This is a genomic window from Cognatilysobacter tabacisoli, assembly GCF_003586305.1.
Lineage (GTDB): Bacteria > Pseudomonadota > Gammaproteobacteria > Xanthomonadales > Xanthomonadaceae > Cognatilysobacter_A > Cognatilysobacter_A tabacisoli.
Genome location: NZ_KZ987400.1, coordinates 1 through 56,192 on the forward strand (window position 1 = coordinate 1; position 56,192 = coordinate 56,192).

The window sequence follows — 56,192 nt, forward strand, 5'->3', positions numbered from 1 at the left end:
TCTTACAGCCAATTTCGCAGTCGTCAACACCTTGTGAACTGCTTTTTTCGGCTGCCCCGCGCTTCGATTCAGCACCGTGCAGGTGCGTGCCGGAGCGGCGGGCCGCGCATCTTACAGGAAGCTTGTAGAGCGTCAACCGCCCCGTCTTCCTGCCGTTTGTCGCGTCCTCGGCGGCGATACATCTGCCTCGGCGGGGCGCGCATTGTGCACATGCACAACGCCTTTGGGAAGGCCTCCGATCGACGTGCCGCCTCCTCCGCGCCCCGGCCTCGAATCGCCGTGGCGGATTGGGCCGCAGCGCTGCACTACCGAGTGACCAGGCGCACCCGCGCGAACGTGCGCTTGCCGACCGCCAGCACGCCCTCGAAGCCCGGGGTGAACGTGCGCTGCGCATCCTCGACCACCTCGCCGTCGATGCGCACTGCGCGCTCCTTGAGCTTGCGGTTTGCCTCGGAGTTGCTCGGCGTCAGGCCGGCCGCCGTCAGCAGCGCCGCAATGCGCACGCCGTCGGCCGGAACGGCGACATCCGTCAGCGGCAGCGCCGCGGTGTCGCCCTCGCCGCGCACCGCCGCGTTCCAGCCGGCAACCGCCTGCTCGGCCGCGGCCGCCCCGTGGAAACGCGTCGCCAGCTCGCGCGCCAGCCGCAGCTTGAGATCGCGCGGGTTCAGTGCGCCGGCGTCGATCTCGCCTTTCAGCGCCGCGGCCTGCGCCATCGTGATCTCGAAGCTCAGCAGTTCGATCCAGCGCCACATCAGCGCGTCGTCGATTTTCATGGTCTTGGTGACGATGTCGATGGCCGGCTCGTTGATGCCGATGTAGTTGCCCAGCGACTTGGACATCTTGTTGACGCCGTCGAGCCCCTCCAGCAGCGGCATCGTCAGCACGATCTGCGGCGGCTGGCCGAAGTGCTCCTGCAGGCCGCGCCCCATCAGCAGGTTGAACTTCTGGTCGGTGCCGCCGAGCTCGACGTCGGCCGTCAGCGCCACCGAGTCGTAGCCCTGCACCAGCGGATAGAGGAACTCGTGGATCGCGATCGACTGCTGCCCGGCGTAGCGCTTGGCGAAGTCGTCGCGCTCGAGCATGCGCGCCACGGTGTGCTGCGCGGCCAGCCGGATCATGTCGGCCGCCGACATCTGCCCGAACCACTCGCTGTTGAAGCGCACCTCGGTGCGATCGCGGTCGAGCACCTTGAACACCTGGTCGGCATAGGTCTCGGCGTTGGCGAGCACGTCGTCGCGGGTCAGCGGCTTGCGGGTGACGTTCTTGCCGGTGGGGTCGCCGATCATCCCGGTGAAGTCGCCGATCAGGAAGATGACCTGATGCCCGAGTTCCTGGAACTGCCGCATCTTGTTGAGCAGCACCGTGTGGCCCAGGTGCAGGTCGGGCGCGGTCGGGTCGAAGCCCGCCTTGACCCGCAGCGGTCGTCCGAGGCGCAAACGGGCCTCGAGCTCGTCCCGCTTGAGGATTTCGTCGGCGCCGCGGCCGATCAGATCGAGGGTTTCTTGGAGGGACACGGGCGGGCTCGCTGGCCGCCGCACAGCTGAATGCGACGGCGCTCTAGGAATGAAGTTAAAGGGTAGTTAATCCGGGCCGAAACGAAAAACCCTATTCAGCTCAAGGGTTTGACGCAGGTTGCTCGCGTGTCTATGGTACCCCCGTTACGCGGCCTACACATTGGGCAACGGGGGGCACAGCACATGACGGCATCGGGTTTGGGACAGGAACGGCGCGAGCGCCTGAAGGCGCTGCGCGAGGCCTCGCTCCATCGTCCGGTGCTTGCGCGCCACCTCTCGGACGGCTTCACCGGCCGCTGGTCGCGGCGCCAGTGGGTGCACGCGAGCCTGTTCGCGACGATCGGCATGCTGGTCGCGGCAATCGTGCCCGGCTTCGATCGCTCGGCGACGCCGACCGCGCCGACCGCCCGTCATTCGATGGCGCTTTCGTTGCCGCCGCTGCCGCTGGCACGCCTTCGCGGGCAGAGCGGCGACAGCTGGCAGATCGTGAGGATCGAGCGCGGCCAGACCCTCGGTGAAGTGTTCGAAGACCTCGACATCCCGGCGCGCACGCTGCAGCACGTGCTGGCGCAGCCCGGCGCCAAGCAGGCGCTGACCCGGCTCAAGCCCGGCACCGAGCTGGGCTTCGACCTGCCGGTCAACGGCGGCCTGCGCACGTTCCGCTTCGACCGCAGCGACAGCGAGCGCGTCGAACTGAGCTTTGTCGGCGACGAGATCCGCGAGAAGGTCATCGTGCGTCCGGTCGAGACCAAGACCGTCGTGATCAGCGGCAAGGTCGGCAAGTCGCTGTTCCGCTCGGCGCGCAAGCTCGGCCTGTCCGGCAGCAACATCAACACCCTGACCGACGAGATCTTCAAGTACGACATCGACTTCAACGAGGACGTCGGCGCCAACGACCGCTTCAGCGTCGTCGTCGAGCAGACCTGGCGCGAAGGCGAGCTGATCAAGACCGGCCCGGTGCTGGCCGCGACCTTCACCACCGGCAACAAGATCCACTCCGGCTTCCGCTACGAGCGCAACGGCAAGGCCGAGTACTTCACCGGCGACGGCCGCCCGCTGAAGAAGAGCTTCATCCGCATGCCGATCCCGTACGCGCGCATGAGCTCGGGCTTCGGTTCGCGCCGCCACCCGGTGATGGGGCGCGTGCGCATGCACAAGGGCATCGACTACGCCGCCGGCACCGGCACGCCGATCATGGCCGCCGGCGACGCGCGGGTGAAGTCGGTCGGCTGGCAGGGCGGCTACGGCCGCGCGGTGGTGCTCGACCACGGCCGCGGCTACACCACGCTGTACGCGCACATGTCGCGCTTCGGCAAGATCAAGCCCGGCCAGCGCATCGGCCAGGGCACGGTGATCGGCTACGTCGGCTCGACCGGCATGTCGACCGGCCCGCACCTGCATTACGAATTCCGCATCAACGGCGTGCACCGCAACCCGCTGTCGGTGACGATGCCGCCGCCGGAGCCGCTCAGCGGCGCCGCGCTGACCGCGTTCCGCGCCCAGACCGGGCCGGCGCTGGCGCGCATCCGCGAAGTCGAGAACATCATCTACGCCGACGCGTCCACGCCGTCGGACGAGTCGGTCGCCCGGGCCGCGCCACGCGCCGCGTCCAAGCCCAAGTCCTGACGTGGCCGGCCCCGCAGGCGCGCCCGACGGCGCGTCGCTGTACGTCGGGCTGATCTCCGGCACCAGCGCCGACGGCATCGACGCCGCGCTGGTTGCGTTCGACGGACCGCCCACCGCGCAGGACGACGGCGACGGCGCGCCCGACGGCCGCCTGCTGCTCGGCCGCACCTACCCCTGGGAACCCGCGTTGCGGACGCGCCTGATCGCGCTCGGCCAAGGCGGCGACGCGCGCTCGCTCGACGAACTCGGCACGCTCGACGTGCAGGTCGCGACCTGCTTCGCCGACGCGGCGTGGCGCCTGATCGCGGAGGCCGGCATCGACGCCGAACGCGTGAGCGCGATCGGTTCGCACGGGCAGACGGTGCGGCACCGGCCGGGCGGCGCGGCGTTCGACGGCCGCGACCCGTTCTCGTGGCAGCTCGGCGACGGCAACGTCATCGCCGAGCGCAGCGGCATCACCACCGTCGCCGACTTCCGCCGTCGCGACGTCGCCGCCGGCGGCCACGGCGCGCCGCTGGTGCCGGCGTTCCACGCGGCGATGCTGCACTCGCGCGCCGAGGACCGGGCCATCCTCAACCTCGGTGGCATCGCCAACTTCACCCTGCTGCCGGCCGACGGCCCGGTGCGCGGCTTCGACACCGGCCCGGCAAACGCGCTGATGGACGCGTGGTGCCAGCGCCACACCGGCGCGGCCTACGACGCCGGCGGCGCCTACGCCGCGTCCGGTCGCGTCGACGACGCGCTGCTGCAGCGGCTGCTCGACGACCCGTGGTTCGCCGAGCCGCCGCCGAAGAGCACCGGGCGCGAGCAGTTCCACCTCGACTGGGTGCAGGCGCGGCTGGCTGGCGGCGAGTCGCCGGCGGACGTGCAGGCGACGCTGATGGAGCTCAGCGCGGCGACCGTCGCGCGCGCGCTGCAGGCAACGCAGCCGGCGACGCGGCGCGTGCTGGCCTGCGGCGGCGGCGTGCACAACGGGCCGCTGCTGGCGCGGATCGCCGCGCACCTGCCGGACGCGCAGGTCGAATCGACCGCCGCGCACGGGCTGGACCCGGACTTCGTCGAGGCGATGGCGTTCGCGTGGCTGGCGCGGCAGACGCTGGCCGGCCTGCCCGGCAACGTCGCCAGCGTGACCGGCGCGCGCGGGCCGCGCGTGCTCGGCGCGGTCTACCCGAAGTAGCCGCGGCTCCCGCGCGCCGGGTCAGCCGTTCGACGTTTCGAGCCGGCCGATCAGCGAGAACCCGGGATCGCTCGGAATGCCCTCGAGCGCGGCGATCGCCTCCTGCAGCGCCTGAGCGTCGGAATCGTTGAAGCGCGCGGCCAGTTCGGCCTCGCACGCGAACAGTCCTTGTTCGAGCAGGTGGACCAGCGCGTCCTGCATCGTCCACCCGCGGGCCTGGGCGACGCGGGCGATCCGCTCGCTCAGCACCGGGTCGATGTCGCGCACCACTATCTCGGTCATGGCTGCATCCCCACGTCGTGCCGCCGCGTCCGGCGGCCGAACCTCATCCCCCACCCGCCGACGCGGGCGCCGGCGGGGCGGTCGGCTGGCGCAGCGCCAGCCACAGGCACAGCAGCAGGGCCGGGATGCCCATCACCGCCGTGCCGACGAAGAATAGCGAATACGCGTCCAGCAGGCTGCGACCGACTTCGAGCTGTTCGATCACCACGCCCGACAGCCCCTTGAGCACCTTCCCCGGCAGCGCATAGAACGAGCTCAGCAGCGCGTACTGGGTGGCGGTGTAGCCGACGCTGGTCAGGCTCGACATGTAGCCGATCAGCGCCACGCCGGCGAAGCCGTTGCAGAAGTTGTCGATCGCCATCACGGCGGTGAACACGCCCGCGTCGGCGCCGTGCTGGCCGAGGTAGGCGAACGCCAGGTTCGAGCCCGGCCCCAGCACCGCGCCGGCCATCAGCGTCGGGAAGAAGCCGAACCGCACCGCGCTCAGGCCCGCCGCGGCGATGCCGGCGATCGTCGCGACCAGGCCGAACGAGCCGCGCACCGCGCCGACGGTTTCCTTGTCGATGCCCAGGTCGGCGTAGAACGGGTTGGCCATCGGCCCGAGCAGGAAGTCCGGCAGCCGGTACAGGCTGATCGCCAGCAGCATCAGCACGGCCCAGCGGCCGTGCGCGCGGAAGAACGCGATGAACGGGCCGACCACCGCGTCGAACAGCGCCTGCGGCGAGTACGGCGCCGCGTGCGGCACGACCGCCGCGCGCGTCGTCGCGGCCGGCTCGCGCGCCATCAGCGTGGCGATCACGCCGACGCCCATCAGCGCGGCCATCGTCTGGTACGACAGCGACCAGCCGGCGTGCGCGGCGAGGATCAGGATCAGCGAGTCGGTGACCAGCAGCGCGCCGCGGTAGCCGAGCGCCGAGGTCGACGTCAGCAGGCCCTGCTGCTCGTTGCTCGACGCGATCTCGATGCGCCACGCGTCGATGACGATGTCCTGCGTCGCCGAGGCGAACGCGACCACCAGCGCCAGCGCGCCGAACACCAGCAACTGGTCGACCTCGACGCCGGCCAGCAGCAGGCGGCCCTGCTGCGGCTCGACCAGCGCCATGCCGAACAGCGCCGCGGCCACCACCACCTGCGCCAGCAGCATCCAGCCGCGGCGCCGGCCGAGCCAGCGCCCCAGCAGCGGCGCGTCGGCCTTGTCGATCAGCGGCGCCCACAGGAACTTCAGCGAGTACGCCAGTCCGACCCACGACAGGAACCCGATCGTCGACAGCTCGATCGCGTTCTCGCGCATCCAGAAGCCGAGCGTGTTGCCGACCAGGTAGATCGGGATGCCCGAGCTGAAGCCGAGCAGCAGCATCGCCAGCACTTTCGGCTCGCGCAGGTTGGCGACGACGCCGCGCCAGCCGGTCGGCGTCGCGGAGGGCGCGGGGGTCGGGGCGGCAGCGGTCATAGCGGGCGGTCGTAGTCGACGGTGAAGGGCGCGTGGTCGGAGAAGCGCGGCGCGCGGGCGACGGCGCAGCCGCGCAGCGACTCGCGCAGCGACGGGGTCACGAACTGGTAGTCGATGCGCCAGCCGACGTCGTTGGCGCGCGCCGCGCCACGGTTGCTCCACCAGGTGTAGTCCTGGCCCTCCGGGTTCAGCGCGCGGTAGGCGTCGACCCAGCCGGACGTGTCGGCGCACACGCCGTTGAGCCAGTCGCGCTCGGGCGGCAGGCAGCCGGAGTTCTTCTGGTTGCTCGTCCAGTTCTTGATGTCGAGCCGGCTGCGCACGATGTTCCAGTCGCCGCACAGCACGTAGTCGCGGCCGCTGGCGAGCCAGCCGTCGAGCACCGGCCGCAGCCAGTCCATGACCTCGAACTTGAAGCCCTGGCGCAGCTCGCCGGACGAGCCGGACGGGATGTAGAAGCTGACCACGCTGAGGTTGCCGAAGCGCGCCTCGATGTAGCGGCCCTCGTCGTCGAACGGCGCCCAGCCCAGCGACGTGCGGACCTCGTCGGGCTCGCGCCGCGCGTAGATCGCCACCCCGCTGTACCCCTTCTTCGTCGAGGCGTCCTTGTAGAAGCAGTGGTGGCCGTCCGGGCGGAACTGCGGGTCGGCCAGCTGCGACTCCTGCGCCTTGGTTTCCTGCAGGCACAGCACGTCCGCGTCCTGCGCGCGGAACCAGTCGAAGAAGCCCTTGTTGGCGGCCGAGCGGATGCCGTTGGCGTTGAAGCTGATGATTCTCACGGGAGATGGGCGAAACCGGGCAGCCTGCAGCCTAGCCGATGCGCGCGCGCGCCGGCAGCCGGCGGCGCGCTGAATTACGATGCGCGCCTGCCCAACTTCGCCGGATCGTGCCGTGTCCGACCACCGCTCCCGCTTCCTGCAGCTGGCGCTGCGCGCCGACGCGCTGCGCTTCGGCGAGTTCACGCTGAAGTCGGGCCGCACCAGTCCCTATTTCTTCAATGCCGGGCTGTTCAACTCCGGTGCGACGCTGTCGGCTCTGGCCGCGTGCTACGCGGACGCGCTCGACGCGGCCGGCGCCGCGGGCGCGATCGGCACGTTCGACTTGCTGTTCGGACCGGCCTACAAGGGCATCCCGCTGGCGACGGCGCTGGCGTGCGAGTACGCGCGGCGCGGGCGCGACCTGCCGGTCGCGTTCAACCGCAAGGAAGCCAAGGCGCACGGCGAAGGCGGCACGCTGATCGGCGCGCCCCTGGCGGGCCGGCGCGTGCTGGTGGTCGACGACGTGATCACCGCCGGCACCGCGATCCGCGAAGCGCTGGCGATCATCACCGGCGCCGGCGGCACGGTCGCCGGCATCGTGATCGCGCTCGATCGCCAGGAGGTGGTCGACCCGGCCACTTCCCGACGCTCGGCGTCACAAACGGTCGCGGCCGAACACGGCCTGCCGGTGGTGGCGGTGGCGACGCTCGACGACCTGCTCGGCTACGCCGGCGGGGACCCCCGCTTGGCCAGCGAGCGCGAGCGGCTGCTGGCCTACCGCGCCGCGTACGGCAGCGGCGCCGGCGGCTGACGCGGCCGCGGTGCACACGGTGCGCTAACGTCGCGGGAGTTAGTTGGGCATCGTGGCCGGCCCACCGCTGGCCCGACTCTTGCTACTGCACTGTCGGATGACCGAACCGCGGGCGCGAACGACATGAACCGACCCCTCCAACTGCTGGCCGTGACGGCGTTGATCGCGCTGGCGCCCGGCGCGGCGCTGGCGCAGGGCGCGCCCGCCGCCGGCGCCAAGAAGCTCTATTGCTGGAACGAGAACGGCCGCCGGGTCTGCGGCGACGCGCTGCCGGCCACCGCCGTCGACGCGGCGCGCACCGAAATCAGCGCGCGCAGCGGGCTGAAGACCGGCGAAGTCGCGCGCGCGCTGACCGACGCCGAGCGCGCGGCGGCCGCCGCCCAGGCCGACGCCGACCGCCAGGCCGCGATGAGCGCCGAGGCGATCGCCCGGCGCGAGCAGGCCATGGTCGAGTCGTACGCCAGCGAAGCCGAGCTGCGTCGCGCGTTCAATGCCCGCATTGAACTGCTCGACGGCACCGTCAAGGCGTCGCAGCTCAGCGTCGGCGGCCTTCGCCAGAGCCTGCTGTCGCTGCTGCGCCGCGCCGGCGAATCCGAACTGGCCGGCAAGCCGGTGGCCAAGGCGCTGGCCGACAACATCCGGCTGCAGCATGCCGAGCTGCTGCGCCAGCAGGCGATGCTCGCCCAGCAGCGCGCCGACCGGGTCGAGATCGATGCCGAGCTGGCCCGCGCGATCGAGCGCTACCGCGCGCTCAAGCGCACCGCGACCGCGGAGACCGGCACGACCCAGGGCTGACCACGTGGGGCCGCTGCGGCCCATGCGTCGCGCAGACGAAAACGGCGAGCCTGGGGCTCGCCGTTTCGCATTGCGCGGTCGCCGCCGTCAGAACGGCAGCTTCAGGTCCGGGCGCAGCGCCAGCAGCTGGGTGCGGAAGTCGGCCTGGATCCGCGCCAGCGCCTCGCGGCTGTCGGCGTCGAAGCGCAGCACCAGCACCGGCGTCGTGTTCGACGCGCGCACCAGGCCCCAGCCGTCCGGGTAGTCCACGCGCAGTCCGTCGATCGTCGACAGCCGCCCGCCCTCGAACGCGGCGGCGCTGCGGAAGCGCTCGACGAAGCTGTGCGGGTCGCCGTCGGGCGCATCGACCTTGATCTCCGGCGTCGAGATGCCGTCGGGAAGCCCGGCCAGCGTCTCGCTCGGCGCGCGCGGCTGGCCGGCGAGGATCTCCAGCAGGCGCGCGGCGGCGTAGATGCCGTCGTCGAAGCCGTACCAGCGCTCCTTGAAGAAGAAGTGGCCGCTCATCTCGCCGGCCAGCTCGGCGTCGGTCTCGCGCATCTTCGCCTTGATCAGCGAGTGCCCGGTCTTCCACATCAGCGGGCTGCCGCCGTGGCGCAGGATGTGGCCCGGCAGGCGGCCGGTGCACTTGACGTCGAAGATGATCATCGCGCCCGGGTTGCGCTCGAGCACGTCGGCGGCGAACAGCATCAGCAGCCGGTCCGGGAACACGTTGTGGCCGTCGCGGGTGACCACGCCGAGGCGGTCGCCGTCCCCGTCGAACGCGATGCCGAGGTCGGCATCGAGCTGGCGGACCATCTTGATCAGGTCGGCGAGGTTGTGCGGCTCGCTCGGGTCCGGATGGTGGTTCGGGAACGTGCCGTCGATCTCGCAGTACAGCGGCGTGACCTCGGCGCCGATCGCGGCCAGCACGCGCGGACCGAGCTCGCCGGCGACGCCGTTGCCGGCATCGACGACCACGCGCAGCGGACGGTCGATCTGCACGTCGCCAGCGATGCGGTCGACGTAGTCCTGGTTGATGTCGCGCTGCTGCAGCGTGCCGAACTGCTCGGCCGCGAGCAGGCGGTCCTCGCTGATGCGGCGGTACAGGTCGGTGATCGCGTCGCCGGCCAGCGTCTCGCCGCCGACCACGATCTTGAAGCCGTTGTAGTCCGGCGGGTTGTGGCTGCCGGTCACCGCGATGCAGCTGCCGGCGCGCAGGTGGTACGCGCCGAAGTACACCAGCGGCGTCGGCGCCAGGCCGATGTCGATGACGTTGCGCCCGGCGCGGCGCAGGCCGGCGATCAGCCCTTCGGTCAGCATCGGGCCGGACAGGCGCCCGTCGCGGCCGATGACGATGTCGGTCAGGCCCTGGTCGGCCATGACGGTACCGACCGCCTGGCCGATGCGCTGGGCGACGCCGGCGTCGAGGGTCGTACCGACGATCCCGCGGATGTCGTACGCGCGGAAGATGCCCGCGTCGATGGCCAGCCCGGTGCCGCTGGCGGCGGCCACAACGTCGTCGACCGCCGGCGGCTGCGCGGCGGGGCCCGGCTCGACCTTGGGCGGCTCGGGCCGATGCGCGGCCACGTCGGCCAGCGTCGGCAGCGGCACGCCGTCGTCTTCGATCACGGCGCCGCGGCGCCGAGCCAGCGCCGGTGCCGCCAGTGCGATTCCGGCCATCAGCAGCGCCAGCGCCGCGCCGATGGCGCAGGCCAGCGCGCCCATCCCGAGCGGGCCGCCCGCAATGCCCGGCACGGCTGCCGCCACGCGCAGCTCGGTGCCCGGCACTTTTGCCGCGAGCACTTCGGCGCCGCCGGCCAGCGCCGGATCGCCGCGCTCGACCAGCGTCGCGCCGCCCTGGCGCAGGGCCAGGTAGCTGTCGTCGGCGACCTCGGCGGATGCCAGCCCGCTGGCGATCGTGTCCAGCGGCAGCCGGACGCGGGCCACGCCGACGACCTCGTCGGCCAGTCGCGCCGGCGCGGCGATGAACAGCGCCGGCTTGCCCGAGTCGCGGGCCACCCACGCGACCGTCGTGCCGCTGGCAAGGGCGTGCTCGAGCGCGGCGAGCGCGCCGAAGCCGCCGACGTCCGCGCCCGGCGACCCGAGCGCCGCGTACGCCTGCTCCAGATCGGGAGCCAGCACCTGCGCGGCGCCGGCGCCCGGCCAGTCACTGCCGAGCTGGACGCCGGCCGCGGCCAGGTCGCCGTCGACGAGGGCCTGCTGCACCGGCGCGCTCGCGAGCCGCTCGACCATGCGCTGCTGCTCGCGCTTGATCGCGCCGGACGCGGCCTGCACCGCGCTGTCGCGCGCGACCGTCACCGCCTGTCGCCGGGCGTCGTCGCGGAACTGGTCCCACGCGGCCCATCCGAGCCACGCCGCCACCGCCACCAGCGCCACCGCGGCGATCCGCGACGCCAACTGCTGCTGCGGCGCCGACAGGCGCAGCCCGTTCTTCGTATCGCTCATCGTCCCGTGGTCCCCTGTCAGCGCACGCCGGTGTGGCCAAAGCCACCGGCCCCGCGCGCGCTGGTTTCGAATGTGTCGACGACCTGCAGCGTCGCCCGAACGATCGGCAGCACCACCAGCTGCGCGATGCGATCCCCCGGCTGCATCGTAAAAGGCTCGCGCCCGCGATTCCACACGCTGATCAGCAGCGGGCCCTGGTAGTCGGCGTCGATCAGGCCGGTGCCGTTACCGAGCACGATCCCGTGCTTATGGCCAAGCCCGGAGCGCGGCAGGATCACCGCGCACATCGTCGGGTCGCCAACGTGGATCGCCAGCCCCGACGGCACCAGCGCGGCGTCGCCCGGCGCCAGCACCAGCGGGGCGTCGAGCGCGGCGCGCAGGTCGAGGCCGGCCGACGCCGCGGTGGCGTACTCCGGCAGCGGCCATTCGGCGCCATAGCGCGGGTCGAGCAATTTCAGTTCGAGGGTGTGGTTCATGCGGCAGGGGTCATGCGGTGCGGTTCAGGCGGCGCGCGGCCGGCGCGCGATGAGTTCGAGCAGCTCGTGCGCCAGCTGCGCCTTCGGCGCGGGGCCGAGCGCGTGCTCGCCGCCGTCGCGGTCGAACACGGTCAGCGCGTTGTCGTCGCTCTCGAAGCCGCTGCCGGCGACGCCGACGCGGTTGGCGGCGATCAGGTCCAGCCGCTTGGCCGCAAGCTTGCCGCGCGCGTAGCGGGCGACGTCGTCGGTCTCGGCGGCGAAACCGACGACCAGCGCCGGGCGCCGGGCATCGGCGGCGAGCTCGGCGAGGATGTCGCGGGTGCGGACCAGGTCGAGCACCAGGCCGTCGTCGCCGGGCCGCTTCTTGATCTTGCTGCCGGCCACCGCGCGCGGGGTGAAGTCGGCGACCGCGGCGGCGCCGATGTAGACGTCGGCCGGCAGCGCGGCGAACACCGCGGCGTGCATCTGCGCGGCCGAGCGCACGTCGATGCGCTGCACGCCGGCCGGCGTCGGCAGCGACACCGGGCCTGCGACCAGCACCACCTGCGCGCCGAGCTCGACGGCCGCGGCGGCGACCGCGAAGCCCATCTTGCCGCTGCTGCGGTTGCCGATGAACCGGACCGGGTCGATGTCCTCGAAGGTCGGCCCCGCGCTGACGATCACGCGCTGGCCGGCCAGCGGCCGCCCGCTCATGCCGGGCTCCGCGCCGCCAGTTCGGCCAGTACGGCGACGATCGCCGCCGGCTCGCTCATGCGCCCGGGGCCCGACTCGCCTTCGGCCAGCGGGCCGTCGTCGGGTCCGATCACCGCCACCCCGCGCTCGCGCAGCGTGGCGACGTTGGCCTGCGTCGCCGCGTGCAGCCACATCCGGTGATTCATCGCCGGGGCCACCGCGATCGGGGCGGTCGTGGCCAGGCACAGGGTGCTGACCAGGTCGTCGGCAAAGCCGTGCGCCAGCTTCGCCAGCGTGTTCGCGGTCGCCGGCGCCACCACGATGCGGTCGGCCCAGCGCGCCAGCTCGAGGTGGCCCATCGCCATCTCGGCCGCGGCATCCCACAGCGACGTGCGCACCGCCTCGCCGGACAGCGCCTGGAAGGTCGTCGCACCGACGAAATGCTGGGCGTTCTCGGTCATCGCCACGCGGACCGACGCACCGGCGTCGCGCAGCCGCCTCACCAGGTCGGCCGACTTGTACGCCGCGATGCCGCCGCAGACGCACAGCAGCACCTTGTGTCCGCGCAGGGGCTCGGGCCGGGTCATCGCGTCAGAACATTCCTACGGCGGGACGAGCGTTTAGCTTACCCGATGGCCCGCATGCGCCCGACGGCGCGACCGCGTCGTGCGCGGTGTACTGGTGCCGCAGCCGCGACACGGTCCCCGCAACCGGGCCTGACTCCTCGTTTGCCTCCTTGTCGGGTCGCGGCTGCACCTCCCTCCCCCCCTCGGCACGCCGCCGGCAAGGACGCCGCGATGCACATCCGCGAATGGCCCAGCGACGAGCGACCGCGCGAGAAACTGCTCGCGCGCGGCGCGGCGGCGCTGTCGGACGCCGAGCTGCTGGCGATCTTCCTCGGCTCGGGCCTGCGCGGCCGCGACGCGGTCACGACCGCGCGCGAGCTGCTCGGCGCGCATGGGCCGCTGCGCGCGCTGCTCGACCGCCCCGCGTCGGCACTGGCGGGGCTGCCCGGGCTCGGCCCGGCCCGCGCCTGCGCGCTGGCCGCGGCGCTCGAGGTCGGGCGTCGGCACCTGAGCGCCGCGCTCGAGCGCGGCGAGGCGATGACCGACCCGGCCGCGGCCGGCCGGTACTTTGCCCAGCGACTGCGCGGCTACCCGCACGAGGTCTTCGCAGCGCTGTTCCTCGACACCCGGCACCGCTCGCTCGGGTTCGAGGAGCTGTTCCGCGGCACGCTCGACGGCGCCGAAGTGCATCCGCGCGAGGTCGTGCGCCGCGCGCTGGCGCTGAACGCGGCCGCGGTGATCGTCGGCCACAACCACCCGAGCGGGAATCCCGAGCCCAGCGCGGCCGATCGCGCCGTCACCGCGCGGCTGAAGCAGGCGCTCGCGCTGGTCGACCTGCGCCTGCTGGACCACTTCGTGATCGGCGACGGCGCGCCGGTGTCGCTGGCCGCGCGCGGCTGGGTGTAGCGGCGCCGACGCTGCTCCGCACGCCGGGTGCATGCGCGCAGGCGCGCGCGACGCCCCGCCGCCGAACTGAAGTCGTTCAGCCACTGCTGCGCGCGCGGCCCCGCGTGGCGCGTCGCAACGCGCGCGGCCGGGCCGCGCGCCGGACCCCTCGCGTACAATGCGCGATCCCGCATCGCCCGCACGAGCCCCTGTGAAAGCCACCCTCCGCGCCCTCGTCGCGCAAGCCATCGACGCGCTGCGCGCCCGCGGCACGCTGCGGGCCGACCTCACCGCGCCGGACTTCGTGATCGAGCGGCCGAAGACCCGCGCGCAGGGCGACTTCTCGACCAACGCGGCGATGCTGCTGGTGCGCCACGCGGTGGCCGCGGACGGGGCCAAGCCGAATCCGCGCGCGATCGCCCAGCAGCTGGTCGATGCGCTGCCGGCCAACGACGCGATCGCGAAGGTCGAGATCGCCGGGCCCGGGTTCATCAACTTCCACGTCGCCGAATCGGCCTGGCGCGCGCAGCTGGTGCAGGTGCTGGCGCAGGGCGAGGCGTTCGGCCGCAACGACGGCGGCCGCGGCCACGTCGCCGGCGTCGAGTACGTGTCGGCGAACCCGACCGGCCCGCTGCACGTCGGCCACGGCCGCGCGGCGGTCATCGGCGACTGCATCGGCCGCGTGCTGGCAGCCAACGGCTGGGACGTCAAGCGCGAGTTCTACTACAACGACGCCGGCGCGCAGATCAACAACCTCGCCATCTCGGTGCAGGCGCGCGCGCAGGGCCGCGGCCCCGATGACGCCGGCTGGCCGGAGGACGGCTACCGCGGCGACTACATCGCCGATGTGGCGCAGGCGTACCTGCGGGGCGACAGCGTCGAGGTCGACGGCCATGTCGTCACCGGCGCGAAGGACCCGGCCGACCTCGACGCGGGCAATCTTGATCACATCCGCGCGTTCGCCGTGGCGTACCTGCGCCGCGAGCAGAATGCTGACCTCGCCGCGTATGGCGTCGGCTTCGACGTGTACTTCCTCGAGTCGTCGCTGTACACCGACGGCAAGGTCGAGGAGACGGTGCGCGAGCTCATCGCCCACGGCCACACCTATGAAGAGGGCGGCGCGCTGTGGCTGCGTACGACCGACTTCGGTGACGACAAGGACCGCGTGATGCGCAAGTCCGACGGCACCTACACCTACTTCGTGCCGGACGTCGCCTACCACCTGTCGAAGTGGCAGCGCGGCTACGAGCGCGCGATCACCGAGCTCGGCGCCGACCACCACGGCAGCCTCGCGCGCGTGCGCGCCGGCCTGCAGGCGCTGGACTGCGGCATTCCGCAGGGCTGGCCCGAGTATGTGCTGCACCAGATGGTCACGGTGATGCGCGGCGGCGAGGAGGTGAAGCTGTCCAAGCGCGCCGGCAGCTACGTGACCCTGCGCGACCTCGTCGACGAGGTGGGCAAGGACGCGACGCGCTGGTTCCTGATCGCGCGCAAGCCGGACTCGCAGCTGACGTTCGACATCGATTTCGCCCGCAGCCAGTCGCTCGACAACCCGGTGTACTACGTGCAGGTCTCGCACGCGCGCATGTGCGGGCTGCTGCGCCAGCTGAAGGAGCGCGGCCTGTCGTTCGACGCCGACGCCGGGCTCGCCCAGCCGCTCGACGTCAGCGACGACGCCGCGCACGAGCTGGTGACGACCCTGCTGCGCTACCCCGACGTGGTCGAGAGCGCGGGCCGCGACCTCGAGCCGCACCAGATCGCCGCCTACCTGCTGGAGTTGGCCCAGGTGTTCCAGAGCTACTACAACGACCACCAGTTCCTCGTCGACGACGCGGCCACGCGCAATGCGCGGCTGGTGCTGGCGATGGCCTCGCGCCAGGTGCTGGCCAACGGCCTGTCGCTGCTCGGCATCCACGCGCCGGAGGCGATGTAAGTGGCGGCCCGGCGCGGCAAGTCGCAGGCGCGACGCAACGCGGGCAGCAGCGGCGGCGGCCTGCCCGGCTGGGCGTGGCTGGTGCTCGGCGTGGTGCTGACGATCGTCGTGGTGCTGGCGGCGCCGAAGGTGCTGAAGTCCGACGGCAACGATTTCTTCCGCCCGCAGCCGAACCCGGACGCGCAGCCCGCCGCGGTCGGCGAGGACGACACCGTGGTGCCGGAAGGCGCCGGGGCGCCGGCCGCCACGCGCGACGACGGCAAGGCGCCCGCCGCCGGCAAGGACAAGGACTACGACTTCTACACGCTGCTGCCCGGCAAGGAGGTCGAGATGTCGGACGCCGAGCTCGCCGCGACCGAGCGCGCCGAGGCCGCGCGCGAGGCGCAGCGCGCCACCGCCGACGACCGCGACGACACCGACGGCGCGCAGGGCGACACGCCGACGGCTGCGACGCTGCCGGCCCCGGTCGATAGCGACGGGCCGGCGCGCCCGGCGGCCGCCACGCCCGCGCCGGCCCCGGCCGCGGCGAGCCCCTCGACCACAACGGCGGTGCCGTCGCGCACCGACGACACCACCGCCCGCTACCTGCTGCAGGCCGGGGCGTTCCAGGCGTCGGGCCAGGCCGAGGAGCTGAAGGCGCGCATCGCCCTGCTCGGCCTCGGCGCGCGCGTCGAGTCGGCCGCGATCGGGGGCAAGACCGTGTACCGCGTGCGCATGGGACCCTACGGCACCGCCGGCGAGCTGGCCGAGGCCAAGCGCAAGCTGGCCAGCGGCGGCCTGCCGGCGATGGCGATCCAGGTGAAGTAGCGGCCGACGCGGGACGCGACTGGCGGACCCGGCAAAAGATGAGGCCGACGCGGATCGCTCCGCGTCGGCCTTTTTGTTCTTGCATCCGCGGGATTCGCGGTGACGCCCGCGCTCGCCGGGCTGGACCGGTCGGACGCGCGCGCCGGTCAGCCGTTGCGCTTCAGCGTGATCAGCGCCGACGTGTCGGCGTCGCCCTGCCCGTGCTCGACCAGTTCGGCGTAGTCGGCGGTGGCCTGGTCGATCGTGCTGGTGCGGATCCCGGCCTGGCGCGCGATCGCCTGGGCGATGCGCAGGTCCTTGAGCATGTGCGCCGACTTGAAGCCGGGCGTGAAGTCGTCGCGCAGCATCGTCGCGCCGCGCTTCTCGAGGAACCAGCTGTTCGCCGCGCCCGCCGTCAGCGTCGGCAGCAGCAGCGCCGGGTCGAGGCCGAGCTTCTCGGCCAGCGCCAGACCCTCGCACACCGCCTCGTTGATGCCGGCCACCAGCACCTGGTTGACCGCCTTGGTCGCCTGGCCGGCGCCGGTCGCGCCCATGTGGGTCACCCGCGCGGCGTAGCATTCGAGCACCGCGCGCGCGCGTTCGACCGCGTCGGCGTCGCCGCCGGCCATCACCGACAGCTTGCCGTTGCGCGCGCCCTCGACGCCGCCGGAGACCGGTGCATCGACGAACGCGATGTCGTGCGCGGCCAGCGCCGCGGCGGCCCGGCGCGCGGACTCGACCGCGACCGTGGTGTGGTCGATCACCAGCGCGCCGCGCTTGAGCACGTCGGCCAGCGCATTTGCGTTCTCGAGCAGGTCGATGTCCAGCGACACGCACAGCACGACCACGTCGCAGTCGGCGAAGTTGTCGGCGCTGCGAGCGGCGCGCACGCCGAGTTCGGCGGCGAGCGCGTCGGCCTTGTCCTGGGTGCGGTTGCCGACGACGGTGAGCAGGCCGCGGGAATGCAGGTGCCGCGCCATCGGCGCGCCCATCGCGCCGAGGCCGATGAATCCAACTTTCATGTGTCCTTCCTGCCCTGCTGCGGGCATTTGCGTTGCATCGCGGCTGGCCGGGCCGGCCACGCGTGGGGTGTGTGCGGGTCGCGCCGGCCCGGCGCGTGCCCGCGGCGTCAATCGATCGGCGCGTCGTCCAGGTACGTGTAGCCGGTCAGGCCGGTTTCGAGCGCGGCGGCCAGGCGCTGCGCCTCGTCCGCCGGCAGCCCGGCCGCCGCGACCTTGTCGCCGTACGCCGCGCGCAGCTGCGCGAGGTCGTAGCCGACGTAGTCGAGCATCACGTCGGTGGTGTCGCCGCGGCGCTGCTGCACGATGCGGTAGCCGTCGCCGTCGACGCGCACTTCGACGGCGTCGGTGTCGCCGAACAGGTTGTGGATGTCGCCGAGGATCTCCTGGTACGCGCCGACCATGAAGAAGCCGAGCCGGTACGCTTCGCCGCGGCGCATCGCGTGCACCGGCATCGAGGTGTTCAGCGATTCGTTCTCGACGTAGGTGTCGATGCGGCCGTCCGAGTCGCAGGTCAGGTCGGCGATCACGCCGCGCCGGGTCGGCGCCTCGTCGAGCCGCTCGATCGGGACGATCGGGAACACCTGCTGGATCGCCCACACGTCGGGCATCGACTCGAACACGCTGAAGTTGACGAACAGCTTGTCGACCAGGCGCTGGTTGAGCTCCTCGAGCACTGCCTGGTGGCTCTTCTCGGCCGGATTCAGCCGCGCGCGCACGTCGTTGGCGATCGCGTAGAACAGGTCGTCGATGCGCGCGCGGTGGGTCAGGTCGATCTGGCCGAGCGCGTACAGGCTCAGGCCTTCGCCGTGGTGGTGCACGGCCTCGTGGAACAGTTCGACCGCCGGGCGCTGGCCGAGCTCGGCGTGGATCTCGCGCAGGTGGCGGATCACCGCCGGCTCGTCGTCGTGCGCGTCCGGCACGCGGCCTTCCGGCGCGCGCTCGACCTCGGACACGTTGGCCACCAGCACCGCGTGGTGCGCGGTCATCGCGCGGCCGCACTCGGTGACGATCCGCGGCGGGGTGATGCCGTGCTCTTCGCAGGCCTCGGCCAGCGGCTGCACGATCGTCGACGCGTACTGGCCGACGCCGTAGTTGATCGAGCAGTAGCTGCGCGAGCGCGTGCCCTCGTAGTCGACGCCGAGGCCGCCGCCGACGTCCATGTAGCGCACCTGCGCGCCGAGCTTCGACAGCTCGACAAAGTAGCGCGTCGCCTCGCGCATTCCGTTGGCGATGTCGCGCACGTTGGAGATCTGCGAGCCCATGTGGAAGTGCAGCAGGCCGAGGCAGTCGGCCATGCCGGCGTCGCGCAGCGACTTCCACAGGTCCAGCACCTGGCGCGGGCTGAGGCCGAACTTGGCCTTGTCGCCGCCGCTGTTCTGCCACTTGCCGGCGCCGAGGCTCGCCAGGCGCATGCGCACGCCGATGCCCGGCTTGACGCCGAGCGCGGCGGCCTCCTCGAGCACCACGGTCAGCTCGGACGGCTTTTCGACCACGATCCACGTGTCGAGGCCGAGCTTGCGGCCGATCAGCGCCAGCCGGATGTACTCGCGGTCCTTGTAGCCGTTGCACACCACCAGCGCGCCGGGCGCCGACAGCGCCAGCACTGCCATGAGCTCGGGCTTGCTGCCGGCCTCCAGTCCGAACGCGGTGCGGGCCGGCCCGTGGCTGCCGGCGCCGTGCGCGGCCAGCGTGCCGGCGACGCCGCGGTGCTGGTTGACCTTGATCGGGTACACCGCGGTGTAGCCGCCCGGGTAGTTCCACTCGCCCATCGCCTGCGCGAACGCGTCCTGCAGCCGGCCGAGGCGGTCGGCGAGGATGTCCGGGAATCGCACCAGCACCGGCAGCTTGGCGCCGGCGGCGCGCGCGGCGTCGACCACCTCCGGCAGCGCGATCGCCGGGCCGTGCTCGCCGCGCGGGCGCGCCACGATGCGGCCGCCCGCGTCGACGTCGTAGTAGTCCTCGGACCAGTACGGGATCGAGTAGGTGCGGCGGGCGTGGTCGATCGACCAGTCGGACATCGGCGGCAACCCTTGGGGGGCGGTGGGGGACGCGCATTCTACCCCCCGGCGCGTCGACGCCCGTCCCGCCGTCGGCCGCGGCACGCCGGGGCGTAACGGCCGCTCCGGTACAATCCGCGCCCCTCACGCACCCACCGGGACCGACGATGACCGACCAGCGCTGGCACTACGAGAACTTCGAACCGACCGGCTCGGCCATCGGGTTCCGCATCACCGGCAAGCTCGACGAGGTGCAGTCGCCGTTCCAGAAGATCGAGATCTTCGGCAGCACCGACTGGGGCAACCTGATGCTGATCGACGGCGCGCTGATGCTGACCGCGCAGGACAACTTCCTGTACCACGAGATGATCTCGCACCCGGCGCTGTTCACCCACGCCGCGCCCCAGCGCGTGGTGATCATCGGCGGCGGCGACTGCGGCACGCTGCGCGAGGTGCTCAAGCACCCGGGCGTGCAGTCGGCCACCCAGTGCGACATCGACGAGCAGGTCACGCGCATGGCCGAGAAGTGGTTTCCGGAGCTGTGCGAGTCCAACGGCGACCCGCGCGCGGAGCTGCTGTTCGACGACGGCGTGGCGTACATGGCCAACTGCCCGGCCGGCAGCGTCGACGTGGTGATCGTCGATTCCACCGACCCGGTCGGCCCGGCCGAGGGCCTGTTCAACAAGTCTTTCTACGACAGCTGCTTCCGCGCGCTGAAGGACGACGGCATCCTCGTCCAGCAGTCCGAATCGCCGCTGATGCTGCTGAAGCTGATCCGCGAGATGCGCACCGAGATGGGCAAGGCCGGCTTCACCGCGTTCAAGACGCTGCCGTTCCCGCAGCCGTGCTACCCGACCGGCTGGTGGAGCGTGACGCTGGCGCGCAAGTCCGGCAGCTTCGAGTTCCGCGATGCCGACGCGCGCGCGAAGGCGTTCGACACCAAGTACTACACCGCCGACATCCACCGCGGCGCGCTGAGCACGCCGCCATTCGTGGCGCAGGCGCTGGGCGAGTAATTCGCCCGCGCGAGGCCACCAGCGAAAAGCCCCGCTCGCGCGGGGCTTTTTTCGTACGCCGTCGCCAGCCCCGGACGCACGCTCAGAGCGCGTCGCCGTCGAGTTCGCCGGTGCGAATGCGCACCGCCTTGTCGAGGTCCCAGACGAAGATCTTGCCGTCGCCGATCTTGCCGGTGCCGGCGGCCTTCATGATCGCCTCGACGACGGTGTCGACCTGGTCGTCGGTCACTGCGACCTCGAGCTTGATCTTCGGCAGGAAGTCGACGACGTACTCGGCGCCGCGGTACAGCTCGGTGTGGCCCTTCTGCCGGCCGAAGCCCTTGACCTCGGTGGCGGTGATGCCGGCCACACCGGCCTCGGCCAGCGCCTCGCGCACGTCGTCGAGCTTGAACGGCTTGATCACCGCCATCACCATCTTCATCGCCACGCTCCGTTCGCACTGCCGCGCAGGATAGCGCCTGCGCCGCGGCGCCGTGCGTCGCGGCCGGCCGGAGCGCTGCGTACACTGCAGGCCCCGGCGCCGCGCGGATCGGACTTTTCCGACACGCCGGTTCGGCACCCGCCGACGGCGCGGATGCGCCCGGGCAGGCACGCTGGATGCACCCCGTTGGAGACGCCCCGATGATCGACCTCAGCCAGCTCGACGACCTCGCCCGCCGCCTCAGCGCGCTGGTGCCGCCCGGCGTTCGCGGCACGTTCGACGACGGCGTACGCGAGGAGCTCCAGCAGAACTTCAAGTCGGTGCTGCAGACCGGGCTGGCGCGGCTGGATCTGGTGACGCGCGAGGAGTTCGAGGTGCAGCGCGCGGTGCTGCTGCGCACGCGCGAAAAGCTCGAGCAGCTGCAGCAGGCGGTCGCCGACCTCGAGTCGCAGCTCGACCCGTCCCGCGCCCCGCGCCAGTAAGCGGCGCCCACCGTGAACCTCGCACTCGTGCACAGCCGTGCACGCACGGGCGTGCGCGCGCCCGAGGTCCGGGTCGAGGTGCACCTCGGCGGCGGCTTGCCGGCAATGTCGCTGGTCGGGCTGCCGGAGGCCGCGGTGCGCGAGGCCAAGGACCGCGTGCGCGCGGCGATCCAGTGCGCGCAGTTCGAGTTCCCGCAGCGGCGGATCACCGTCAACCTGGCGCCGGCCGACCTGCCGAAGGACGGCGGCCGCTTCGACCTGCCGATCGCGCTCGGCATCCTCGCCGCGAGCGGGCAGATCCCGCTCGACGCGCTGGGCGGCTGCGAGTTCATCGGCGAGCTCGGCCTGACCGGCGAGTTGCGCGCGATCGACGGGGTGCTGCCGGCCGCCCTGGCGGCCGCCGACGCCGGCCGGCGGCTGGTCGTGCCGGCGGGCAACGGCGCCGAGGCGGCGCTGGCGAGCCGGGCCGAAGCGAGCACCGCGCGCACGCTGCTCGAGGTCTGCGCGATGCTGCAGGGGCGCAAGACGCTGCCGGCGGCGGTCGCGCTGCCGGTGCGGACCGCGACCGGCCCGGATCTCGCCGAGGTGCGCGGGCAGGCGCAGGCCCGGCGCGCCCTCGAGATCGCGGCGGCCGGTGCCCACCATCTGTTGATGGTTGGTCCGCCCGGCTGCGGCAAGACGTTGCTGGCGTCGCGCCTGCCCGGTCTACTGCCGGCCGCCAGCGAGGAAGAAGCGCTCGAATCGGCCGCGATCGCGTCGGTCAGCGGGCGCGGGCTCGATCCGGCCCGCTGGCGCGAGCGCCCGTACCGCGCGCCGCACCACACCGCCAGCCCGGTGGCGCTGGTCGGCGGCGGTGCGCAGCCGCGACCCGGCGAGATCTCGCTGGCGCACCACGGCGTGCTGTTCCTCGACGAACTGCCCGAGTGGAGCCGCCAGGCGCTCGAAGTGCTGCGCGAACCGCTGGAGTCGGGCACGGTGACGGTCTCGCGCGCGGCGCGCAGTGCCGAGTTCCCGGCACGCTTCCAGCTGGTCGCGGCGATGAACCCGTGCCCGTGCGGCTGGGCCGGCGACAGCAGTGGACGCTGCCGCTGCAGCAGCGACGCGATCGCCCGCTACCGCGGCCGGCTGTCCGGCCCGCTGCTCGACCGCATCGACCTGCACCTGGACGTGCCGCGCCTGCCGTCGGCGCAGCTGCGGCCGGACGCGCCCGCCGGCGAATCAAGTTCGCAGGTGCAGGCGCGCGTGGTCGCCGCACGGGCGCGCCAGATCGCGCGCAGCGGCATGCCCAACGCCCAGCTTGGCCCGGCCGCGCTCGCCGCGCACTGCCGCCTGGCCGAGGCCGACCAGGCGTTGCTCGAGCGCGCCGTCGACGCGCTGCAGCTGACCGCCCGGTCGATGCACCGGATCCTGCGAGTGGCCCGCACCATCGCGGACCTCGCCGGGGCCGAAGCGATCGCTTCGGCGCACCTGGCCGAGGCGATCGGCTACCGGCGGGTGGAGTTCCAGGGCGACAGCCGCGCCGCCTAGCGTCGAGCGGCAGGATCGGCCCGAGTACTCCGCTGGTCGCTAGCCGCAGCGCGCACCGCAGGTCTTGGGGCGCTCCATCCAGTCGCGGGCGCCTTCGCGGGCCTCGCGCATTTCCGCTTTCGTCCCGCAGCGGGTCTGCTTCACGCCGGTGCCCATCACGCGCTCGCGCCAGCAGACGTTCTGGGCGTCGTCGCCTTCACGCGTATTGACGATCAGCGCGTTGATCCGCTCCAGGGCGTTCTCGAGCCGCACCTTCTCGTCCATCGACAGCGCATCGAAATCCGACTTGCCGTCGGCAAGGGCGAGAACCTCCTGCTGCGCGCGCTGCACCTGGACCACCTGCCTCGGCGTCAGCCCGCCATGCTTCCCGGCCGCCAGGTCGGACCTCAAGGCGTGCTGCTGCGCCACGATCCGCTGCAGGTCATCGCCAGCGGTGCCGCCGTGGGTGACGTCCTGCGCCGAGGCCCCGCTGGTCGCCGAGGCCAGTGCCAGTACCAGTGTCCACACGATCCGTTTCAGGGCTTGCCTCCTGACCGGCCACGCCGGCGCTAGCGAGCCTGTCCGCACGAGATGCCAGACGCCTGGTGCCCGCAGATCGAGGGCTCGCCCTTGAAGTCGCGTGCGCCCTCGCGCAGTTCGCGGATCTCGGCAACCGTCGCGCACCGCGTTTCGCGCATCGTCGTCCCGATCTTGCGCTCGCGCCAGCACTCCTGTCGGTCGTCCTCGTTCGCGTTGAGGATGGCCTTGACCTGCTCGAGCGCGTTGAACAGCTCGACCCGCTGGTCCTCGCGCAGCTGCTCGACGTCGGACACGCCGTCGAGCAGGGTGAAGATGCGGTCCTGCGTGGCGTGCAGCCGCGCCTTCTCGTCATGCTCGAAGCGCGAGTACGCGCCGGTCGCCGCCTCCGACGCCTCGCGGATCTCCTTCTGCTGCGACAGGATCCGGCTGACCTTCTCGGCCTGTGCGAGCGCGCCAGGCGCCATCGCGAGCATCAGCGCCGCCGCCGCGGCGGCCAACATCTGCGTCTTCATCCCGACCTCCTGATGGACCACTCTAGATTGGGGTTCGTCCCGCGCGAGCGCGCCGGCTGACCACGAATCGACTCGCACCGGACAGGCAGCTGCGCGTCTCCGTGACCGAAGGCGCCGAAGAGCCGTGCCCTCAAAGAGAGACGACGTCCCGGTGGACAACCGGCCGGCGGGAGTCCTCGCCACCACACGGGCCCGCCCGGGAGCGCGCGGCGAAGGACGTCCCAGCGCCCGGGGCTGCCCCGCGGCGGCTGCGCTGGACGCCCCCGACGCTACGCCCCTTGTCGCGACGGGGCAACGAGCACAAAAAAAGGGCGGCCCGACGGCCGCCCTCGCTTGGCGTTTCGGCCCGAGCAGATTCAGCGACTGCCGTCGATGCTCCCTTCGAGCATGCGGCGGCGCGCCTCTTCCTTCATCCGGGCTTCTTCGGCGGCCGTGCGGCAGACTCGCGTCAGGCGCGTGCTGCCGATCGTCTTCTCCCGGCGGCAGATCAGCTCCTCGCCTTCCGTGCCGTTGATGGCCGCCTCGATCCATTCGAGGGTGTTGAACACTTCGACGCGCTGGTGCTCGCTGAGGTCGTCGGCCGTGGTCTTGCCTTCCAGCGTCTTCAGCAGATTCGTCTGCTTCACCAGCAGCGCGGTGCGCTTGTCCGCGGACAGTGAAGCGTAGCGCCCGGTGCGTGCCTCAATCCCCTGTCGGATTTCGGCCTGCTGCGTCCGGATGGAGTCGAGATCGAGCGCCTTGGCTGCGAACGCGGAGGGCGCCGTGGCGGTCAGGAACAACGCGAGGGCCATCGTGGCCATCGGCTTGAACAACTTGCGCATGCTTGCGTCTCGGGGTGGAGTAGCGCGGAAAGTACCCGGTCGGCAGCACCGGCGTCGACTGCCGATCGGCATGGATCCGGCGACGACTCAGTCATGCGGCTCCGACGCGACGGATCGCCACACCCCGCCGCCCGGATCCAGCTCCGCATTCACCATCGCCTCGCCGCGCCAACCGAAGCCGCAGACCGCGAGCGCGCCTTCGTGGATCGGGTCGAGGCCGAACGCCCGTTCGAGCTCGACCTCGTTGATCGCGCCGGTGATGAATGCGCCCAGCCCGGCCTCGGTGGCCGACAGGTACAGCGTCTGCGACAGGTGGCCGGCCTCCAGCGCGACGACCCGGTAGCCCTTGGCGTGGTGGCGGTACTTCCAGAAGGTGCGGTCGAACCGGGGCGCGAGCACCACCAGCACGTGGGCGTCGGCGAACCAGTGCTGCTGGGCGACCATGTCCATCACGAATTCACGCAGCGGGCGGTCCGGTCCCGGCAGCGGCTCGAGGGCGTGCTCGGTGGCGCCGTAGTGGTACAGCCCCGGCGCCAGGCCGTCGACGTGCTGGACGATGAAGTAGGCCTCCATCGGGTGCAGGCCGCCGCCGGACGGGACACTCTTCTTCAGGAACACCAGGTCCTCGCCGACCCGCACGTGGCCGTGGGCGGCGAACACGCGCTGGACCAGCTGGGCGAACAGCGCCAGCGGCACCGGTCGGGACGGGTCGAAATTGCGGCAGGTCGTGCGGCGGGCGAGCAGCGCGTCGAAGTCGTTCGGCGCCGGGCGCGGCAGCGGCACGCGCGCCTCCGGCGCGGCGCGGCGCGCCGCTTCGACCGGCGGCGTGCCCAGCACCCCGCGCATCGCCACGGCGGTTTCGGTGCCGGCGTCCTTCGAGTTCTGCACCGTGTCGACGCCGCTCCAGCGGGTGAAGGCGTGCAGGGTCGCGGCCAGCGGGTGCCAGTACGCGCCGCGCAGTCGATCGTCGCGCGCGCGGGCACCGCCGTGGCCGCCGCCGTCGTCACCGTCCACGATCACCAGCCCCGCCGCGATGAGCCGCGCCAGCGCCGGCCGCAGGCCCGGCGCCACCGCATCGACGTCGACCCATTGCGCCGGGCTCAGCTGGCCGAGCAGCTCGCGGCCGTCGGCGTCGACCTCGACCTCCTCGCCCAGGTGCGGCGCGAGCGCCAGCCACCGGCGCGTGCGCTGCAGCCCGTCGCCGCCGGCCAGCAGCACGCCGAGGTCGAACTGCGCCTGTTCGCGCGGCTCCAGATAGACCACGGCGCAGCGACGGATTCGCATCGGTGGCACTCCACGGCGGAAACCGGTTACGGTGCCTGCACCCGACGGCGGAAGGAAGCGCCCGGTGGACAGAAGCGGCCGCTCGTCGACGCCCACGCCGTTGCTTTGCGCAGCGGCCGCCCCGGGTGTGACCCAGGGCCGCGTCGCCAGAATCCACCGCGCCGCGACGTTGCGGGTCGGCCATCACGGCCCGTCCGGGCCAGCAAAAGGGGACATTGGGGATGACCATCAAGACCACGACTGCGCCGCTGGCGCCGGCGGTTGCCGACCGCCTGCTCGACCTGCTCAGCACCGACGACCTGTTCCGCGAGCGCTTCCAGCGCGATCCGCTGGCCGCGCTTGCGTCGATCGGCCATGAGCCCGAAGCGCCGTCGCAGATGACCGCGTGCGGCGAGACGCTCGGCGCGATGCCGCAGCCGTTCGCCGAGTGCAAGGTCCAGGAGCTCGCGCCGAAGGAGACGATCGCGGCCGCCCGCGGCGAAATCCGCGCGATGCTGCTGCGCGGGCTCGCGCAGGAGACGCCGAAGCTCGACGCCACGCTCGGCCCGGACCGCTTCGTCCGCAAGTGATCCATCCGCCCCGCGCGGTCGCGCGGGGCGCGTCAGCGGATCAGCCCCGGCTGTCCGTCGCCGGCTTGGGCGGCCGCGTCGACGCCGCGGCCGTCTGCGGGCGCAGCGCGCGCGCGTCGGCCACGTTCAGCGCCTGCAGGCAGTAGCCGCACGGGTTGTCCACGTAGGCCAGGCCGCGGCGGCGCTGCAGCCACTCGGACTGCGCGCGCGCGGCGTCCGCCTGCCCGGCATCGCGGTAGGCCTTCATCAGCGCGACGCGGGTCTGGTAGCGCTCGTTGCCCGACAGCAGCGGGGTCAGCAGGTCGATGGCGACCTGCGGCCGCCCGCCCAGCCGCACCTGCTCAGCGCGCACCACGGTGGTGAGCTCGGCGACCGCCGGCAGCGCGGCGAGGTCCCGGCGCGACGACAGCGCCGCGAGGACGTCGGTCGCGACCCGGTCGTCACCGTCGCGCAGCGCGACCAGCGCCGCGCCGAGGGCGAGCGCCGCGTCGGCCTCGGCATCGGGATTGAACCCGGCGGCCAGCGCGGCGAGCGCGGCGTCGGCGACGCGCCGCGTCGACGCCAGCGCCGCGCGGCGGTTGCCGGACAGCGATTCGACCACCGCCGCCGGCAGCTGCAGGCTGCGCGCGTCGTGGGCGCTGCCGGCCGCCAGCGCGACGCCGGTGGCGGCCAGCGCGCGCGCCTGCGCCAGGTCGCCGCGGTCGACCGCGAGCGAGACGCGCTCCAGGTAGGTGTGCCGGTCGTCCTTGCGCAGCTGCCGCTCGAAGCGCGCGGCCGCGGCGAAGTCGCCGCGCGCGGCCTCGACCGCGACGCGACGGCGCAGCGCACCGCGGTAGCCCTCGGCGATGGCGCGGTCGAGGTCGCGCGCGGCCGCCCGGTAGTCGCCGAGCGCCAGGTGCGCGCGGCCAATCGCGTCGTAGTCGATGCCGACGTCGACACCCTGCGACGTGGCCGCGGCCTGGGCAAAGCCGAGCGCGTCCTTGAACCGGTTGTCGACCGCAAGCCACAGCGCGGCGTTGGTCTGCGCCGCGGCGAAATCCGGGTACAGCCGCGCCAGTTCGACCCACTTGCCGGTCGCCTCGGCCGGCGCGTCGAAGCGGGCGGCCCACGCGTCGAGGTACATCGCCTCGCGCGGCGCCAGCCGCGCCTTCAGCGCCAGCGCGCGGCGCAGCGGCGCCACCGCGCCGGCAGTGTCCATCTGCGAATAGCGCACGCGCATCTGGCCCATCCAGCCGAGCGCGAACTGCGGGTCCAGCGCTGTCGCGCGCTCGTAGAACTGCAGCGCCTGCTTGAACTCGCCCCGCCCGTAGGCCTTCTGCCCCAGCGCGTACGCACGCAGCGCATCGAGGCTGGAGGTGGTGACCTGCGGCAGCGGCGCGGAGTCGCGCTCGACCGACTGCAGGTTCTCGCCGAGCTTGCCGCGCAGCGCGGCGGTGACGCGGTCGATCGACTGCAGCGTCGAGCCGATGCCTTGGCCGTCGGCCGATTCGGAATACACGGTCGCCTGGGAGTGCGGGTCGATCACCTCGGCGCTGACGCGCACGCGCCCGCCGAGTTCGGACACGGTCGGCAGGATCACCGCGCGCGCGCCGTCGCGCAGCGCGATCTCCGAAGCGACGCCGCGATCGAGCGCGGTGTCCGGCGCGCGCTGCATGCGCGCCAGCGTCTCGCGCGACTTGAGGTCGCTGAGCACGTTGACGTGGCGCGACTGCTCTAGGCTGATGCGGAACGCCTGCTCCAGCGAGTCGTCGAGCAGCGGCTGGCCGGTGAGGTTGCGCAGGTCGCCGACGACGACCCAGTCGCGGTCGCCGAACGCGATGGCCGGCTGCGGCCGGGTCACGAACCAGCCGCCGATCGCGAGCCCACCGACCACCGCCGCCTGCGCGGCCAGCGCGGCCGGCCGCCGCCACAGCGGGATGTCGCGCCACGCCTTCGGCCCCGCCGGCGGCGCGCGCAGCGGCGCGAGCCCGGGCTCGCCGACCTCGAAGATTTCCTGCGGCTCGGGAACGCCCTTGAAGCGCCAGCGGCCCCACGATTTCCACAGCAGCTGGTGGCCGCGCTCGCCGAGCTCGCGCGCGGCGCGGTGCGCCAGCGGCTCGGCCACCGCCGACAGCAGCACCTGGCCCGGGCGGGCCATCGTCATCAGCCGCGCGGCCATCGGCTTGGCCAGGCCCTCGACCTCGAGCGGCTTGGCGCCGATCCGCACCGCCTCGTCGCTGTTGCGCCAGGTCAGCACCTCGCCGACGTGCAGGCCAGCGCGTGCGCGCAGCTCGATCTTGCGCGCGCGGCCGAGCTCGGCCAGTCCGCGCACGTAGTCGAGCGCGAAGCCGAGCCCGTCGATCGGCCGTTCGAACAGCAGCAGCAGGCCGTCGGAGCGGTCGATCAGGCGGCCGCGCCAGGTCTGCTGCAGCACCAGCACCAGCGTGTCGTGGGCGCGGAACAGCTCGGCGGCGGCGGCGTCGCCGAGGCGTTCGACCAGCGCGGTCGAATCGCACAGGTCGGTCAGCAGGATCGTCCGCAGCTGCGGCGCGCCGGTCGGATCGGCGGGACGTGCGTTCGGGCTGTGGGGGACGGCGCTCATGTCCTTCGCGCGCTGGCCCGCATCACGCGGGCGACGGCACGGCCTCCTGCCATTCGATGCGGTTGCCGCCGAGCCGCTTGGCCCGGTACAGGGCCGCGTCGGCCTGCGCGTACCAGTCGTTCCAGTCGCCGTCGCCGTTGATCAGGGACGCACCGAGGCTCAGCGTGCACATCAGCGGCGGCTGGCCGCCGCCGCTCGGGCGCGGCATCTGGATCAGGCTTTGCGCGGTGCTGACGATGAACTCGGCGAAGCGCAGCACTTCGTCGCGGGTGTCGGCCTTGATCAGCAGGCAGAACTCGTCGCCGCCGAGCCGGCACGCCAGCTCGCCGACCCCGACCACCGACCGCATGATGTTGGCCACCGACTGCAGCACGCGGTCGCCGACCAGGTGGCCGTACTCGTCGTTGACCGCCTTGAAGCGGTCGCAGTCGATCAGCACCAGCCCGAGCCCGTCGAGGGTGCCGTTGCGGCGGCGGTCGAGCAGGTGCTGGGCGAGGCCGCGGCGGTTGTGCAGGCCGGTGAGCTCGTCGGTGCGGATCAGCGCCTCGGTCTGGTTGAGCTGGTGGGCGGTCGCGCGCAGGGTGTCGAGCGCGGTCTGCAGGTCCTGGTTGCGGCGGCGCAGCCGGCGGATCAGGCCCTGTTCGTTCAGCACCACGCGCATGATCGCGCGGCGCAGGAAGTACGACACCAGCGCCGGGTCGCGTTCGACCAGGCGGTCGAACTCGTCCTCGTCGAGTTCCACGAGCACGCTGTCGACGGTGACGACGGCATCGGCGCTGCGGGCGTGGTCGCCGATCAGCAGGCCGAGTTCGCCGAAGAATTCGTTCGGGCCGAGTCGCTTGCCGGTGAGGTCCTCACCGAAGTCGAGTTCGACGCCGCCGGAGGCGACCACGTACATGGTGGTGCCGAGGTCGCCGCGGCGGAACAGCACGTCGCCTGCGTCGCAGCGGCGACGGCGTCCGATCTCGGCGAACAGGGCGTACTCGGCGGGGGTCAACGACGCGACCGCCCGGTCCGCGGGGGCGGCGGCGGTGACGGTCTTTTCGATGGATTCGCGGAGCCGACCGGCGGCCGCGAAGTCGCCCTTCATCCCACACCCCCGACGGTGATCAGGCGCAGGATAGCACCGAGTCTCAAGGGGGCTAACGCGGTCGCAGGGCCCTACCGGCCAGCGCTGCAGGGCGGTTCGCGAATGCGCCCGGAGGCGCCGGGCCGAGCGCCCGGCGCCGCCTGCGGCGGGCGCTGCGTGCCTGACCCGGTCAGGCCGCCGCCTTCTCCTGGAACTGCTCTTCCTCGGTCGAGCCCTTCAGCGCCACGGTCGACGACTGGCCGCCCTGGATCGTCTGGGTCACGGTGTCGAAGTAGCCGGTGCCGACCTCGCGCTGGTGCTTGACCGCGGTGAAGCCCTTGTCGGCCGCGGCGAACTCGGCTTCCTGCAGCTCGACGAACGCGCTCATCTGCCGGCGCGCGTAGCCGTGGGCGAGGTTGAACATCGAGTAGTTCAGCGCGTGGAAGCCGGCCAGGGTGATGAACTGGAACTTGTAACCGTACGACGCGATCTCCTTCTGGAACTTGGCGATCGTCGCGTCGTCGAGGTTCTTCTTCCAGTTGAAGCTCGGCGAGCAGTTGTACGCGAGCAGCTTGCCGGGGTACTTCGCGTGGATCGCCTCGGCGAACTGGCGCGCGAACTCGAGGTCCGGCTTGCCGGTCTCGCACCATACCAGGTCGGCGTACGGCGCGTACGCCAGCCCGCGGCTGATCGCCTGGTCGAGGCCGTTGCGGGTCTTGTAGAAGCCCTCCACGGTGCGCTCGCCGGTCGTGAACGGCCGGTCGTTCGGGTCGATGTCGGCGGTCAGCAGGTCGGCGGCCTCGGCGTCGGTGCGCGCGACGATCAGCGTCGGCGTGCCCATGACGTCGGCGGCCAGCCGCGCGGCGACCAGCTTCTCGACCGCCTCGCGGGTCGGCACCAGCACCTTGCCGCCCATGTGCCCGCACTTCTTGACCGACGCGAGCTGGTCCTCGAAGTGCACGCCCGACGCGCCGGCCTCGATCATCCCCTTCATCAGCTCGAACGCGTTCAGCACGCCGCCGAAGCCGGCCTCGGCGTCGGCGACGATCGGCTGCAGGAAGTCGATGTCGCCCTGGCCTTCCGCGCACTGGATCTGGTCGGCGCGCAGCAGCGTGTTGTTGATGCGCTTGACCACCTGCGGCACCGAGTTGGCCGGATACAGCGACTGGTCGGGGTACATCTCGCCGGCGATGTTGGCGTCGGCGGCGACCTGCCAGCCCGACAGGTAGATGGCCTTGAGCCCGGCCTTTACCTGCTGCATCGCCTGGTTGCCGGTCATCGCGCCGAGGGCGTTGACGAATTCCTCGGTCTGCAGCGAACGCCACAGCTTATGCGCGCCGAGCTTGGCGATCGTGTGCTCGACCGGCACCGTGCCGCGCAGGCGCACGACGTCCTCGGCCGAGTACGGGCGGGTGACGCCGGCCCAGCGCGGGTTGGTCGCCCAGTCGTGGCGCAGTTGGTCGGCGGTCGGCAGCGTGTGGGTGGTCATGGCGGTGTTCCTTCAGGTCGGTGTGGGGACGGAACGGAGCAGGTGCTGGGGTCGGAAGGACGCGGGCGTCAGTCCAGGCGCGCGTACGCCGGCAGGGTCAGGAACTCGACCAGCTCGTCGGCGTGGGTCAGGCGGTCGAGCATCCCGATCGCCTCGTTGATGCGGCTGCCGCCGGGCAGGCGGGTGCGGTCGCCCAGCCGCGCGGGCAGGTTGATCAGCGCGCGCTCGAGCAGGGCGAAGTCGACCGGCGTGTCGTCGTCGAGCGACAGGCCGTCGCAGTGCAGCCACTGCCACAGCTGCGCGCGCGCGATCTCGGCGGTCGCCGCGTCCTCCATCAGGTGGTGGATCGGCACGCAGCCCTGGCCGTCGAGCCACGCGGCGAGGTAGCGCACGCAGACCTCGACGTTGCCCTCGAACCCGGCGCGGGTGATCGTCCCGAGCGACGGCTTGATCAGGTCGTCGCGGGTCACCTGCACGTCGTCGCGGCGGACGTGGTGCTGGTTCGGCCCGGGCATGTGCTGGTCGAAGATCGCCCGCGCCAGCGGCACCAGCGCGGGGTGCGCGACCCAGGTGCCGTCGTGGCCGGCCGTGGCCTCGCGCAGCTTGTCGGCCTGCACGCGCGCCATCGCCGCGGCGTTGGCCTCGACGTCGGCCGGCGACGTGCCGGCGATCGGGATCTGCGCGGCCATGCCGCCCATCGCGTGCGCGCCGCGCCGGTGGCAGGTGCGGATCAGCAGCTCCGAATACGCCTTCAGGAACGGCTGGCTCATCGTCACCTGGCCGCGCTCGGGCAGCACCCGGCTCTTCAGCGCGCGGCCACGGTGGGCGCGGAACGTCTTGATGTACGAGAACACGTAGTCCCATCGCCCGCAGTTGAGGCCGGCGATGCGGCCGCGCAGCGCATGCAGGATCTCGTCCATCTCGAACACCGCCGGCAGCGTTTCGATCAGCACGGTGACCTTGATCTGCCCCGCCGCCAGGCCGAGCTCGTGCTCGACCGCGTCGAGCACGTCGTTCCACAGCTGCGCCTCCTCCATCGACTGCAGCTTGGGCAGGTAGAGGTACGGGCCGCGGTCCTTGGCCGCGAGCGCGGCGGCGTTGTGGAACGCGAACAGGCCGGCGTCGAACAGGCTGGCCGACAGCGGCCGGCCGTCGATGCTCAGGTGTTTCTCGTCGAGGTGCCAGCCGCGCGGGCGGACGATCAGCACCGCCTGCTCGGCGAACGGCTTGAGCGCGTAGTGCTTGCCGTGCGGACCCGGCGCGGTCCACTCGAGGGTGCCGGCGACGGCGGCTCGCAGGGCGTGCTGGCCGGCCAGCAGGTTCGGCCAGGTCGGCGAGGTGCTGTCCTCGAAGTCGGCCATGTAGCAGCTGGCGCCGGAATTCAGCGCGTTGATGACCATCTTCGGGTCGGTCGGGCCGGTGATCTCGACCCGGCGGTCCTGCAGCGCCGCCGGCAGCGGCGCGACCCGCCAGTCGCCGGCGCGGATCGCCGCGGTGTCGGCGCGGAAGTCCGGCAGGCCGCCGGCGTCGAAGAACGCCTGGCGCTCGACCCGAGCGGCCAGCCGCGCCTGGCGCGCCGGCTCGAAGCGCCGGTGCAGCCCGGCCAGGAACGCCAGCGCGCCCGGGGTCAGCAGCGCGTCCTGCGCCGGCGAGGGGGCCAGCACGGCAACGCCCTCGGCAACGCGGGGGGCGGACGATTCCTTCATGACTGCCGACATCGGGTGGACTCCTGGGACCGGAACGTTGACCGGAATCCACCATGCTGCGGCGCATAGTATTTAACAAAGCAGATTTTTCAATGTGTCACATTTGGTTCTCTTATATGTAGGCCAGAGCATGCCGCCCGGACCGGTTTCGAGCCCCCGCTTCGCCTACAAGGGCGACCGCCTGAAGCCGCTGCGGGCCTTCTGCCAGACCGCGCGGCTGGGCTCGGTCTCGCGCGCGGCCGAGGCGCTGTACCTCAGCCAGCCCGCGGTGACGCTGCAGCTGCAGGCGCTCGAGCGGGAGATGGGCGTGCGCCTGCTCGAGCGCAGCGGCCGCCGGATCACCCTGACCCGCGAGGGCGAGGAGCTGTACGAGCTGGCGCGCCCGCTGGTCGAAGGGCTGGACGCGCTCGACGCCGCCTTCCGCGAGCGGGTCCGCGGGCTCGACGGCGGCGAGCTCAACGTCGCCGCCGGCAGCTCGACGATCCTGTACCTGCTGCCGCGGATCGTCGAAGCGTTCCGCCGCGAGCACCCCGAGGTGCGGCTGAGCCTGCACAACGTCACCGGCGCCGGCGGGCTCGACCTGCTGCGCTCGGACGCGGTCGACCTGGCGGTGGGCTCGATGCTCGACGTACCCGGCGACCTCAGCTACGCGCCGGTGTACCGGTTCGAGCCGATGCTGATCACCCCGCGCGACCACCCGCTGGCCGACAAGGCCGACCTGCGGCTCGAGGACCTCAGTCCGTACGGCCTGATCCTGCCGCCGCAGCGGCTGACCACCTACCGGCTGGTCGACCTGGTGTTCCAGCAGAACCGGGTGCCGTACACGGTCGCGCTCGAGGTCGGCGGCTGGGAGGTGATCAAGCAGTACGTCGCGATGGGGCTGGGGATCAGCATCGTCACCTCGATCTGCCTGACCGAGGCCGACCGCAGCCGGCTGTCGGCGCGATCGCTCGCGCGGTACTTCCCGTCGCGCAGCTACGGCGTCGTCGTGCGCAAGGGCAAGTTCCTGAGCCCGCAGGCGCGGGCGTTCACCGAGCTGATCCAGCCGGCGCTGTTCGAGCGCGCCGACTACTACGCCACCGGGCAGTCCGAACGCTGAGACGCCGGGACGCGGCAGGCGGGCGGTGGTCCCCGGAGGAGACGGCGCCGGCCGCGACGAACGCTCAGGGGGCGTTGCGTCGCGACCGGAACCGCTCTCCCCCGAGAGAGGGGGCGACCGGTGGCCGGGGGCGTGGGCCCTACTCGGCCGCGGCCGGGCACTCGGCCCGGCGGTGGTCGCAGAAGCGGTAGCGCAGCTCGAGGCCGACGCTGCGGCCCTCGTACTGGCCGAACTCGTTGAGCTGGCGGCTGTACGCAGCGCGCCCGACCAGCTGCCAGCGCGAATAGATACCGAGCGTCAGCTCGGCATTGACGCTGGCCGCGCGCTTCCAGCGGTCGAACGTTTCGTCGCGCTGCACGCCGAGCGAGGTCTGCAGGTACAGGCCGGCGTCCTGCCCGAACGGCAGGTAGGCCGACGCCACCGGCGCGATCCGCGTGTAGCGGTCCGGGCTGTAGTAGCCGTTGCCCGGATCGTGCGAGAAGCCCTGCCATTCGGCCTGCAGGCCCAGGTCGACCATCGCGCGCTCGTGGCGGACCACGGCGTGGCGCCAGTCGGCCAGCACCGCGCGGCGGCGGTTGTCGTCGCTGTAGTCGTCGAACCAGCCGTACAGGCCGATCCGGTCGCGCAGCGTCGGCTGCCACAGCGCGTCGAGCGCGACGGTGTTGCGCAGCACGCCGAGCGAGATCGCGCGCGGCGACGCGGCCACGCGTTCGCGCTCTGCGCGCACGCCGACCGCGAATTCGTCCGACGCGCGATGGCGCAGCGCGAGGCTGCCAAGCGTGGCGGTGCGGTCGCCCGCGGCCGGGTCGAGCCGCGACTGGACCACGTGTGCGGCCACGGCGGTGGACGGCGACAGCGACAGCGTCGCGCCGACGCCGACGCGGTTCTCGTCGACCTCGTCGCCGCCGGTGACCGGCGCGAAGGGGTTGCCGACCGGCGCGCGGTGGGTGCGCCGGGTGCCGCTGGCGTGCAGGCGCCACGCTTCGGAGACGCGCACGCTGGCGTCGAGGCCGACCGAATCGATCTCGATGTCGTCGTCGTCGCTGTAGCGGTTGATCGGCAGGCCGACCGACGAGAACAGCGGCAGGCGCACCGCGCGCGCGAGGTCGCGGGTGTCGCGGCCGTCGGGCTGGGTGGCCGTGACCTGCGCCAGCGCCGGCAGCGCCTGTTCGGGACGCTCGCCCAGCCGCGAGGCCAACGCGTGGTTCCACTGCGCATCGTGGTTGTCCGGCGCGGCCGCCAGCACCGGCGCGTTGAGCGCCAGCGAGGCGTTGCGCCGGCCGGCCCACGCGTGGATCCGCGCGCGCAGCAGGGCGGTTTCGGTGTCGTCGGGGCCGAGCCCGTCGAGCGTCGCCAGCGCCGCGGCGTGGTCGCCGCGCCAGGCGAGGAAACGGGCCCGATCGATGCGCGCGGCGCGGTCGTCCGGGTTCGCGGCCAGATGGCGGTCGAGCAGCTTCAGGCCCTGGCCGATACGTCCGGCGGCGGCGGCGCTGCGGGCGGCCTCGAGCGTGGTCGGCTCCTGCGCGAACGCGGTGCCGGCGGCCATCAGCGCGCACGCCAGGGCGCAGGCGCGGCGCAGCGCGGACGCGCCGATCGATGCGGTTACTTGCGCCATTTGCGATTCCCCGTGATCCACAGATCGGTGGCGAAGCGCCCGATCGTTTGCAAGTCCAGGAACATCAGCACGTAGCGCATCGGCGTGACCAGCAGCGCCTTGCCGAGCATCGACAGCCGCGCGCCCTTGGCGACGGCGACCAGCACGGTCAGCGAGACCAGCATCTCGGCGATGATCGTCACTGCCAGCGGCTCCCACATGCGCAGGACCATCATGATGATCAGCGCCGCCGGGAAGAAGATCTTGTCCAGCGCCGACAGGAACATCGCCCAGCCGATCGGCCGGCCGTACTCCTGGCTGAAGCGCTCGCCGAACGGCTGGCGGTACTGCTCCTGCACCTTGCGCATCTCGGCCACGCGCTGGGCTTCGCCGCTGCGCTGGTCTCGGTGGTTCTTGCGCATCCGCTTGAACACCCGGAACGGCGTGCGCAGCAGGTGGTCGAAGTAGTAGCAGCTCTGCAGGAACGACGACGACCACAGGTAGGTCTGCCGCGGCAGGCGCTGGGCTTCGGGCTCCTCGGTGCGGGCGACGACGTCCTGCAGCTGGATGTTGCGGTAGCCCTCGTTGTTCAGCGCGAAGCCGATGAAGATGTCCTCGGAGTTGGTGAGGTCGTCCCCGAAGATCGGCTCGTAGCGGTCGAACAGGTTCTTGACGTACTGGCGGCGGTACGCGACCGCGCAGCCGACCGGGTTGGTGATGCCGCCGAAGAACACCATCTGGCCGCGGTACACGAAGCGCTGCAGGAAGGTGTACAGGCACTCGCGGTAGACGTTGGTCATCCACCAGGCGATGCGTCGCGGCAGGCTGCGCTGCGCGTGCGCGTCGCGGTACTCGGCCGCGCCGGACCAGCGCTGGAACTCCGGCGTGCGGGCCAACTCGGCGCGGTCCTTCAGGCGCACCGGCTCGATGACCCCGCACGCGCTGGCGATGCCGACGCCCTGGTAGAGCTCCTGCACGCAGCGCTCGATGTAGTCGCGCGACTCGAGGAAGGTGTCGCCGTCGAGGATGAACTCGACGTCGCTGTCGAACTCGCGCGACTGGCGCTTGATCGTCGGCGTCTTGCCGATCGACGAGGCGCGCTCGATGACGGTCAGGTCCAGCCCGATCGCCGCGGCGAACTCGCGCGCGCGCTCGACCGTGCGGTCCTTGCCGCCGTCGTCGACGAGGATCACGTGGCGCGGCTGCCGCGTCTGCCGCGCGATCGACGCTAGGCAGTGGACGATGTTGTCCTCTTCCTTGTACGCCGGGATGACCACGTCGACGATGGCGGTGCGCCAGTCCTCGGTCGGGGTCGGTACGGTGCGATCGGGCCCGCGCAGCAGCCCGATCGTGCTAAGCAGCGCGGTCGGACTGATTACGAACCAGGGTGCGGTGGCCATCGCCTTCTTCCTGCATGCGGGCGCGTTCGATGGCGATCAGGTCGTCGATCGTGCGCTCCAGTGAGTATTGGTGCTGGAACCCGGTCATCTCGCGCAGTCGCGAGAGGTTCGGGCGGCGGCGGCGGATGTCCTCGAAGTCCTCGCCATAGGCCTCGCGCAGGCTCTGGTGAAGGATCGGCGAGCGGCTGCCGGAGCGCTCGATGATCAGTTCGGCCAGCGCCAGGATGCTGATCTCGCGGTCGTTGCCGACGTTGCACACGACCGTGTTGTTGCCGCTGAACGTGGCCAGCTGGTCGAGCGCGACGACGGTGTCGCGCACGTCGCAGAACGAGCGGCTCTGGGTGCCGCCGCCGAACACGGTGATCGGCTCGTTGCGCACGGCCTGCCCGACCAGCCGCGGCACGACCATGCCGTAGCGGCCGACCTGGCGTGGGCCGACGGTGTTGAAGAACCGCGCGATCACCGCCGGGATGCCGAAGCGCTGCGCGTACGACATGCCCAGCGCCTCGTCGGCGATCTTGCTGACCGAGTAGCCCCAGCGGGTGCCGGCGCGCGAGCTGACGACCAGGTCCTGGTCCTCGTGCAGCACGTGCTCGTCGTTGTGGCCGTAGACCTCGGAGCTCGAGGCCAGCACGACCTGCGGCTTCCAGCCGCCGTCGCGCGCGGCGCGCAGCAGGCGCTCGCAGGCGGCGATGTTGACCGCCAGTACGTTGGTCGGCTCGGCCAGCACCCGGTACACGCCGACGACGGCGGCCAGGTTGTAGATGCGGTCGGCCCACGCCACGGCGCGATCGAGCCGGTCCCAGGTCAGGATGTCGGCTTCGTCGAAGCGATAGCGGGGATGGTCGAGGTGCGGCGTGACGTTGGCGCGCTGTCCGGTGGACAGGTCGTCGACCACGTGGACCTGGTCGCCGCGGGCCAGGTGCAGGTCGACCAGGTGCGAGCCGATGAAGCCGGCCCCACCGGTGATGAGGATGTGCATTGGATTCGGCCCCCCTGAGGCCTAGCCGCCGAACGGAACGTCCGAAAACTGTGATGTGGTGCACGGATTGACGCAAATGCCGTGCCATGCGGGACGTGAAGGGGGACGAACGGTCGTTCCTGCGGTTCAGGTGGTTCCGTGGTGCTTGCCCTGCCACGGGCGGTACCACGCGCGGATGCGCGCGACGTCGGCGTCCATGTCGTCGCTCAGCGCGAAGGGCGGGCCGATGCCGATGATCTTGTCCGGGTAATGGAAGTACGCCGGCAGCACCGGCACGCCGGCGGCGTGCGCGATCTTCCAGAAGCCGGTCTTCCAGCGTTCGACCGGCTTGCGGGTGCCCTCCGGGGCCAACCCGAACCACAAATTGTCACTTTCGGCGATCAGCGCGGCGCACTGCTCGACCACCCCCTGCGGCCGGCTGCGGTCGACCGGGATCACCCCGATGCCGCGCAGGAACGGCCCGAGCACCGGCACCCGCAGCAGCGAGTGCTTGCCGAGGATCTTGATGTCCAGGCCCATCGCGACCTTCGCGGCGAACCCCCAGATGCCGTCCCAGTTGGATGAATGCGGGGCGCCGATCAGCACCAGCTTCGGGATGTCGGGGAACTCGCCGACCATCCGCCACCCCCCCAGCCGCAGCAGCGTGCGCGCGACCCACACCAGCGCCCGGCCGTGGCGCACCCGCGGCGCGCTGGGCGGCAGCGGCAGGACCCGGTCGTCGGGCGAATGCGGTGCGGCGGTGTCGGCCATCGGCTCCTCGCGATCGCGGCGCCCTTCGGCGCCGCGCGAATGCTCTGCTAGTCCCAGTCCCGGCCGCCGCGACCGCGCTTGATGGTGCTGCGGCCGCGCTTGGCGTCGAGCCGCCGTTCCTTCGAGGCGCGGCTCGGGCGGGTCGCGATTCTAGGCTTCGGCGGCTGCAGCCCGGTAGCGATGAACGCCGCCAGCCGCTCGCGCGCGTCCTGGCGGTTGCGGTCCTGGGTGCGGAAGCGCTGGGCGCTGATCACCAGCACGCCGTCGTCGGTCACCCGGCGGTCGCGCTTGGCGAGCAGCCGCGCGCGCACCGGTTCGGACAGGCTCGGCGACGCGGCGATGTCGAAGCGCAGCTCGACCGCGGTGGCGACCTTGTTGACGTTCTGCCCGCCGGGGCCGGACGCGCGCACGAAGCGCTCGACCAGTTCGTCGTCGGAAATCTCGAGGGCGTCGCCTACGGCCAGCATCGGGCGATTCTAGCCAGTCCGCTGCCGCCGCCCCCGCGCCGCCGACCCGCGCCATCCGCAACGGGCCGGTGGAAGCGACGGGCCGGGGCGGCCCTGCAGTGGCTCATGCCGCCGGCCGCGGCCAGCCGAGCCGGTCGAACGCGCGTTCGAACTCCGCGTCGAGCGGCGCGATCGCCTCGACCGCCACGCCGGTGTGCGGGTGCGCGAAGGCCAGCCGGCGCGCGTGCAGCAGCATGCGGTGCACGCCGAGCATCCGGAACGTGCGGTTGTGGCGGCCGTCGCCGTGGCTGGTGTCGCCGATCAGGTGGTGCGAAACGTGCTTGAGGTGGCGGCGGATCTGGCGGAAGCGGCCGGTCTGCGGCTGCGCCAGCAGCAGCGCGTAGCGCGAGGTCTCGAAGCCGGACGACGGCTGCGCCAGCTCCGCGGTCGCCAGCCGGGTGAAGTGCGTCACCGCCGGCTTCTTGAGCGGCTTGCCCGGCCCGCCGTCGAGGTCGTGGTCGACGGTGAATGCCTCGTCCGGCCAGCCGCGGCAGATTGCCCAGTAGTCCTTCTCGAATGCGTGCGACATCAGCGTCTTGCCGAGCGCCGACGCGGTGTCGCGGTCGAACGCCAGCAGCAGGCAGCCGGACGTCGCGCGGTCGAGCCGGTGCACCAGGAAGATCGGCCGCCCGAACTGTTCGCGCAGCCGGTCGGCGGCGAAGTCGGTCTCGCCGCGCGCCAGCGCGCTGTCGTGGACCATCAGCCCGGCCGGCTTGTCGACCACCGCCAGCACGTCGTCGCGGTACAGCACCCCCAGCTCCGGCAGCGCGGGCGCGGGGCCGGCGTCGGGGCCAGCCGCGGGGTCGGTGGCGCGGTGCGCGGTGAAAGGCGCGGCGGCGGCAGTCGGGTCGGTCACGGGGCCACGGGCGCTGGAAGGGGTGCTAGTGTCGCCCACCGCTCATCCACAAGGAGGTTTCCGTGCCGTCATCGCTGCCGTCTTCCCCGTCGCTTCCGCGCGCCCTGCGCACCGGCGCGCTCGCGCTGGCGTGCGCCCTCGCCCTCGCCTCGCCCGCGGCGATCGCCGCCGACGGCGTCGCGCCGCCCAAGGGCGTGGCCGCCGGCCCGTGCGTCGAGGGCATCTGCGAGTACACGCTGGCCAACGGCCTGCGCGTGCTGCTGTTCCCGGACGCCTCGAAGCCGACGGTCACGGTGAACCTGGCGTACGGCGTCGGCTCGGTGCACGAGAACTACGGCGAGACCGGCATGGCGCACCTGCTCGAGCACCTGCTGTTCAAGGGCACGCCGACCCACGCCGACATCCCCGGCGAGTTCAAGAAGCGCGGCATCAGCGCCAACGCCACGACCTCGCTCGACCGCACCAACTACTACGGCTCGTTCCCCGAGAACGTCGACACGCTGGACTGGCTGCTCGGCCTCGAAGCCGACCGCATGGTCAATTCGTTCGTCGCGAAGAAGGACCTCGACAGCGAGATGACCGTCGTGCGCAACGAGATGGAGCGCAACGAGAACAGCCCGAACGCGGTGACGCTGCAGCGCCTGCGCTCGACCGCGTACCTGTGGCACAACTACGGCAATTCGACGATCGGCGCGCGCTCGGACGTCGAGAACGTGCCGATCGAGCGGCTGCAGGGCTTCTACCGGACCCACTACCGCCCCGACAACGCGACGCTGATCGTCGCCGGCCGGATCGACCCGGCCGACACGCTGGCGCGGGTCAACCGGCACTTCGGCAGGATCAAGCGCCCAGCGCAGCCGCTGCCGGCGTACTACACCGACGAGCCGACCCAGGACGGCGAGCGCGAGGTCACCGTGCGCCGCAGCGGCGACGTGCGGCTGGCGGCGCTGGGCTACCACGTGCCCGGGGCGACCCACCCGGACACCCCGGCGCTCGAGGTGCTGCTGAACATCCTCGGCGACACGCCGACCGGCCGCCTGCACAAGGCGCTGGTCGACACCAAGCTCGCCGCCGGCGCCGGCGCCGGCAACGGCGCGATGCGCACGCGCGGGCTGGCCACGCTGCTGCTGGTCGCGCCGAAGGACGCCGACATCGCCAAGGCCGAGGCCGAACTGCTGCGCCAGGCCGAGTCGCTGGCCGAACGCCCGGTCACCGGGGCCGAGGTCGAGCAGGCCAAGCAGCGCTTCGCCAATGCCTACGAGACCGGCTTCACCAACGTCAACGCGGTCGCGATGGGCCTGACCGAGTCGGTCGCCGACGGCGACTGGCGCCTGTACTTCCTGCAGCGCGACGCGATCGCCAAGGTCACCGCCGCGGACGTCAACCGCGTCGCCGCGACCTACCTGCGCCCGAGCAACCGCACGCTGGCGCGCTTCATCCCGACCGACAGCGCGCAGCGCGCCGAGATCACCGCCGCGCCGGCGCCAGCCGACGCGCTGAAGGGCTACACCGGGCGCGCCGCGGTCGCCGCCGGCGAGGCCTTCGACCCGACCCCGGCCAACATCGACGCGCGCACGCAGACGTTCACGCTCGGCAGCGGGCTCAAGGTGTCGCTGCTGCCGAAGGACACGCGCGGCGACACCGTCGTCGTCAACGCCACGTTCCGCTTCGGCGACGTCGAGTCGCTCAAGCGCAGCCCGGACCCGGCGGGCAGCATGGCCGGCGCACTGCTGATGCGCGGCACCACGACGCTGAGCCGCGAGCAGATCGCGCAGCGGCTGGAGGCGCTCAAGACCACCGGCGGCGTGTCCGGCGGGCTGCAGTCGGCGTCGATCAACCTCAGCGGCAAGCGCGAGACGCTGGCCGACGCGCTGGCGCTGGCCGCCGACGTGCTGCGCAACCCGTCGTTCCCGGAGGCCGAGTTCGAGCAGCTGCGGCTGCAGTCGATCACCGGCCTCGAGGCCGCGCGCAAGGAGCCGGGCACCGTCGCCGGCCAGGCGATGGGCGAGCACTTCGACCCGTGGCCCAGCGACCACCCGCTGGCGCACAAGTCGATCGACGAGTCGCTGGCGCGCGTGCGTGCGCTCAAGCGCGACGACGTGGTCGCGTTCCACCGCGACTTCTACGGCACCGCCAACGGCGAGATCGTGGTCGTCGGCGACTTCGATCCGGCCGCGGTCAAGGCCCAGCTCGAGACGCTGTTCGCCGGCTGGGCCTCGCCGAAGCCGTACGCGCCGATCCGCACGCGCCACAACGCCGTCGCCGCCGAGGTCGAGATGATCGAGACCCCGGACAAGGCCAACGCGGTCGTGGTCGCGCGCACCAACCTGGCGCTCAGCGATGCCGACCCCGACTACCCGGCGCTGGTCGTCGCCAACCACGTGCTCGGCAGCGGCGCGCTGGCCTCGCGTCTGGGCGACCGGCTGCGGCAGAAGGACGGGCTGACCTACGGCGTGTCGAGCGCGCTGAACGCCGACGCCAGCCCCGACGGCCGCGACGACGCCGGCAGCCTCGGCATCCAGGCCATCGCCGCGCCGCAGAACGTGCCGCGGCTGGTGGCCGGCATGAACGAGGAAGTGCAGCGCTGGGCGCGCGACGGCATCACCGCGACCGAGCTGTCCGACGCGGTCGCGAACCTGCTGACCCAGCGCAGCCAGTCGCGCGCCGCCGACGCCAACGTGTCGGCGATGCTGGCGCGCAACCTCTACCTCGGCCGCACGATGGCGTGGACCGCCGAGTTCGAGGCGCGGCTGAAGGCGCTGACCGTCGACGAGGTCAACGCCGCGATCCGCAGGCACGTCAAGCCGGAGACGATCAGCGTGTACGCGGCCGGCGACTTCGCCAAGGCCGCGGCCGGCGCGGCGGCGACCGGGGCGAAGTAGCGACGCGCCGCGACGCGCCGCAGCGGTGCGGCGCGATGGCGGCAAAGAGAAAGGGCGCCGCGAGGCGCCCTTTCGTTTTGGGTCGACAGATTCGATCGACGCGGCGCCGACGCGCCGGCTCACCCCCGGCGTCGGATCAGCGCCGCCGCCGCGGCCACGCCGCCAGCAGCGCCCACAGCCCGCCCAGTCCGGCGATCCACGCCGACGCGGGGATCGACCACAGCCGCGGCCCGCCGGCCTCGAGCGCGTACAGCACCGCGGCGACGATCAGCAGGCCGGTGCCGAGGATCGCAGCGACCGCGCGGCGCTGGGTCTCGTGGATCACGCGCGCGATCTGGCGGATGTCGTCCGAGCGCACGCGCGTCTCATGCCGACCCTGCACCTGCTGGTCGAGCCAGGCATGCAGCAGCCGCGGCATCTCGGGCGCGTGCGTGACCAGCTCCGGCAGGCGCTTGCGGAATTCGCCGGCCAGCCGCTGCGGGCTGTAGCGCTCGACCAGGATGCGCTCGAGCACCGGCTGCGCGACCGCCCAGATGTCCAGCTGCGGATCGAGCAGGCGGCCGACGCCCTCGATGTTCAGCAGGGTCTTCTGCAGCAGGATCAACTGCGGCTGGAGCGTCAGTTCGTAGCGCTGCGCGGTGCGGAACAGCTTGACCAGCACCTCGGCCAGCGAGATCTCGCTGAGCGGGCGGGTAAAGTACGGCTCGCACACCGCGCGCGCGGCCGCCTCGAGCTCGTCGATGCGGATGTGCGACGGCATCCAGCCGGCGCGCACGTGCAGCTCGGCGATGCGGCGGTAGTCACGGCGGAAGATCGCCATGAAGTTCTCGGCGAGGTAGTACTGATCCTCGTCGGACAGCTGGCCCATGATCCCGAAATCCAGCGCGATGAAGCGCGGGTTCGCCTTGCGCGACGGGTCGGTGTCGACCCAGATGTTGCCGGCGTGCGCGTCGGCGTGGAAGAAGTTGTCGCGGAATACCTGCGTGTAGAAGACCTGCACGCCCTTGGCGGCCAGCGCCTTGCGGTCGATGCCGGCCGCGTCGAGCGCGGCGATGTCGTCCGACGGGATGCCGCGCACGCGCTCGAGCGTCAGCACGCCATCGGCGGTGTGCGACCAGATCACCTCGGGCACGTACAGGTCGGCGCCCGGCGTGCCGCCCGGCGTCGTCCAGAAGCGCCGCAGCACGCTGGCGTTGCCGCCCTCGCGCGGCAGGTCGAGCTCGGCGGCCAGGGTGTTCTCGATCTCGGCGACGATCTCGCGCGGGCGGATCTTGTCGGCCGCCGGGTGCGCGCGCTCGACCACCGCGGCGACCGAGGTCAGCAGCGCGATGTCGGCGGCGATCTGGCGGTCGATGCCGGGGCGCAGCACCTTGACCACGACCTCGCGCGCACCGCCGTCGGCGGTCGCCAGCGTCGCCGCGTGCACCTGCGCGATCGACGCCGACGCCAGCGGAGTGGCGTCGAACGAGAGGTACGCCGTCGCGATGTCGCGGCCGAGCGCGCGTTCGATCAGCGCGCGCGCGACGTCGCCGTCGAACGGCTGCACGCGGTCCTGCAGCAGCGACAGCTCGTCGGCGACGTCGGCCGGCACGAGGTCGCGCCGGGTCGACAGGATCTGCCCGAACTTGACGAAGATCGGGCCGAGCTCCTGCAGCGCCAGCCGCAGCCGCGCGCCGCGGCCCATGTGCGCGATCGCCGGCGCCGCGCGCGGCACGAACGGACGCGCGAGCTTCAGCCAGGCCTCGACCGGCGTGCCGTCGAGCAGGTCGTCGAGGCGGTAGCGCAGCAGCACGCGGCCGATGCGCCACGCGCGCAGCGCCGACCTCATGCGCCAGCTCCGGCGCCGTCGCGCGGAGCGTCGCCGGCGCCGCGCGCCTGCACCGACTGGCGCAGGCGGTCGACGCGCGCGGCCGCGCGCTCGACGTCGTCGCGCAGCGCGTCGACGTCGTCGTGGAAGGCGTTGAGCTCGTCGCGCGGGACCACGTCGCGCGATTCCTCGGTGACGTACTCGGCGGCATTGACCGCGAACGCGCCGGCCGCGCCGCGCGCGTGCCGCAGCGCCGACGCGATCGCGTTGGCGATCTGCACGCCCACGACATCGCCGAACACCGCGGCGAAAGGCTGCTGCCAGTCCGGGTCGAAGCGCTCGGCCAGCCGCTGCAGCCGGCGCGCGAGGTCGGCGTCGCCCTCGATCCGCAGCTGGCCGACCGGCGGCGCGTCGTCGTTGCGCAGGCCAAGCCCTAGCAAGTCCGGCAGCTGCGCGAGCAGCCCGCCGAGCGTGCTGCGCACCGACAGGTCGGGCGCATTGGCGGTGTCGACCGGGCCTACCGCCAGCCGCTCGCCGTCGACGCGCACCTGCAGCGCGAGCGGCGGCGCGGCCACGTGCAGGGCGACGCGGCGGCCGTCGAGCGGGCGCAGCGACTCGCGGGTCTCCGGGTCGAGCGCCAGCGCGCGGTTCAGCGCGGCCTCCAGCGCACGGCCGGCCAGCGGCTTCAGGGCGTCGAGCGGGGAGCGGTCGGTCATGCCCCGCATTCTAGCCGCGTGCGATGACGGGCCCCGCGCCGGCGCCGCTCACGCAGGCGCGCTGGCCGCGCGCAGCCGCGCGAGGCCGGCGTCGAACGACACCGCCGGCACGTAGCCGAAGTCGCGGCGCGCCGGGCCCATGTCGTACCAGTGCGTGGTCACCAGCTGCTCGGCAAGGAACCGCGTCATCGGCGGCTCGCCGCGCAGCGGCAGCGCGTGCCATAGCCCCTCGCAGACCGCGCCGATTGCGTACGCCGCGGCGAACGGCAGGGTCTTGTCGACCGTCGGCGCACCGACCGCGGCGAGCAGGCCGTTGACCGTCTCGCGCATCGTGCGCGGCTCGCCGTTGCTGATGAAGTACGCACGGCCGGCGCACGCCGCGCCGGGCGCGAGGTGCTCGAACGCGTCGAAGTGCGCCTGCGCGGCATTGTCGATGTAGGTGGTGTCGACCAGGTTGCTGCCGTCGCCGACCAGGCGCAGCCGGCCGGCGCGCGCGCGCTCGACCAGCCGCGGCAGCAGCTGGTTGTCGCCGACGCCCCAGATCAGCCGCGGCCGCAGCGCGACGGTGGCCAGTGACGCGTCGTTGGCGGCGAGCACGTCCTGCTCGGCGACCAGCTTGGTCGCCGCGTACGGCGCCTTGAGGTCGGTGCCGTAGGGCACGTCGTCGGCGCCGAGGCCGGCGACCGGGTGGGTGGCGCGGTGGGTCACGCTCGGCGTCGAGGTGTAGACCAGCCGGCCGATGCCGTGCGCGCGGCAGGCGTCGAGCACGTTGCGGGTGCCGACGACGTTGGCGTCGAAGTAGCTGCGGTAGCTGCCCCATGCGCCGGCCTTGGCCGCGTTGTGGAACACCGCCTCGCACCCGGCCGCGGCGGCCAGCACCGCGTCGCGCGCGGCCAGGTCGCCCTGCACCTGCGCGACGCCGAGCGCGTCGAGCGCGTCGTAGCGGCCGCGGTTGAAGCTGACGACCTCGTGCCCGCGCGCGCGCAGGCCGCGGCACAGCGCCTGGCCGAGGAACCCGCCGCCGCCGGTGACCAGGATCTTCATCGCCCTCTCTCCGTCATATTCGCGTCTGTGTCATGCACGCGCCGCCGCCCACGCCGCGAGCGTTTCGCGGGCGATCTTCGCGTTGTGGCGGATGTCGACCGGGAACTTCGGGTGGCGCAGGAAGCGCGCGACGCCGGCGGTGTGCACGAAGCCGGCGCCGATCGCGCGCAGCTCGGCCTCGATCCGCGGCCACTCGCGCGCGTCGACGCCGTCGTCGAGCTCGACGCACAGGACCGGCCGCTGCGCGCCGCGCGCGCCGACGCCGACCAGCGCAGTGCGGCGGACCCCGGGATGGACGTTGAACACCGGCTCGACCTGCTCGGTGTACAGCGGCCCGCCCGCGGTCTCGACGCGGTGCGACTTGCGCCCGCAGAACCACAGCCGCCCGTCGGCATCGACGTAGCCGACGTCGCCCATCCGGTGCACGACGCGGGTCGATCCGTCGCCGAGCGTCTCGGTGATCTTCGCCAGCCGCGTCTGCGCGTCGCGGCGGAAGTAGCGGTCGGTCGCGGTCGGCCCGGCGACGGTGATCTCGCCGACCGCGCCGGCCGGCAGTTCGACGGCGCCGTCCCAGTCGGCGATGGCCGCGTCGGTGATCGCGATGATGCGCACGTCGTTCGGCGCAACGGCGCGGCCGACGCAGGTGCCGGCGCCGCCCTCGGTCGCCGCGCGCGTGGCCTGCAGCTCGCGGCCCTCGATCACCGCGACCGGCAGGCACTCGGTGGCGCCGTACGGCGTCCAGAACTGCGCGTCGTCCGGCAGCAGCGCGCGCATCCGCGCGACCACCTCGGCCGGCACCGGCGCGCCGGCCGAGGTGACCCGCTTCAGGCCCGGCAGCGGCGCGCCGTGGCGCGCGAGCACGCCCATCAGCGCGGGCGAGCCGAACAGCTGGTCGACGCCGAAGCGCGCGATCGCGTCGTGCAGCCGGCGCGGGTCAGCCTGGGCGGGGCGGGTCGGGTCCATGTCGGGAATCACCGAGGTCAGCCCCAGCGCCGGGTCGAACAGCGCGAACGGCGGGAAGGTCGGCAGGTCGACGCCGCCGGGCGCGATCCCGAACGCCTCACCGAGCATCGCCACCTGCGCGACGAAGTGGCGGTGCCGGTAGACCACGCCCTTCGGCACGCCGGTCGAGCCGCTGGTGAACAGGATCGCCGCGACGTCGTCGGGCCGCGTGTCGGCAAGCTGCGGCCCGGCGCCGGCGCCGTCGCGCTCGACGCGCGCCAGCGTCGTGTCGGCCAGCCACGCACGCGCGCCGGTGGTGACGCGCAGGCGCGCCGAGCGCGCCCAGCGCAGCACGACGCGCGCCACGTGCGCGAGCGGGATGCCGATGAACGCGTCGGCCTCGGCCTCGTCGAGGCACTGCTTCAGCGCGCGCTTGTCGATACCCGGGTCGACCAGCACCGGCACCGCGCCGGCCTTGAACAGCGCGAACATCAGCAGGAAGAACTCCGGCGACGGCCGCACCATCATCACGGTGCGGGTGCCGCGGACCACGCCGCGCCGCGCCAGGCCGGCGGCGATCGCGTCGCTGCGCGCGTCGAGCTCGCGGTAGCTCAGCGCGACGTCGTAGCGCGCCAGCCCGTCCGGCCCGCGCGAGCCGGGGCAGCGCATTGCGATGCGCTCGGGGAACTGCGCCGCCAGCCGCGGCAGCGCGGCGGCGATGTTGCACGTGCCGTCGGCGCGCGCCGCGTCGCTCACGCGTCGGCCGTCCGGTCCAGCGGGTCGGGGTCGACCGCGTCCCCGCGCGGGCCCACCGGATTCGGCGCGAGCGCCTGGCCGTCGAGCGGGTGCGCGTCGAGGAACGCGCGGATCGCCGGCACCAGCACCTCGTGCTTGTCCTCGAGCACGTAGTGGCCGGCGTCGTCGAACGCATGCACCTGGGCCTGCGGCAGCGCGGCGCGGAAGCCGTCGAGGAAGTGCCGGTCGAACACGAAGTCGCGCAGCCCCCAGCCGATGAACGCCGGGCGGTCGGCGTACTGCGGCAGGCGCTGGCCGGCCTGCTCGACCAGCGGCCACGCGCGGTCCGCCGGCGACAGCGGGATGTCCTGCATGAAGCGCAGCGTGCTGATGCGGTTGTCCCAGGTGTCGTACGGAGCCACGTACGCGCGGCGCACGTCGGCCGGCATGCGGCGCTCGACGCCGAGCCACGAGGCGCCGGCCGAGAACAGGTTGAACGCGCGGATCAGCGCGCCGCCGACGCGCGAGTCGCGGCCGAACGACAGCTGCCACGGCATCGGCTTGGCCGCCGGCAGCGGGAACGCCGCGGTGTTCAGGATCACCAGCCGCCGGACCTGGGCCATGTGCGACAGCGCCCAGCCGAAGCCGATCATCCCGCCCCAGTCGTGCACCGCCAGCGTCACCGGGCCGGTGATGCCCAGCCGGGCGAGCAGCGTGGCGACGTCGTCGACGCGCGACTGCAGCGTGTACGCGTAGCGGTCGTCGCCGGGCTTGTCCGAGCCGCCCATGCCGACGTGGTCCGGGACGATGCAGCGGTAGCGGTCGCGCAGCCCCAGCACCAGGTGCCGCCAGTAGTAGCTCCACGACGGGTTGCCGTGCAGCATCACGACGACCTCGCCGTCGCGCGGGCCCTCGTCGAGGTAGGCCATCGCGATGCCGGGCCGCACCTCGACGCGCTGCGGGGTGAACGGGTAGTCGGGCAGCGGCGTGGACGGCATGCGGGGGTCTCGGCAGGGCGGTGCCCGCGGCCAGCGGCGCGCGGGAAGCCCCGCATTATGAAGGCCGGCCCCCGGGCCGGCACCGCGGGCCGGCCGCACGGGCGCGCTCAGCCGGCGCAGCCGGCCTGGCCACCCGGGGTCGGCGCCTTCATCCGGTACAGGTCGAGCCCGCCGGCGCGCGGCGAGCGCGCGCTGCCGGTGACCAGCAATTCGGCCGGCTTGTTCCAGTCGAGCATCGCGCCGAGCGTGCGGCCGTCGGCGGTGTTGAACGACAGCGCGAGCGGCGCGACGCCGGCGTAGCGGCGGCCATCGCAGCGCGCCACGTGCAGCCGCGACGGGCCGGCGTCGGCGGCGTCGGCGCGGGCGAACACGAGGCCGCCGCCGTCGAGCCACGCGCCGTCGAACTCGTCGGCACGGGTGTTGACGCCGTCGAGCGCGCGCGGGGCCGCGGCCGCGTCGCCGTCGAGCGCGGCGGCGAACAGGTCGTAGCCACCCGACGTGGCGCCGCCGTTGCCGGCGAACAGCAGCGCGCGGCCGTCGCGCGACGGCGCCGGCGAGCGCTCGTCGGCGCGGGTGTTGGCCGCGCCGGCCAGCGCGCGCGGCGCGCCGATGGCGTCGCGCTCGACCGGCGCGCGGTACAGGTCGAGGCCGCCGCGGCCGCCGCGGCGGTCGGACGCGAAGTACAGCCAGCGCCCGTCGGCGCTGAAGGCCGGGTCGCGCTCGGCGTCGCGGGTGTTCAGCGCCAGCGCCCGCGCGTCCTGCCAGCGGCCGTCGCGCAGGCTGGCCTGCCACAGGTCCCAGCCGCCGGCGCCGCCGTCGCGGTTCGGGCTGGCCCAGACGATGCGCCGGCCGTCCGGCGACACCGTGCCGTGGACCTCGTCGGCGCGCGTGGCGACCACGCCCATGCCCTCGATGCCGAACTCCGACAGCGCCCACGCGGCGCCCGACGCCAGCGCCGCGGACAGCGCGAGGGCCGGGAGTAGACTCGGGCGGACGGCCGCGGTGCGACGCATCGTGCGTCTCCATCTGAAAGTCGTCGGAGTCTAAGCGAGGGCCGTCATGACCCGTCCGGAGCACGTCACAGATCCGTCCCAGCCCCCGCGCTACGCGGTGATCGGGCACCCGGTCGCGCACTCTCTGTCGCCGCGCATCCACGCCGCGTTCGGCCGGCAGACCGGGATCGCGCTGGAGTACGTGGCGATCGACGCGACGCCGGAGCGCTTCGCCGACGCGCTGGACGCGTTCGCCGCGCGCGGCGGCGTCGGCGCCAACGTCACGCTGCCGCACAAGGCGCGCGCCGCGGCGCTGTGCACGGCGCTGAGCGAACGCGCGCAGCGCGCCGGCGCGGTGAACACGCTGCTGCGGGTCGGGAACGAATGGCACGGCGACAACACCGACGGCGTCGGGCTGGTCCGCGACCTGACCGAGCGCCACGGGCTCGACCTGCGCGGGCGGCGCACCTTGCTGATCGGCGCCGGCGGCGCGGCGCGCGGCGTCGCCCCGGCGCTGCTCGATGCCGGCATCGGCGACCTGTACATCGTCAACCGCACCGCCGAACGCGCCGACGCGCTCGCCGACGCGCTCGGCCAGCCCGGGCGCGTGCACCCGCGCTACCTCGACGACGTCGGCGCGATCGGCAGCTTCGACCTGATCGTCAACGCGACCTCGGCGAGCCGCGACGCCGCCCTGCCGCCGCTGGCGGGCACGCTGGTCGCGCCGCGCGCGGCCGCGGTCGACCTGAGCTACGGCGAGGTCGCCATCCCGTTCCTGGCGTGGGCGCGCGCGGCCGGCGCGCGCGAGGCGGTCGACGGGCTCGGGATGCTGGTCGAACAGGCGGCCGAGAGCTTCCTGCGCTGGCACGGCGTGCGGCCGGAAACGGACGCGGTGTACGCGCTGCTGCGCGAGCGCGACGACACGCTGGTCACCGCGGACTGAGCGTGGACGGACTACTGAGCGCGGACATCGGCATGGACTGCCGCAGCAGCTGCGGCGCGTGCTGCATCGCGCCGTCGATCACGTCGCCGATCCCGGGCATGCCGCACGGCAAACCGGCCGGAATGCCGTGCGTCCAGCTCGACGAGGCGCTGGGCTGCCGGCTGTTCGGCCGGCCGGAGCGGCCGTCGGTGTGCGCCTCGCTGCGCCCGTCGCCGGGCATGTGCGGCGCCTCGCGCGACGAGGCGATCGCGACGCTGGCGCTGCTCGAACGGGTGACGCGGCCGGACTGACCGCGTCGCGGTCAGTTCGCGGCCGCGACCAGCGCGGTCGGTCGGGCCAGGTCGGCGGCGTCCTCGCGGGCGCGCTGCGCGGCCGCTTCGGCCTGCGCCGCTGCCGCCGTCTCGGCGCTGGCGTCGGCGACGGCGGCGGAGACCGGCGCCGCGACGAACGGATTCGGCGACGCGGTTTCGACGCCCTGCGCCGACATGACGGTCGAGTGCTCGAGGTAGCTGGCGGTGTCGCTGCCGATCTTCACTGCGACGCCGATCATCCCGGCGACGACGGTGCCGCCGGCGGCGATCAGGATCCAGTGGAGCGGGTGGGTCGGGGTGTGCATGGCGTCCTCCTGTGCCCGCATTGCGCGCTGTCGCGCGTGCGGACGCGGTGAAGCGCGCGCTTATCCACTGAATGCGTTCAGGGCCATTTCATCGCAGTGACCGCGGCGTGGACGGCGAGGCGCGCGTGCGGCGAAAACGGCGTGCCCACCTTGTCCAACGCCGGCCGCGGCTACAGCAGGCCGTCGCGCTTGACCGCCAGGTACTTCTCGACCAGCGCGGCCGCGAGCTGCGCGCAGGTCACGTCGAGGACCATGACGCCGTGGCCGCGCAGCCGCTCGTGCGCCGCGCTGCGCTGGGCGAGGTACTGCGCGGTCGCCCCGGCGCGGATCGCGCCGGGCAGGTCGACGACGTCGGCGGCGAGCGCCTCGTCGAGCGAGCCCTCGCGCAGGCTGGCGACGCACACGACGTGGCGCCGGCGCAGCACCGCCACCGCCGCCAGCAGGTCGTCCATGTCCTCGTCGCGCAGGTTGGTCACCAGCATCACCAGCGCGCGGCGGCGCTGGCGCAGCGACAGCTCGGTCGCCGCGGCGAGGAAATCGGTGGCGACCGGCTGCGGCTGCAGCGCGTAGCTGGCGCGCAGCAGCTCGTCGATCGCGCCGACGCCGCGCCGCGGCGGCACCCACGCGCCGTCGCCGCCGGTGGCCAGCAGGCCGACGCCGTCGCCCTGGCGCAGCGCGAGGTACGCCACCACCAGCGCCGCGTCGAGCACGTGGTCGAAGTGCGCCAGCGCGCCGTCGCGGGCCAGCAGCCGGCGCCCGGTGTCGAGCAGCAGCACCAGCTGCTGGTTCTTCTCGTCCTGGTACTCGCGCGAGATCAGCCGGCGCGCGCGCGAGGTGGCCTTCCAGTCGATCTGGCGCAGGCTGTCGCCGACCCGGTACTCGCGCATCTGGTGGAAGTCGGTGCCCTCGCCGCGCCGGCGCTTCAGGTGCGCGCCGACCAGCCGCGACGCCTGTTCGGCGCTGAACATCGCGAACTTCGCCAGCGGCGCGAAGTTCGGGAACACCCGCACCCGCTGCGCCGCGCCGGCAATCCGCGACTGCTGCCACAGCCGCCACGGCGACTGCAGCCGCAGCTGCACGCCGGCGAACGCGAAGTCGCCGCGCGCGTCGGCGCGCAGCGCGTAGTCGACCGACGCGGCCTGGCCGCGGCGCAGCGCGAGCCGCCGCGGCAGGCCGGTCATCGCCCAGCCGCCGGGGTGCAGGTCGAACACGTCGACCGACTGCCGGCGCGCGTCGCCGGTCACGGTCAGCGTCACCGCCCGCTCGACCCCGACCGGCCACGTGTCCGCCGTGCGCCGCTGCACGTGCGGGGTCGGTCGCCGCAGCAGCCGCACCAGGTCGAGCGCGGCCACCGCCGCGAGCGCGAGGCCGGCGACCACCCACCACGCCGCCGGTGCGCGGCCGACCGCCACCGCCAGCCCGAGCGCCGACCACGCCGGCAGCAACGCGAGCAGCGGCGGCGCGGGGCGCGGCCAGGCGCGCGCGGCGGCGCCGTCGGCGGCAGCGGGGACGGTCGACGTCGTCACTGGCGGGGCGCGTCGACCTTGGCCAGCAGCGCGTGCAGCACGTCGTCGGGCGACTGGCCCTCGATCTGCAGCTCCGGCGCCAGCGCGATCCGGTGGCGCAGCGCCGGCCTGGCGATCTCGCGCACGTCGTCCGGCGTCACGAAGTCGCGCCCGGCCAGCACCGCCTGCGCGCGCGCGGCGCGGACCAGCGCCAGGCTGCCGCGCGGGCCGGCGCCGAGCGCGATGCCGGCCCACTCGCGCGTGGCCGTGACGATCCGCACCGCGTAGTCGATCACCGCCGCGTCGACGGTCACCTGCGCGGTGCCGGCCTGCATCGCGACGATGTCGTCGGGGCCGACCACGCGCTGCACCGCGGACAGGTCGAAGTCGGACGCGGTGCGGCCCTGGCTGATCGCCGTGACCATGCGGGTCTCGTCGGCGCGCGACGGGTAGCCGATCAGCACCTTCAGCAGGAAGCGGTCGAGCTGCGCCTCCGGCAGCGGGTAGGTGCCCTCCTGCTCGACCGGGTTCTGCGTGGCCAGGGTCAGGAACGGCGGCGGCAGCGCGAAGCTGTGGCCCTCGATCGTCACCTGCATCTCCTGCATCGCCTCGAGCAGCGCCGACTGGGTCTTGGCCGGCGCGCGGTTGATCTCGTCGGCCAGCAGCAGGTTCGTGAACACCGGGCCGCGGCGGATGTTGAACGTCTCGTTCTTCGGGTCCCACACCGCGTGGCCGCTGATGTCGCTCGGCATCAGGTCCGGGGTGAACTGCACGCGCGCGTAGCCGCAGGCCAGCGCCTGCGACAGCGCGCGCACCAGCAGGGTCTTGCCGAGCCCGGGCACGCCCTCGATCAGCACGTGGCCGCCGGCGAGCAGCGCGATCAGCACCTGGTCGAGCGCGTCGGGCTGGCCGATGAAGGCCTTGGCGACCTCGTCGCGGACCGCGGCGGCGCGCGCGGCGAGGTCGGGACCGGTGATCGGCAGGATCGGGGCAGCGGCGTCGGCGCTCATAGTCGGTTTCTCAGTCGGATCAGGGTGGCGATGCGGGAGCGGAAGCCGGCCGGATCGCGCGGCGTCGGGGTCGACAGGGCCTCGCGGACCTGCGCCGGGGTGAGGTCGAGGCGCGCGGCGATCAGCGCGGCCTGGGCCTCGCCGTCAAGCGCGGCGGCGACCGGGTCGCGGCGGCGCAGCCGGGCGAGGAACGCGTCGCGCACCGCCGCGTGCAGCAGGTGGCCGTAGCCGTAGCGCCAGGCGTGCTCGCCGCTGGCGGTGACGTGTTCGAGCAGCGAGCGGCGCTCGGCCTGCGGCGCCGGCAGCAGCGGGCCGAAGCGCTGCATGCGCCGCCACAGCCACGCCAGCAGCAGCAGCGCCAGCGGCGCCCACGCCATCCAGCCCTCGCGCAGCAGCGTGGCCCACAGCGACGGCAGCTCGCTGGCGTGCACCAGGTGCACGGCGCCGGCGCGGTAGTTCGGCGCGAGCAGCTGGCGGGCGAGCACCAGGTGCGTCGTTTCGTCGAGCTGCCCGGTCGTCAGCACGTCGAGCGCGGCGAGCATGTCGACCGTGCCCGCCCCGTGCGGCACGCGCGCGAACACGTAGCCGTTGGCGAGATCGCCCCAGCTGCGCCGCGGGTTCGCGCCGCGCAGCGTGAACCGGCGCCCGGCGCAGAACTCGACGTGGTTGCCTTCACCGCGCACCCTGAAGTCCGCGCACTTGCGGCCGAGCCCGCTCGCCGGCAGCGCCTGCAGGTCGAGCCGCTCGAGCACCGCCACCCGGCCGCCGTTGCCGAGCCGCCCCGGCGCCGGCGTGCGCGCGACCAGATGCCCGCCGCGCGCGACCCACCCGAGCAGCGCATCGACCTGCGCGGGCGACAGCGTGCGCGGGTCGACGTGCAGCACGACGGTGTCGCGCCGGCCCGGCGCGAGCGCGTCAAGGTCGAGCCGGCGCTGGGTCGTGACGCGCACTCCGTCGCGCTCGAGCGCGAGCTTCAGCGCGTACAGCGGATTGCGCGCGGCCTCGCCGGTGCGCGGCAGGTCGATCGTTTCCTCGACCCGCTCGTAGGCGTGCAGGAACCAGCCGACCGCCGCGGCGACCACCAGCAGCACCGCCGCGACGATCGCGGCGACGCGCCACGCCGCGCCGCGACGCCCGGCCGCCGGCGCGCTCACCGCGCCCATCCGAACCGCTCCGACAGCCGCGCCAGCAGCGCATCGAACTCGTCCGCGCCCGGCAGTCGCCGCGCGTACGCGGCCAGCTGCCAGCGGCGCACGACCTCGGCGAACGCCTCGCGGTCGTCGGCGCGCGGCATCTGCCGCGACGCGCGCAGGCACTGCGCCTCGGTTGCACCGGGCGCCAGCACCACCTGCGCGCGCTCGACCATCGCCGCGACGCTCGCGCGGTACAGCAGCGCCAGCGCGTCGCGCGCGCGACCCTGCGCCCAGAGCGCCCGCGCCGCGGTCGGTACGTCGTCGGGCAGCGGGGCGGCGTCGGCGATCGAGCGGTGCTGCACCGGCGCGGGCTCGGGGCGCTCGCGCGCGAGCGTCCCGCGCAGCCACGGCAGCCAGTGCCTGGCGGTCAGCAGCAGCACCAGCGCGAGCGCGGCGAACAGCCCCCACAGCACGAACTCGCCGACCAGCGCGAC

Annotated in this window: 49 protein-coding genes and 1 pseudogene (1 of these 50 running past the window's edge); 15 read left to right on the top strand and 35 right to left on the bottom strand. The window is 73.0% G+C overall.

Annotated features, from left to right (window positions below):
* Positions 1 to 305: 305 nt before the first annotated feature.
* Positions 306 to 1,514 (bottom strand): tyrosine--tRNA ligase, encoded by a 1,209-nt coding sequence (gene tyrS, locus D3A60_RS00005; RefSeq protein WP_119716688.1) that lies wholly within the window; start codon positions 1,512 to 1,514, stop codon positions 306 to 308.
* Between the two features lie 183 nt (positions 1,515 to 1,697).
* On the opposite strand from tyrS, the gene D3A60_RS00010 reads away from it, so the two are divergent.
* Both D3A60_RS00010 and D3A60_RS00015 read left to right on the top strand, forming a co-directional pair.
* Complete coding sequence (locus D3A60_RS00010; RefSeq protein WP_119716689.1) at positions 1,698 to 3,140, top strand: M23 family metallopeptidase; 1,443 nt, start codon at positions 1,698 to 1,700, stop codon at positions 3,138 to 3,140.
* A 1-nt stretch (position 3,141) separates the two neighbouring features.
* Positions 3,142 to 4,317, top strand: a complete 1,176-nt coding sequence (locus D3A60_RS00015) for an anhydro-N-acetylmuramic acid kinase (protein WP_119716690.1) — start codon at positions 3,142 to 3,144, stop codon at positions 4,315 to 4,317.
* Between the two features lie 21 nt (positions 4,318 to 4,338).
* Here D3A60_RS00015 and D3A60_RS00020 read toward each other — a convergent pair whose 3' ends face one another.
* The 3 genes from D3A60_RS00020 to D3A60_RS00030 are packed head-to-tail and all read right to left on the bottom strand — an operon-like array spanning position 4,339 to position 6,825.
* On the bottom strand, positions 4,339 to 4,599 hold the full coding sequence (locus D3A60_RS00020; protein WP_119716691.1) for a hypothetical protein: 261 nt from the start codon (positions 4,597 to 4,599) through the stop codon (positions 4,339 to 4,341).
* 43 nt (positions 4,600 to 4,642) lie between these two features.
* On the bottom strand, positions 4,643 to 6,049 hold the full coding sequence (locus D3A60_RS00025) for an AmpG family muropeptide MFS transporter (protein ID WP_119716692.1): 1,407 nt from the start codon (positions 6,047 to 6,049) through the stop codon (positions 4,643 to 4,645).
* The gene (locus D3A60_RS00030; RefSeq protein ID WP_119716693.1) at positions 6,046 to 6,825 is read right to left on the bottom strand and encodes an exodeoxyribonuclease III; all 780 of its coding nucleotides are present in this window, start codon (positions 6,823 to 6,825) and stop codon (positions 6,046 to 6,048) included. The genes D3A60_RS00025 and D3A60_RS00030 overlap by 4 nt, the downstream gene beginning before the upstream one ends.
* Positions 6,826 to 6,937: 112 nt before the next feature.
* Between D3A60_RS00030 and pyrE the strand changes: the two genes are divergently transcribed.
* Positions 6,938 to 7,615, top strand: coding sequence for an orotate phosphoribosyltransferase (gene pyrE / locus D3A60_RS00035; protein WP_119716694.1), 678 nt, complete (start codon positions 6,938 to 6,940; stop codon positions 7,613 to 7,615).
* A gap of 123 nt (positions 7,616 to 7,738) precedes the next feature.
* Positions 7,739 to 8,410: a hypothetical protein gene (locus tag D3A60_RS00040; protein ID WP_119716695.1), complete on the top strand. Its 672-nt coding sequence runs from the start codon at positions 7,739 to 7,741 to the stop codon at positions 8,408 to 8,410.
* An 87-nt stretch (positions 8,411 to 8,497) separates the two neighbouring features.
* On the opposite strand, the gene D3A60_RS00045 is transcribed toward D3A60_RS00040, so the two are convergent.
* The 3 genes and pseudogenes from D3A60_RS00045 to coaBC form a co-directional block, all read right to left on the bottom strand.
* Positions 8,498 to 10,855 carry a phosphomannomutase/phosphoglucomutase gene (locus D3A60_RS00045; RefSeq protein ID WP_119716696.1) on the bottom strand — a complete coding sequence of 786 codons (2,358 nt, stop codon included), beginning with the start codon at positions 10,853 to 10,855 and terminating at the stop codon, positions 8,498 to 8,500.
* Between the two features lie 17 nt (positions 10,856 to 10,872).
* Positions 10,873 to 11,331, bottom strand: a complete 459-nt coding sequence (gene dut, locus D3A60_RS00050; RefSeq protein WP_119716697.1) for a dUTP diphosphatase — start codon at positions 11,329 to 11,331, stop codon at positions 10,873 to 10,875.
* Between the two features lie 24 nt (positions 11,332 to 11,355).
* Positions 11,356 to 12,590, bottom strand: a pseudogene (gene coaBC / locus D3A60_RS00055) (bifunctional phosphopantothenoylcysteine decarboxylase/phosphopantothenate--cysteine ligase CoaBC).
* A gap of 210 nt (positions 12,591 to 12,800) precedes the next feature.
* On the opposite strand from coaBC, the gene radC reads away from it, so the two are divergent.
* The 3 genes from radC (at position 12,801) to D3A60_RS00070 (ending at position 16,194) form a co-directional block, all read left to right on the top strand.
* Complete coding sequence (gene radC / locus D3A60_RS00060) at positions 12,801 to 13,475, top strand: RadC family protein (RefSeq protein ID WP_119716698.1); 675 nt, start codon at positions 12,801 to 12,803, stop codon at positions 13,473 to 13,475.
* Between the two features lie 190 nt (positions 13,476 to 13,665).
* Positions 13,666 to 15,387: an arginine--tRNA ligase gene (gene argS / locus D3A60_RS00065; protein WP_119716699.1), complete on the top strand. Its 1,722-nt coding sequence runs from the start codon at positions 13,666 to 13,668 to the stop codon at positions 15,385 to 15,387.
* The gene (locus tag D3A60_RS00070) at positions 15,388 to 16,194 is read left to right on the top strand and encodes an SPOR domain-containing protein (protein ID WP_119716700.1); all 807 of its coding nucleotides are present in this window, start codon (positions 15,388 to 15,390) and stop codon (positions 16,192 to 16,194) included.
* Positions 16,195 to 16,340: 146 nt separating this feature from the next.
* Here D3A60_RS00070 and D3A60_RS00075 read toward each other — a convergent pair whose 3' ends face one another.
* Both D3A60_RS00075 and speA read right to left on the bottom strand, forming a co-directional pair.
* A complete protein-coding gene (locus tag D3A60_RS00075; protein ID WP_119716701.1) occupies positions 16,341 to 17,195 on the bottom strand; it encodes an NAD(P)-dependent oxidoreductase in 855 nt (284 codons plus the stop codon).
* 107 nt (positions 17,196 to 17,302) lie between these two features.
* On the bottom strand, positions 17,303 to 19,213 hold the full coding sequence (gene speA / locus D3A60_RS00080; RefSeq protein ID WP_119717457.1) for an arginine decarboxylase: 1,911 nt from the start codon (positions 19,211 to 19,213) through the stop codon (positions 17,303 to 17,305).
* A gap of 146 nt (positions 19,214 to 19,359) precedes the next feature.
* Between speA and speE the strand changes: the two genes are divergently transcribed.
* Positions 19,360 to 20,208, top strand: a complete 849-nt coding sequence (gene speE / locus D3A60_RS00085; protein ID WP_119716702.1) for a polyamine aminopropyltransferase — start codon at positions 19,360 to 19,362, stop codon at positions 20,206 to 20,208.
* An 82-nt stretch (positions 20,209 to 20,290) separates the two neighbouring features.
* Here the strand turns inward: speE and D3A60_RS00090 are convergent, their stop codons facing one another.
* Positions 20,291 to 20,629 carry a P-II family nitrogen regulator gene (locus D3A60_RS00090; RefSeq protein WP_119716703.1) on the bottom strand — a complete coding sequence of 113 codons (339 nt, stop codon included), beginning with the start codon at positions 20,627 to 20,629 and terminating at the stop codon, positions 20,291 to 20,293.
* 200 nt (positions 20,630 to 20,829) lie between these two features.
* Here D3A60_RS00090 and ubiK point away from each other — a divergent pair, with 200 nt between their 5' ends.
* Positions 20,830 to 21,111 carry a ubiquinone biosynthesis accessory factor UbiK gene (gene ubiK / locus D3A60_RS00095; protein WP_119716704.1) on the top strand — a complete coding sequence of 94 codons (282 nt, stop codon included), beginning with the start codon at positions 20,830 to 20,832 and terminating at the stop codon, positions 21,109 to 21,111.
* Positions 21,112 to 21,123: 12 nt separating this feature from the next.
* On the top strand, positions 21,124 to 22,638 hold the full coding sequence (locus tag D3A60_RS00100; RefSeq protein ID WP_119716705.1) for a YifB family Mg chelatase-like AAA ATPase: 1,515 nt from the start codon (positions 21,124 to 21,126) through the stop codon (positions 22,636 to 22,638).
* A 39-nt stretch (positions 22,639 to 22,677) separates the two neighbouring features.
* Here the strand turns inward: D3A60_RS00100 and D3A60_RS00105 are convergent, their stop codons facing one another.
* From D3A60_RS00105 to D3A60_RS00120, 4 genes are all read right to left on the bottom strand, one after another.
* Entirely contained in the window at positions 22,678 to 23,145 is a 468-nt protein-coding gene (locus tag D3A60_RS00105; protein WP_119716706.1) for a hypothetical protein, read from the bottom strand.
* A 41-nt stretch (positions 23,146 to 23,186) separates the two neighbouring features.
* The gene (locus tag D3A60_RS00110; RefSeq protein WP_119716707.1) at positions 23,187 to 23,669 is read right to left on the bottom strand and encodes a hypothetical protein; all 483 of its coding nucleotides are present in this window, start codon (positions 23,667 to 23,669) and stop codon (positions 23,187 to 23,189) included.
* Between the two features lie 356 nt (positions 23,670 to 24,025).
* Positions 24,026 to 24,490, bottom strand: coding sequence for a hypothetical protein (locus tag D3A60_RS00115; RefSeq protein WP_119716708.1), 465 nt, complete (start codon positions 24,488 to 24,490; stop codon positions 24,026 to 24,028).
* An 87-nt stretch (positions 24,491 to 24,577) separates the two neighbouring features.
* Entirely contained in the window at positions 24,578 to 25,774 is a 1,197-nt protein-coding gene (locus tag D3A60_RS00120; RefSeq protein WP_119716709.1) for a putative peptide maturation dehydrogenase, read from the bottom strand.
* Positions 25,775 to 25,995: 221 nt separating this feature from the next.
* Here D3A60_RS00120 and D3A60_RS00125 point away from each other — a divergent pair, with 221 nt between their 5' ends.
* Positions 25,996 to 26,343, top strand: a complete 348-nt coding sequence (locus tag D3A60_RS00125; RefSeq protein ID WP_119716710.1) for an NHLP-related RiPP peptide — start codon at positions 25,996 to 25,998, stop codon at positions 26,341 to 26,343.
* A gap of 40 nt (positions 26,344 to 26,383) precedes the next feature.
* Here D3A60_RS00125 and D3A60_RS00130 read toward each other — a convergent pair whose 3' ends face one another.
* From D3A60_RS00130 to aceB, 4 genes are all read right to left on the bottom strand, one after another.
* Positions 26,384 to 28,924, bottom strand: a complete 2,541-nt coding sequence (locus tag D3A60_RS00130) for a putative peptide modification system cyclase (protein WP_119716711.1) — start codon at positions 28,922 to 28,924, stop codon at positions 26,384 to 26,386.
* A gap of 22 nt (positions 28,925 to 28,946) precedes the next feature.
* Positions 28,947 to 30,014: a GGDEF domain-containing protein gene (locus tag D3A60_RS00135; RefSeq protein ID WP_119716712.1), complete on the bottom strand. Its 1,068-nt coding sequence runs from the start codon at positions 30,012 to 30,014 to the stop codon at positions 28,947 to 28,949.
* A 169-nt stretch (positions 30,015 to 30,183) separates the two neighbouring features.
* Positions 30,184 to 31,482 (bottom strand): isocitrate lyase, encoded by a 1,299-nt coding sequence (aceA, locus tag D3A60_RS00140; protein ID WP_119716713.1) that lies wholly within the window; start codon positions 31,480 to 31,482, stop codon positions 30,184 to 30,186.
* A gap of 68 nt (positions 31,483 to 31,550) precedes the next feature.
* Positions 31,551 to 33,200, bottom strand: coding sequence for a malate synthase A (gene aceB, locus D3A60_RS00145; RefSeq protein WP_119716714.1), 1,650 nt, complete (start codon positions 33,198 to 33,200; stop codon positions 31,551 to 31,553).
* A 118-nt stretch (positions 33,201 to 33,318) separates the two neighbouring features.
* Between aceB and D3A60_RS00150 the strand changes: the two genes are divergently transcribed.
* Positions 33,319 to 34,287: a LysR family transcriptional regulator gene (locus D3A60_RS00150; RefSeq protein ID WP_119716715.1), complete on the top strand. Its 969-nt coding sequence runs from the start codon at positions 33,319 to 33,321 to the stop codon at positions 34,285 to 34,287.
* 139 nt (positions 34,288 to 34,426) lie between these two features.
* On the opposite strand, the gene D3A60_RS00155 is transcribed toward D3A60_RS00150, so the two are convergent.
* The 6 genes from D3A60_RS00155 to D3A60_RS00180 form a co-directional block, all read right to left on the bottom strand.
* Positions 34,427 to 35,902 carry a tetratricopeptide repeat protein gene (locus D3A60_RS00155; RefSeq protein WP_119716716.1) on the bottom strand — a complete coding sequence of 492 codons (1,476 nt, stop codon included), beginning with the start codon at positions 35,900 to 35,902 and terminating at the stop codon, positions 34,427 to 34,429.
* Positions 35,890 to 37,281, bottom strand: coding sequence for a glycosyltransferase family 2 protein (locus D3A60_RS00160; RefSeq protein WP_119716717.1), 1,392 nt, complete (start codon positions 37,279 to 37,281; stop codon positions 35,890 to 35,892). The genes D3A60_RS00155 and D3A60_RS00160 overlap by 13 nt, the downstream gene beginning before the upstream one ends.
* Positions 37,235 to 38,263: an NAD-dependent epimerase/dehydratase family protein gene (locus tag D3A60_RS00165; RefSeq protein WP_119716718.1), complete on the bottom strand. Its 1,029-nt coding sequence runs from the start codon at positions 38,261 to 38,263 to the stop codon at positions 37,235 to 37,237. Before D3A60_RS00165 ends, D3A60_RS00160 begins: the two co-directional genes overlap by 47 nt.
* 126 nt (positions 38,264 to 38,389) lie before the next feature.
* On the bottom strand, positions 38,390 to 39,013 hold the full coding sequence (locus D3A60_RS00170) for a lysophospholipid acyltransferase family protein (RefSeq protein WP_119716719.1): 624 nt from the start codon (positions 39,011 to 39,013) through the stop codon (positions 38,390 to 38,392).
* A gap of 47 nt (positions 39,014 to 39,060) precedes the next feature.
* A complete protein-coding gene (arfB, locus tag D3A60_RS00175; RefSeq protein WP_119716720.1) occupies positions 39,061 to 39,480 on the bottom strand; it encodes an alternative ribosome rescue aminoacyl-tRNA hydrolase ArfB in 420 nt (139 codons plus the stop codon).
* Positions 39,481 to 39,583: 103 nt separating this feature from the next.
* Positions 39,584 to 40,285 carry a pseudouridine synthase gene (locus D3A60_RS00180; protein ID WP_231120390.1) on the bottom strand — a complete coding sequence of 234 codons (702 nt, stop codon included), beginning with the start codon at positions 40,283 to 40,285 and terminating at the stop codon, positions 39,584 to 39,586.
* A 152-nt stretch (positions 40,286 to 40,437) separates the two neighbouring features.
* On the opposite strand from D3A60_RS00180, the gene D3A60_RS00185 reads away from it, so the two are divergent.
* Complete coding sequence (locus tag D3A60_RS00185) at positions 40,438 to 43,257, top strand: M16 family metallopeptidase (protein ID WP_231120341.1); 2,820 nt, start codon at positions 40,438 to 40,440, stop codon at positions 43,255 to 43,257.
* A 136-nt stretch (positions 43,258 to 43,393) separates the two neighbouring features.
* On the opposite strand, the gene ubiB is transcribed toward D3A60_RS00185, so the two are convergent.
* The 6 genes from ubiB to D3A60_RS00215 all read right to left on the bottom strand — a co-directional run bounded on the left by ubiB (position 43,394) and on the right by D3A60_RS00215 (position 50,512).
* The gene (gene ubiB / locus D3A60_RS00190) at positions 43,394 to 45,085 is read right to left on the bottom strand and encodes a ubiquinone biosynthesis regulatory protein kinase UbiB (protein WP_119716721.1); all 1,692 of its coding nucleotides are present in this window, start codon (positions 45,083 to 45,085) and stop codon (positions 43,394 to 43,396) included.
* Positions 45,082 to 45,780, bottom strand: a complete 699-nt coding sequence (locus D3A60_RS00195) for a ubiquinone biosynthesis accessory factor UbiJ (RefSeq protein WP_119716722.1) — start codon at positions 45,778 to 45,780, stop codon at positions 45,082 to 45,084. Before D3A60_RS00195 ends, ubiB begins: the two co-directional genes overlap by 4 nt.
* A 48-nt stretch (positions 45,781 to 45,828) precedes the next feature.
* Complete coding sequence (gene oleD, locus D3A60_RS00200) at positions 45,829 to 46,824, bottom strand: 2-alkyl-3-oxoalkanoate reductase (RefSeq protein ID WP_119716723.1); 996 nt, start codon at positions 46,822 to 46,824, stop codon at positions 45,829 to 45,831.
* 30 nt (positions 46,825 to 46,854) lie between these two features.
* Positions 46,855 to 48,522, bottom strand: coding sequence for an olefin beta-lactone synthetase (oleC, locus tag D3A60_RS00205; protein ID WP_119716724.1), 1,668 nt, complete (start codon positions 48,520 to 48,522; stop codon positions 46,855 to 46,857).
* The gene (locus D3A60_RS00210) at positions 48,519 to 49,499 is read right to left on the bottom strand and encodes an alpha/beta fold hydrolase (protein WP_119716725.1); all 981 of its coding nucleotides are present in this window, start codon (positions 49,497 to 49,499) and stop codon (positions 48,519 to 48,521) included. The genes oleC and D3A60_RS00210 overlap by 4 nt, the downstream gene beginning before the upstream one ends.
* Before the next feature lie 107 nt (positions 49,500 to 49,606).
* A complete protein-coding gene (locus D3A60_RS00215) occupies positions 49,607 to 50,512 on the bottom strand; it encodes a TolB family protein (protein ID WP_119716726.1) in 906 nt (301 codons plus the stop codon).
* A 46-nt stretch (positions 50,513 to 50,558) separates the two neighbouring features.
* On the opposite strand from D3A60_RS00215, the gene aroE reads away from it, so the two are divergent.
* A complete protein-coding gene (gene aroE, locus D3A60_RS00220; RefSeq protein ID WP_119716727.1) occupies positions 50,559 to 51,434 on the top strand; it encodes a shikimate dehydrogenase in 876 nt (291 codons plus the stop codon).
* Positions 51,435 to 51,466: 32 nt separating this feature from the next.
* Positions 51,467 to 51,724, top strand: a complete 258-nt coding sequence (locus D3A60_RS00225) for a YkgJ family cysteine cluster protein (protein ID WP_119717460.1) — start codon at positions 51,467 to 51,469, stop codon at positions 51,722 to 51,724.
* An 11-nt stretch (positions 51,725 to 51,735) separates the two neighbouring features.
* Here D3A60_RS00225 and D3A60_RS00230 read toward each other — a convergent pair whose 3' ends face one another.
* The 5 genes from D3A60_RS00230 to D3A60_RS00250 form a co-directional block, all read right to left on the bottom strand.
* A complete protein-coding gene (locus D3A60_RS00230) occupies positions 51,736 to 52,050 on the bottom strand; it encodes a hypothetical protein (protein WP_119716728.1) in 315 nt (104 codons plus the stop codon).
* A 170-nt stretch (positions 52,051 to 52,220) separates the two neighbouring features.
* Complete coding sequence (locus tag D3A60_RS00235; RefSeq protein ID WP_231120342.1) at positions 52,221 to 53,576, bottom strand: DUF58 domain-containing protein; 1,356 nt, start codon at positions 53,574 to 53,576, stop codon at positions 52,221 to 52,223.
* Positions 53,573 to 54,565, bottom strand: coding sequence for an AAA family ATPase (locus D3A60_RS00240; RefSeq protein ID WP_119716729.1), 993 nt, complete (start codon positions 54,563 to 54,565; stop codon positions 53,573 to 53,575). The genes D3A60_RS00235 and D3A60_RS00240 overlap by 4 nt, the downstream gene beginning before the upstream one ends.
* A complete protein-coding gene (locus tag D3A60_RS00245) occupies positions 54,562 to 55,728 on the bottom strand; it encodes a DUF4350 domain-containing protein (RefSeq protein WP_119716730.1) in 1,167 nt (388 codons plus the stop codon). Before D3A60_RS00245 ends, D3A60_RS00240 begins: the two co-directional genes overlap by 4 nt.
* Positions 55,716 to 56,192: the end of a DUF4129 domain-containing protein gene (locus D3A60_RS00250; protein ID WP_119716731.1), read on the bottom strand. The gene runs 1,098 nt beyond the window's last position; only the last 477 of its 1,575 coding nucleotides appear in the window; the start codon falls outside the window, past its right edge — the gene reads right to left on this strand; the stop codon is at positions 55,716 to 55,718. The genes D3A60_RS00245 and D3A60_RS00250 overlap by 13 nt, the downstream gene beginning before the upstream one ends.

Bases quoted from the DNA above. Each gene is read 5' to 3' on its own strand.
- D3A60_RS00110 (WP_119716707.1), bottom strand. From the start codon at position 23,669: ATGAAGACGCAGATGTTGGCCGCCGCGGCGGCGGCGCTGATGCTCGCG.
- D3A60_RS00165 (WP_119716718.1), bottom strand. From the start codon at position 38,263: ATGCACATCCTCATCACCGGTGGGGCCGGCTTCATCGGCTCGCACCTG.
- D3A60_RS00215 (WP_119716726.1), bottom strand. From the start codon at position 50,512: ATGCGTCGCACCGCGGCCGTCCGCCCGAGTCTACTCCCGGCCCTCGCG.
- speA (WP_119717457.1), bottom strand. From the start codon at position 19,213: ATGTCCGACTGGTCGATCGACCACGCCCGCCGCACCTACTCGATCCCG.
- D3A60_RS00125 (WP_119716710.1), top strand. From the start codon at position 25,996: ATGACCATCAAGACCACGACTGCGCCGCTGGCGCCGGCGGTTGCCGAC.
- D3A60_RS00225 (WP_119717460.1), top strand. From the start codon at position 51,467: ATGGACTGCCGCAGCAGCTGCGGCGCGTGCTGCATCGCGCCGTCGATC.
- aroE (WP_119716727.1), top strand. From the start codon at position 50,559: ATGACCCGTCCGGAGCACGTCACAGATCCGTCCCAGCCCCCGCGCTAC.
- aceA (WP_119716713.1), bottom strand. From the start codon at position 31,482: ATGACCACCCACACGCTGCCGACCGCCGACCAACTGCGCCACGACTGG.
- radC (WP_119716698.1), top strand. From the start codon at position 12,801: ATGCACATCCGCGAATGGCCCAGCGACGAGCGACCGCGCGAGAAACTG.
- dut (WP_119716697.1), bottom strand. From the start codon at position 11,331: ATGAACCACACCCTCGAACTGAAATTGCTCGACCCGCGCTATGGCGCC.
- D3A60_RS00135 (WP_119716712.1), bottom strand. From the start codon at position 30,014: ATGAAGGGCGACTTCGCGGCCGCCGGTCGGCTCCGCGAATCCATCGAA.
- D3A60_RS00010 (WP_119716689.1), top strand. From the start codon at position 1,698: ATGACGGCATCGGGTTTGGGACAGGAACGGCGCGAGCGCCTGAAGGCG.
- ubiB (WP_119716721.1), bottom strand. From the start codon at position 45,085: ATGAGGTCGGCGCTGCGCGCGTGGCGCATCGGCCGCGTGCTGCTGCGC.
- D3A60_RS00115 (WP_119716708.1), bottom strand. From the start codon at position 24,490: ATGCGCAAGTTGTTCAAGCCGATGGCCACGATGGCCCTCGCGTTGTTC.
- D3A60_RS00230 (WP_119716728.1), bottom strand. From the start codon at position 52,050: ATGCACACCCCGACCCACCCGCTCCACTGGATCCTGATCGCCGCCGGC.
- D3A60_RS00020 (WP_119716691.1), bottom strand. From the start codon at position 4,599: ATGACCGAGATAGTGGTGCGCGACATCGACCCGGTGCTGAGCGAGCGG.
- oleD (WP_119716723.1), bottom strand. From the start codon at position 46,824: ATGAAGATCCTGGTCACCGGCGGCGGCGGGTTCCTCGGCCAGGCGCTG.
- D3A60_RS00120 (WP_119716709.1), bottom strand. From the start codon at position 25,774: ATGCGAATCCGTCGCTGCGCCGTGGTCTATCTGGAGCCGCGCGAACAG.
- aceB (WP_119716714.1), bottom strand. From the start codon at position 33,200: ATGTCGGCAGTCATGAAGGAATCGTCCGCCCCCCGCGTTGCCGAGGGC.
- D3A60_RS00045 (WP_119716696.1), bottom strand. From the start codon at position 10,855: ATGAGCGATACGAAGAACGGGCTGCGCCTGTCGGCGCCGCAGCAGCAG.
- D3A60_RS00210 (WP_119716725.1), bottom strand. From the start codon at position 49,499: ATGCCGTCCACGCCGCTGCCCGACTACCCGTTCACCCCGCAGCGCGTC.
- speE (WP_119716702.1), top strand. From the start codon at position 19,360: ATGACCGACCAGCGCTGGCACTACGAGAACTTCGAACCGACCGGCTCG.
- D3A60_RS00160 (WP_119716717.1), bottom strand. From the start codon at position 37,281: ATGGCCACCGCACCCTGGTTCGTAATCAGTCCGACCGCGCTGCTTAGC.
- D3A60_RS00025 (WP_119716692.1), bottom strand. From the start codon at position 6,049: ATGACCGCTGCCGCCCCGACCCCCGCGCCCTCCGCGACGCCGACCGGC.
- D3A60_RS00130 (WP_119716711.1), bottom strand. From the start codon at position 28,924: ATGAGCGCCGTCCCCCACAGCCCGAACGCACGTCCCGCCGATCCGACC.
- D3A60_RS00075 (WP_119716701.1), bottom strand. From the start codon at position 17,195: ATGAAAGTTGGATTCATCGGCCTCGGCGCGATGGGCGCGCCGATGGCG.
- D3A60_RS00155 (WP_119716716.1), bottom strand. From the start codon at position 35,902: ATGGCGCAAGTAACCGCATCGATCGGCGCGTCCGCGCTGCGCCGCGCC.
- D3A60_RS00245 (WP_119716730.1), bottom strand. From the start codon at position 55,728: ATGGGCGCGGTGAGCGCGCCGGCGGCCGGGCGTCGCGGCGCGGCGTGG.
- D3A60_RS00240 (WP_119716729.1), bottom strand. From the start codon at position 54,565: ATGAGCGCCGACGCCGCTGCCCCGATCCTGCCGATCACCGGTCCCGAC.
- D3A60_RS00170 (WP_119716719.1), bottom strand. From the start codon at position 39,013: ATGGCCGACACCGCCGCACCGCATTCGCCCGACGACCGGGTCCTGCCG.
- D3A60_RS00195 (WP_119716722.1), bottom strand. From the start codon at position 45,780: ATGACCGACCGCTCCCCGCTCGACGCCCTGAAGCCGCTGGCCGGCCGT.
- arfB (WP_119716720.1), bottom strand. From the start codon at position 39,480: ATGCTGGCCGTAGGCGACGCCCTCGAGATTTCCGACGACGAACTGGTC.
- D3A60_RS00040 (WP_119716695.1), top strand. From the start codon at position 7,739: ATGAACCGACCCCTCCAACTGCTGGCCGTGACGGCGTTGATCGCGCTG.
- D3A60_RS00150 (WP_119716715.1), top strand. From the start codon at position 33,319: ATGCCGCCCGGACCGGTTTCGAGCCCCCGCTTCGCCTACAAGGGCGAC.
- D3A60_RS00090 (WP_119716703.1), bottom strand. From the start codon at position 20,629: ATGAAGATGGTGATGGCGGTGATCAAGCCGTTCAAGCTCGACGACGTG.
- ubiK (WP_119716704.1), top strand. From the start codon at position 20,830: ATGATCGACCTCAGCCAGCTCGACGACCTCGCCCGCCGCCTCAGCGCG.